We start from the raw sequence: 57,671 nt of genomic DNA, 5'->3' as shown, positions 1-57,671 counted from the left end.
AAAAAAGCCGCCTTGCGTAACTTTGGTCGGTTACAGGGCGACAATGTAGTTTTGTAATCTAGGCCACCGCCTTTGAAGCGGCTTGCACGGGAAGTCCTGTTTTCGGCGGGACTTCCTTTTTCTGTTTATGTTATAGCATGACCTTTAAAAACTGGCTAACGCTTTAAGCTTTGATCCAGTTCGGATTTGGGTTGTTTGATCTCCGGATTCTGTTCAGCAAATGCTTGCAGCTGTTTTTGAGTTCGCTTACTGATTTTCTGGTGTACATCATTTAATTTATTTTTTAGTTCTGATTTTTGTTGTGGATTCGTTGCTTGCTGAACTTGTTGTTGCAAGCCTTGATAGGACTTATTAAGATCCTGGGCTGATAGCTTTTTTTGGTCATGGTCGGGCTCTTGTTGTACTTCTTGTAAGCCTAATTGTTTGGTTAACCCGTCACTAAGCTCAATCACTTTGTTGCTAACTTGCTGGATTTCGCTTAAAGCACTATGGATCACAGCTGTATCTTTAGCCCAGGTAGCCACATAACCGAGTGAATAGTTACTGGTATCAACGCCAATATTTTGCATGGCAACATATGCGACCGCTTCGGCCTGGGTTTCCTGATAGGCTCGTGGCCGATCTTTAAAGGCTGATTTTAAGCCGTGTAGCTGGCTATGCGCATATTCGTGATATAACGTCTTCAGTTTCAAGGCATTGTCGGGCTCATCGCTACCGATGACGATTTCATTAGTGCTGGGTCGAAAATAGCCTTTAGCGCCACCAAGTTCTGACAATCTCTTTTCACTGATTTTAATATCAGTATTGTTATTCAAATAATTTTTGAGTTCGTTGTATAGGTTAGTAACGTTTTTATGATCCGCTAAATTTTCTTTGACAAAATCTTTAGCACTTAGGACTGGTTCGCCGCTTGTCTGTGATATGTCAAATACTGGAATATAGCGATAACCAACTATGGCTTTTTCTTCGGTCGTATCAAGCCTTTTCTGATCCTCTGGAGTTAGTTTTTTAATAATAGGGGCCGCAATCCTGATCCCTTTTTCTCCTTTATTTACTGATCGTTTAAAATCATTCTGCCATTTTTTAAAGCCTGCAACTTGGCTGGCACTTGGATTTTGAGAATAGATAAGGTCAATATTACGTTGGCTATACCGGTGAAACTTTGCTACGGTATCAAGATAACTTTTAAATTTTTCACTATCAGTTAGTTTTAAAATTTCTTTTTCGGCATTTTCAACAAGCTGCCTTTTCCATTTTTCAGTTTCAACTTTACTTGGCATGATTAACCCTCCTCGGCGTCTACAAACTCTACAGAATTATCAATTTGGGGTAACTTGATAGATTGTGTGCCGTAAAGTGCTAAATATTCAGCATTCTTTTTTTGCCACGCAACTTGAATATATTTGCCATTACCCGCAACTTCTGATAGGTACTTATAACTGCTTTTATCCGTCAAAATAGGTAATTCGCTTGCTAATGCTTCCAGTTCATTTTTCATGATATATCCTCCTTCTTTTACAATTACACTCGTTGGTTAGGTTCACTTTTTGGCTTTTGAAAAGTAAACCTAAATGACGAGTTCACCAACCGGAACGTAGTGCAGGGCGGTAGGCAGGTTCTAATCAAAATCAAAACTTAATTTATGGTTGTCAAGCTTTAACTTGGCGTCAAACGACTTCCCCTTTTTGCTCTTGAAACCCTTTAATTTGCTGGTTTCACCCTTGGTAACTAACGCTTTAATTGCGGTTCTCCCGAGCGTCTTGCTACTCCATTTCTTAGGTAAGGTAAAATCTTCACCTTGCTTGGGCTTCACAATGTAAAACTTCTGTTTATTTAAAACGGTCGCTTGCGGTGTTTCTAAGAATACTTCGGCGGCCTTCTGCGCTTGCTGTTGGTGATTGATTTGTTGCTTAATGGCTGCACTGCCAGTCAATTGCGTGGGAACATCAGCGATCAATTTAGCCACAAACTTCTTAATTTGGCTCAAAAAGTTATCCGGGGTACGTTCTTCGGTACTGATTTGCTGTAACGCTTGCTCCCATTTAGCTGTCATTTCTGGACTAGTTAGCAAGGGTTCGAGTTCGACTGCTTTACATAAAGTGATTCCGGCTTCACTGACGTGCAACTTATTCTTTTCAGTAACTAAGTAGCCGCGTTTCTTTAACACTTCCAGCACATTGGCCCGGGTCGCACTTGTCCCAATGCCTTGCACATCTTTAAGAATCGCTTGGGCTTCTTCATCATCAAGCGTTTTGCCGGCGGTCTTCATGGCCGTAATCAGGGTACCTTCGGTAAAGGGTACCGGTGGTGTCGTTTCTTTTTGCGGTGTTTGCAGATTTGCTTGGACTTGATCACCTTGGTGAACGAGCGGTAAAGTTGCTACTTCTTGCTGCTCGGTTTTGGTTTCATCAAATAAAGCTTGCCAACCTTGCTTAGTTGGGACCTTACCGGTTGCTTTAAAATTGGCGTCACCAACTTGGGTAATAATGGTGGTTTCCTCGTACTCGTACGGATCAGCAAACATCGCTAACGTCGTTCTTAAAACCAAGTCATAGACTTGTTGCTGTAATTTAGGCAAGCTGGCTAGTTTCTCTTTCGTCGGCACAACTTTAGTCATGATAATGGCGTAGTGTTCTTCAACCTTTTTTCCATTAACATAGCGCTTATTTGGGGTGGTATTGGTTAAAGCGACTGGCTTAGAGACTAAACCCAGATACTTCGTCAGATTAGCCACTAAATAATCAAATTCTTCATCAGTGATGTAAGCACAATCAGTGCGGGGATAACTAAGGTACTTGGCTTCGTATAAGCTTTGAATAGCCGCTAAGGTTTGGCTGGCGCTGGCGTGATAACGTTTATTCATGGCACTTTGGAGATTAGATAGCGAGAATAGTTGGGGACTAGCACGCTTCTTGCCTTGCTTTTGGACGTTCTTGATTAAACCAGCCTGTGAGCTTTTCTGAACGTGTTTAGCTTGCATGAATGTTATTAGCCCTGCTTCGTCTTTAAATCGCTGATAGGGGTCTAATTTTGCGACGAATTTTTGCTGATTAGCTAAAATTTCCGCATTTAGCTCAAAATAAGGTTCCGGCTTAAAGTTTTTGATTGCCTGGTCCCTTTGATAGACCATATACAAGGTTGGCGTCTGCACGCGACCAATCGAGTACACCCCACGTACCCCGTTTTGTCTTAATAACAAAGTATATAAGGGACTACCATTCATTCCAATTAACCAATCGCTAATTTGACGGGTTTGGGCTTCTTTATACGCCAAATAGTCTTGGTGCCAATCACCAAGATTTTTGAATCCGGTAATAATGGCGTCTTTTTCCAAACTATTCAACCATAGCCGCTTAATGGTCTTCTTTTTAACGTCAATCTGGGCTTGGCTCATGATTGACCACGCAATATTAGAGCCTTCCCGACCACTATCGGTGGCAACAATAATGGTATCGGCCTTCGTTAACAGGTCTTTGACGACCTTGAATTGATCTTTTTTACTAGCTGACACCACAAACTTGTATTTATCGGGAAAAATCGGTAAATTAGATAAGGCCCATTGCTGATATTTCTGATCATATTTATCCGGTGTGGCTAGTTCAACTAAATGTCCGAGACCATACGTGACAAGCGTATTTTCGGGCAAAACAGGGTCGCTAACCGTATAGTAACCCTGTTTTTTTGTGCTCTTTTGGAAGGCTTGGACGTATGAACGGGCTTGACTGGGTTTTTCGGCTAAGATAACAGTGGTCATGTTCGTTCACTCCTTGTGATTAAGTTTTTGATCTAATTCTGTTTTACCTTGTTCAGCCGCTTTCAACCAAGTTTCACGGCGCAATTCTTGTTGTTGCTCTATCGATTGTTGCTTCAAATAATGTTGATACCGGTTGATGGCTTTGAGATCTGCATAGGCTGACCAACGGAATAATAAGCCACCCAGCAGTAAAACTAAGGCCATTAGCGCAGTTCCTAAAAAATCGGTATGGTTCGCCGTGAAAAGCTCTTGGTATAAATCCATTAATATGAGGTAGATTCCCATTAAATAGAAGATCATGCTAACTAAGTTATCAAAATAGTAAGACAACTTAGTCCGCCGTGAAGGTGTTGTAAAAGGATCGGTTCGCATATCTTTTTTGGCTTTTTCCAATAACCAGTGTGCGATTTTCTTCATAACTATTTTTCCTCCTAGTGGTTACGGAAATAATTTTGAAACATTCTCATGGCACCCATACCAGTACTTTTAGTCACACCGGTTGAAGCCCAAAAGTCTTTAACGGCGTCAGGTGTTTTGACCACCAGAAAACCGAATCCGATTGAAGCAATAAAAGCAATAAAACCGTATTTAGCCATATTAGTGAAACACCATACTGATAATGACATACAAAGCACCTGGCTAATAATGGAAGCATTGTAATAAATGTACTTCTTCCACCACGTACCACTATAATCAAAGCTTTCAGTCGCCATGCTCATTGCAGCTAAAGGAATCGTCAGGTTGTACCAAGCCATATCAGCCACAAACACACACATCTTGATAAAGAACACGACGGTTACGACAGTGAAGATTAGCAGAAACAAAATCTGTAAGGGTAGTGAAATGCCAACATCTTTTAGCCCAGGGACTTTATTCATGCCGGTAATTGATTTAGCAGTGAATTTCTGATCAGAACTAAACATATACTTTAGCAGGGGCAAGGTAATTGAACCTTGAATAAAGCCTTGTAAGAACACGAAAACCGGAATCACGGCCGCTGATTTAATCCCGTCCATGATGATATTAGCCCAAGTAACATCTGTACTTTCATCTGCCTCTTTTAGAATTGTCATCACAATGCGGCCAAGGACGACCACAACGACTAACGATGTCGCAAAGGACAGGAAGATGGCATACCACGTTTTAACAATTGGCAAGCTTTGATTGGCTTGGTCAATAATGGCCTTGCAGATGTTGAATAAGCCGTCCAACAAACCAGACAGTGCCCATTCAAAAAACTTAGCAATCGCTCCCTGAACCAGTCCTGAAATATCACCTAAAACAAACATATCTATCACTTCCTTTTTTGCAATTCAAAGCTTCCTAATCCGTCATCTGCTTTGGCAGTTTTATTTATTGCTTTAGCTTTATAACCATCGCTAATTTGAGTTAATTCAAATTTTTGATTCTTCTCATCATCAGTATTTACTTTTAAATATTCTTTACCAGAAGTATTACTGACTGAATAATTGGCATTTACATTCATCAAGGGGCTTTCAATAATCATTGTTTTTTTATTAAATTGGGTTTTGTAGCTTTGTCCTTTTTGGTTGAGATACCATTTATTACTTTGCAAATCCTGTGCTGTAGACTTCCCACAAGCGGTAAGACCAACAACAATCAGTAACACTGTCATCACAGCGATTATATATTTCCGATATTTTTTCATTAATATGTCCTCCATTATCCAAGCATCTTCTTATGTCTAGACTCTAATTCTTGATCGATATTGTCCTGCAATTTGTCTTCTTCGTCATCGGTTGTTTGATCGTCTTTTTTTGCTTGGTGTTGTGCTTTAACCGTCTGATTCCACTTATCTACCTTATTCTTAAAGTTGGTTTCTTGGCTGGCTTCTGGTTGGCCTTGATACTCATTCTGTGACAAGTTAACCAAATGATCAGCCCCTGGAAATAGTTTAAATTGGAACGCTTTTGTAGCTTTGACCGGCCGTGCATTACTAAAGATTAATAAGCTCTGGTCTTCGGGCATCCGCATAATTTCATCGGGCGTCATGAGCGAACGGCTCGTATAGCTGTAACTATCGCTCTTGCTGTGGCTTTCTTCCTTGCTATGACTGGTACTCTCACTACCGGTTTCAACTTTAACAGTTGATTTTCCTAGTAAATCACTGAAATATTTAGCAGTCACGTCATTAGCGGCATTCAAGCAAATTTTAACGGCATGATTACCTAAGATACTCTCGGCTTTATCCTTGCCATACAAGGCTTGTAGCTGGGTTAAGGTTTGACAAATGGTGGTGACACCAATGCCGTACCCTCGACACGTTGCTAAAAATTCTTCATACTTTGGGAATTTGCCTAAATTGACAAATTCATCAAGGATAAAGTCGACTTGGTGGGGCAATTTAGCGTGATGATCGGCGGCTAATTTGTATAATTCATCAAACAATTGTGAGAAAAACAGATTGATGAAGCTTTCATAGGTATTATCCATCACCGGAATAATCACATATAGCACAACTTTGGCTTTGCCAATCTCTTTTAAATCAAAATCCGAAAAGCTGGTAAAATCGGCCACTTCCTTGTCGACGAACTTCGAAATGGTCGCCAGCAAACTTTCAATAATACTAGCTTTCATTTCCCCTTTGGCTTTTTTGAAACCTAACTCATAAGCGCGTCTCGCTGGATCAGTCATAGTTAGATCAAGAAACAAGGTATCTAGCGGACTATCTGCGCCCTTTTCTTCGGCTTCAACGTCATTTTCTTGTAAGACCTGCGTTACGCCCGCCAAATTTCGTTGTTCTGGTGACCGGTGGTTCATGACAAACAGGATTAAAGCCTTCAAAAGCTGTCTTTGGGTACTGAACCACACGTCTTTTTTACCTTCGGCATTTTCACTTTGCACGATCTTTGTTGCCACGGTTTCGGCTTGAATATCCCGTTGAATATAATCAAAAGGATTGTAGCGATCACTATGCGCCATGTTGGCAAAGTTGACGACATGTACTTGATAACCCTGGGCTAGTTTGATACCGGCCGTCTTTTCGTATAATTCACCTTTCGGATCGGTCACGACAATGCTGTTCTCCGTTTCATTAAACAAGTTTGTAATGACGACTGACTGGGTCTTATACGATCCTGGGCCCCCAACCACAAAGATATTCCGGTTTGGTTTGGTGCTGTTATTCTGGTAAACAATCCGTTTATCCACGATCCCTAAAATTGTCCCATTCATGTTAATCTGCCCCCTTCGCTGACTTTTCTCGATCCACTAATGATTTGAGAATTTCTGACTTGGTACTCTTGTTAAATGCTGTGGTGAGGTCTTTGGCATTGATACTAAAGTAATGGTCACTTAATTCTTTTAGATCACCCCAGGTCGCACTCCCGTGGGTTTCAGTGTCCGCAGTCTCCCACGCTTTGTGCTTGCTATTGCGTTTCAAAGCAAAATAAATGGTGTACAGGACCACAGCGATACTGACGATAATTAATACCGGGTTCTTTTGACCCAAATACAAGTTGTAATAGTGCCAGGGGTGCAAGGCTAATTGTTTTAATACGGTTGGCATATGATCCGCAAAAGTTAGTTTATAGCGGGACAAGGCCATGACTGCTCCGGCTAAAATCTCCGCCAAATATAAGCCAATGATTAGCGTTAGTAGGTACGGCCAACTGGATTTAACGCTGTTTAATAATTTGTCTTTCATCTAATCACCTACTATCCGTTTAATTCTTTGTTGGTTGGTGCCGGTGTACCGTTGCTTACCATGGATCAAGGTTGGTACTGACGTTAATTGATATTTTTGAATATATTGCCGATTCTGCGGTTGATTCATGTTAATCAAGACGATGTTGTGACTGATGACATTATGCCAATAAATCTGATGGAAAACAGCTTGGCAATCCGGGCAATCATCACGGTAAAAGAACAGAACTTTATCAGAATGCTTAGCCAGCGTCACGATTGATCGCTGCTTTTCTACGTGATTGACATATTGATGACCAGCAAACCCGCTAACGGCTAAAACCACCACGATTACCGCTAGGGCTTTATCAACGCGTTTAATTAAGGTCACTGGCTTTAAAACTACTACCTAAATTTTGTACCGCGGTGATTCGATCCGTGGTGGTATCGAAAGTCACTTGATAAAGTACCGTCGCCTTTTGCCAGTCGTTGTCGCCACTCTTACTTTCGTAACTGACAACGGCCAAACCTTTCATATTTTGCCCCTGCTTACTTTGCGTATACAGGTTCAGTTGATTTAACTTAGCTGAAACACTATTGCTATCACCATACGTGCCCTTATTTGAAAAGTATTGCTGATATAGCTTGTCGGAAATCAAGTCTTTCACGCCATCTTTACGCTGTCCGTAGGTCTTGGGCTTAAAGTTGTTCATGACCTTAAAGAACTTGGTGACTACCGTATTAAAGCTAAGTTCAGCCTGACTTTTGTCTTTATTATTTTGGTAGGTCTTATAACTGTCAATTTGGGTGCTCAATAACTGCTTTTGTTGGTTGGCTTTAGTCAATTGCTGACTAACTTGTCGCTTCTGCTGTTGTAAGCGACTGATCTGTTGTTGCGCCTGCTTAACTTGGCTATGTTGATAGGCATTCGTTCCTAATGACATAATTAAGATCAAACTACCAAGTGCAATACTTAAAACCACGCTACGCTTCATTTGTTGGTTCCTCCTTACTTCTTGATTGGCCGAGCTAACGTTACATCGCTACCACTTAGTAAGCTATAAAAGGCGGTGCCAAAGGTGCTTTCGTTAACCTTGTCGCCTACGCCACCTTGTTCAATGATTTTGGTGGCTTTGCCTTGCCATTTGCCTAGCAGAATGGCAGTATGGCCGTTGTTTCCGGCTCCCACACCCTGATTGACGATGACAATATCGCCGGCTTTCGCGTCATTTTCACTGATTTGTTTCAAGTATTGATGGCTACCTTTGGCGTCACTAGCCATCGTGCCGGTAAACCAGCCCATGTTGGCCGGTACCTTGTAACCAGCTTTATTAAGCGCTAACCAGACAAAGCCCGAACAATCAGTTCCACCAGTTTTGCTGGGATTCTTTAAATCACTGCCTAAATTGGGGCTGGGGTGGGTTTGAACATAGTAGAAATCGCCTTTCATACTTTCTGCGTTTTTAACGATACTACCGCCGGAATAGCTCGGGTCACTATCACAACCTAGATTGGTCAGATCGCCGGAACTCGCATTGTCTAACGTATTACCGGCCACTGGATCACTCGCCCCGAACACGGAATACCAGTGATCGGCATAACCGTATCTTTGGCTTAAATACCATTGTTCCGGGTTCTTGCTCATGCCTTCATAATCCATTAACCAGGCTTTCGTCGCTTTGTGCACGTCCGTATATTTAAAGATCTGCTTGTTTGACGCATAGTAACTACTGTTCAATTCTTGATCGAGATAGTCCAACTGAACCCCGAGATTGGTCGCTGGTTTGTTTTCTTTGTGGGCTAAGTCCTCCAACTTATCTTTTCGGCCACCTAACCACTGGGCTAAGCCCGTGGCCCCGGAGCTTGAATTGACGGACTTAGGATCAAGGCGACTTTCTAGTTGTAAGACGCCCAAGATACCGGCGGCCGCTTGTGGCGTTGCACCATACTTCTGTTTCCAGTGCGCATAGATATTTTTGGCATTTTCCGTCATGCTCTTACTATCTAATTGTGTTTCTGTAGTGGTTGAGTTATCACAACTGTTTTCTTGCAATTGACCAGTAAGCGCGGCAATTAGCAAGATGATTAGCAGAAGGGCGCCACCCACAATATAAGCAATCAATTTCCACTTCTTTTTCTTATATTCAAATGACAATACCTGCATTTAATCACCCACTTTGTGCTTGGCCTGATCGACTTGTTTTTGCGCTGCTGATTGGTCACTCTGCGCGTTCTTTAAGTCCGACTTAGCCGAATCCACCTTCTTGTCTTTGTCCTTATCTTTACTGCCATCAATCTTGTTGGCGTCATCTAACTTCTTTTGGGCATCGCTAACTTCGTTCTTAGCGGCATTGAGACTTAACAAGGCTTTTAAATACTTAGCTTTAGGACTGTCCACGCCGGCTAACTTGGTTTGGACAGTCTGGGCGTCTTGCGTATCATTATGGGCGAGGAAAGCTTGCCCTATTCTCAATAACACATCAGCGTTCGTCGTAAAGGATAATTGGTTATTAAGCGTATTGGTATCATAATTAACAATCGCTTTTTCAAGCTTCAACTGGTCTTTTTGTTTGCTCGTTGCCTGAGTTGGTAACTGCCAATCGGCCACTTGACTGCTATCTTGGTTGGCATAAGCCGCATTAACAACCTTGTTCAACTGACTTGGGTCAACCTTTAAGGCTTGCTGGTACTGACGATGTTTTAAAAAGACACTGACTTGCTTAGCTGAAGGATAGCCGGCCCGTTGCATATCTTTTTGCGCTTCTGACCACTTCTGATCATTTAAAGCGGTCTGAATTTGACCGCTATATTTTAATCGCGTGACCTGGGCTTGGTTCTGGTTAGCTAAGCTTTGATATTGCCGTTCATCACTTTTATGAACTAAGCCGACGGCCAAAATGGCCACAATCGCCACCCCGGCCACGCTCAACCATAAACGTTGTTTGTTTTTCTTCTGGGCGGTTTCAACTTCCTGCCATTCGTGATAGCTCACAAAGTCCTCAATCCCATTAACCACTTCCGTTAACTCATTTAACGACGTAGCTTTAGCTACTTGTTGTAAATAGTCATCCGGGTGTTTGGCCAAGGCTTCTTGGGGATTGCTTAGTAGCCGTTCATAGGGCGTCCCCGTCAAGCAAAACAGAATCAGTGCTTTGTATTTGGCTAAATTGCTATGCTTGTCATCATAAGGCATGAGTTCATTGGCCCGGTAGGCGTACCAAACATGTTGCATTGGGTAATACCACAGGTTAGCTGGGTTCAACGCAACGTGATACTGGCTATCGTTAACCACCTTTTGCGTCATGATTTCCTTGGCAATCGCTGACCGGATTGCTTTATTTTCATGTGGTAATTCCTTTAATGATCTGACCTTATCCGGCAAGGTATAAGTTAAAACAACCTTCTGGTCTTGCTCAACCACGTTAACTAACTGCAAGAACTTGGAATCATTTTGTTTTAATTCGTTTAGCTCACTCAACTGGTCATATCGAAACTGATTGTGATTGAGTTCGAGAATTAACTTGTTTCCCTGTCGCTTGAAGGTGCCAACCTCGATATTCAATAACTGGTTTGGTTTACTCATTTAAAGTCCCTCCTTCCTCCTCGGAGGTAGTTAAAGCGTCAATCTCACTAGGTGTTAAGGCCACGCGCTTTTGATAGTCCGGTTGCCCGGCTGTCTCACGGTTGTATTTTTCTTGGTAAGCTTCTGGGTCGATTAGTCGTAGTTCTTCTTCGGTCAACTCGACACGCATAAAGGCGCGTTGGCTACCATAGATCATCAGGGCTTCGCCTTGTCTACGACGTTCTAGTAGCTTCTTTTCTTTATCCGAGAACGTCATACGCAATTTGGTAATCACATCATCAACGCCTTTACCGTCAAGACCAAAGAACACTTTGGTGTAGGAGTTACCAATAATTGCTTCCCCAATATTTTGCCCTGTATCAGTTGTTCCCTCAATCACATCTTGGATTTGCTGCGTTCCGGCAATCGCTCCAGCATTGTACTTTCTAAATCGCTTGTATGCTTGATGGAAAAAGGTGGCAGCCGCTTTGTGTAAGGTTAAAAAGTGAAATTCATCGACAAACAATTTCTTGCGGCTATGCCGATCTTTGGTGATTTCGTCCCACAAATACTGGAAGGTATTCAGATAAGCCGCTGATTGGACTTCCTGTTCACTTTGTAGTGGTTTTAGATCAAAAGAAATGATTTTCCCTTTTAAGTTAACGTTGGTGTGCCCGTCAAATAGGCTGTTAGAACCATGGGTATAGCTGCCTAAGATGTAGTAGAAGTCTTTAACCCGACTGAACTTATCTGCGTCCTTATCAGCCAGTTTCTCCAACTCGTCATAAACATTGGATAAGGTCGGCCACTGATCGTCTTTAATCTCTTTTAAGCGGCTGTATTTCAAAACACCACTGTTGACGTAAGCTTGTTTAACGACATCATCAAGGATTGCCAGTTCAACTTGGGTAATCCCGGTTTTAAGGACTTCAAAGAATCCCTTTAATCGCTGGATTTTATCTTTAACTAGTAAATCAAGGTTCGTGACCGCCTCATCGGCGCTTAGGATTTCTTCGGAGAAAATTTGGAGCGGGTTAATTTTGTACTTAGCATTCGAGGTTAGGTGCAAGACTGCGCCACCCAGGGCTTCAACAATCTTGGTATATTCGTTTTCTGGGTCAATAATGTAGAGTTGATAGTCTTGAATGGCGTAGCGTAAGATTTTCTGAATCATATAGGTGGTCTTGCCGACCCCCGAGGTGCCGATAATGACTTGATTTTGATTTAGCGTCTTGTTGCGATCCAGCATATCTACGGCAATTAAGCTGTTGGTATCTTTGTTAACCCCTTCAATATCAGATCTAGGCTTCAAGTCCAAAATCTCCGCGTCGTCAAAGGGAAACATGCTGCTGGCGACTTCGGTATTACTTTCTTTATAGGTGTAATCCCCCATGAGGTTCTCGTTAATTGGCATGGTTGACCAGAAAGCTTGAAAGGTTGCTTTAACGGGCACTAAGGGCTTCATTTGTAGTTTAATCAACGTATTCTTGACGTTCTCGGTTAAGTCATCTAATTCCGCTAAACCGTTAGCCCGCAGATAAACCAACATATGTTGATAGACAAATGTGGTAGAATTATCAAGGTATTTATCTAGTTGCATGTTGGCTGAATCAATATAATTTTGCAGAATCTTCTTTTTATACGGGTCGAACGTATTTAACTTCTGCGCTTCCTTATTTTGAATCGTCTTCTTGTAATAGGTAATCATTGAATTGTTACTGGCGCTGTCGATATATTGCACAATATCGATAACGCCTTTTTTGCGCTTCAATTCTGACAACCAGTTGCCATACACCCGCTTGGGATAGTCAGCAATCGCTAACACCCGAATAAAATTCTCGCCCGACTGGACGTAGGTGGGGTACTGTTCCCAGCTAAACGGGAATAGTGAATGCAAGCTATCGCGATCAATCAGCTTGGTAAAGTCTTCAACCTCCGGTTTTTGTTTATTAACCGCTGGTTCACTATTTTGCCTACTTTCTTTCTTGGTTGGCATGAACAAATCAATGACCTTATCGCCAAAACTCATACTGTTGCCTCCTATCCATTGAAATTGATTAAGTTCTTTAAAATCTCTTGGACTTCCTGACTAGTCAAAACTTTGGCCGTCACATCAAAGTCCGTTAACGCATTTTCAATATCCCGTTTAACCTGTTCGATCTTTTCGTCTAAATGAGTGACCGCTAGGTTTAAGCTCTTAACACTTTTGTCTTTAATTGGCACCTTAACGATTAGCAGATGTTGCTTAGTTGTCATGTTTTTGGATTCTTGGACTTTAGTAAAGTGATCCAAGTAACTGGCTATGAGCTGGATTTTGAACTGTTGCTCCGGGTGGTCTTTTTGTAAGGCGAGATACCGCCGTTTGAGACCATTGAGATAAGCCGTAATATTGACGGGAATCGTCGGTTCTAAGAACTGTAATGTGTCATCAACACCTTCACCTAAGGTACTCATGAGAAAAGCGCCATAGTCCTCAAAGACGTCCTGTTGTTCGGTTTCATTAAGTAGATCAAGGTTGATCCCACTAACTTCCAAAATGCCAACGAGATTACCGGTTTTGGTAACTTCGTAGTTACCATACATACCCACCACCAAACTCATGTCATCAATGGTCTCTTTACCACCATTGATTTTAGGCGGTTGGTAATCCCAATCGAGCTTCGCTGATTTATTGGCGGTTTTGCTCTTCTTCAAACGCATTTAGTTCACCTCGCTTCTTCGGTTTTAAATAAAACAGTTTCTGACCATTGGCATAGCGGCGTTTCAACTTAAAGTTATCCCGCACTTTAATATTCTTCCGCGCCGCAACTGGCCTAATTGTTAAAATAGCCATGACAATCGTCATGGCTAAGACAACAATCACTATTTTTATCAGGACTAAGATCAGACCATAGGGTGGGATCGCAATAAAAATTAAGCCCACTAGTCCTGCCAGCGCCGCATAGCCAAAATCCTTCAAGGTGTAGTCTTTCCAGATCCCGTAATCTTTATCTACGTTCTCTGGGAAGATAAATTCTTTTCCTTTCTTCATTTGGCAGGCTCCTTTTTAAATTAAGTGAATAGGCTGTAAACCCAAGGTAATAGCCAGATAATCGCTGCCGCTAGGGCCACTAAACCAGCCACCCGGCCAACCGCGTGATAAACTTCTGATTTCTCTCGCGGATCGTCTGCGTCAGGCATTCTTTTGATAATAATAAATAGCGCGACACAAATCCCAACTAAAACGACCAAGCCAGTTAAAATACCTTGGATCGTCTTACCAGCGCTGGTTAGCTTGCTTTTAACTTCGCCACCGTCCGCCGCCAAAACAACCTGGGCGTTCATCAAGCCCAAATAAATCGCAGTAGCTCCAGTAGTTGCTAACGCTTTTACTTTGCTGAACTTCATGTTATTCCTCCTTCCTATCGTCTTCTGATGTTCTTAATTGAATTTGTTCTGCCTGCGTTTCTTCTGGCTCACGCTGATAGAACTTGTTCATTTGTTCCTCGGCAATTTGCTGGCTTGGTAATGGATCGGTGGCTAATTTGACGCGGCCGTTTTCACTCGTGGCTAAGTAATACTCTTTTTCTGACTGGCCTAGTTCTTGGGTCTCTAAGACATGCAAATTATGTTCGTAACGGTCTAAGGCGTTATCAACTTCTAAGCCATAGAAACCTAAGAAACCTTCCAGGAAACTCTCACCAAAAAAGGTCATTTCATTTTTGATCTGCTTATATTGATGAGTCGGTTTATCACTTACCAATTTTTCGGCCTTTTTAGCATTTTGACTGTCTTCGTGGCGATTAAACCAACCACTAAGCTTTAACGGCTCAGTCTTCAACTGGCGTTTAACGGTCTTCTTAATCATTGCTTGCCGAACTTCATCGATTGGCTGACCGTCTTGATCTAATATCGCTTGTAGCTGCTTCTGGTCAGTTAGTGCTTGGTCGTCATCAACCACAATCGCCTTTTGGTCATCATGTAGTAACTTGCCATTAATGCCTTGCCAGCTTTCTACTTTCATTAAATCACCTCCTCAAAAAAAGCGCGTTAGGGTCGCTAAACAACTAGCTTTCCCCTAACCCGCCCGGTAAAATGGATTGTTAGGAGGGTGACACCCAGAATCGTAACTTCTAGGTGCTGATCCTCGTTAGCAACTTCACTGCTTACGAGGACGCCCTCTTTTTTTATGTGATTTTTAACCCACTCTATCCCTTCATCAGATATTAATTTATTGGTACCTGAACCAAGCAAAAATTGATCAGGAAACTCTGGATGTCGTTTGATCCAGTTGCTGACATAATTTCGGCCACGCCCCAGCTTGTGATTAGCTTGCGTTACGCTGTACCATTCCTGATTGCCTGTCACATGTAAGTTCTCCTTTCTTAATTTAGTCATAATTTAACATCAAAAGGTGTAACTTACACCATTTATTTTTTTACATTTAGGTTACAAGTGCCTGCCCCCATCTTCATGCCGGTTTCGAGTTTGGTGTTGCCGTTGCTTTTTCGTCATTTCCCACTCGGTCTCTTTTAAGCCACGTAGTTGCTGCTTTCTTAGATAGTCCGTGTTCTTCGCATATAAAATGGTTATTAAGGCTTCGTCCAAAATATTAGTCAGGTAGTTTTTCGGGCTAGTTGGGTAATAATTAATAGCCTGATAGTCCTTAATTTGGTCTTGCTTATATTGATCAAACCGTGTTGTCTGTTGTTTCAAAAGGGCTTGCACCATTTCAATTTGTTTGTGATCCAACTTAGGATCTTGGCCACATTCGCCGATAAACAGTTGCCGGGTGCCATCATGTTTTAAGACCCGTTGCAGTCGATGATCCTGAATATCTTTTAATTCCATTTTACCTAACAGGTAATTTAAACCGGCTTGGTGTTGCTGACTAGTAAAGACTACCGGTGGCTGCTGTTGTAATTGACTAAGATCCTCGGCGCTTAATGGCTTTAATTCTGGGTCATAGTAAACCACAGCGGTATAGATTTGCTCCTTATCAATCGTCTCTAGCTTATCCATGTCACTGTCCGGAAAAGCAGTCGTTAGAATGCTGTTGTATTGAGTTTGCACTACGGCTTTAACTTCCCGCATGACCCGTAAATTTTTCACCGCTTTAGAAATGAATTCGAGTTCGTTAGGTTGATAAGCGGCTAGCATGCCCCGATTAGTATGCTTCAAATCGTCTAACTGGTGACCATGTTTGGCTAGTACCGTGGTTAATTGCTTCTCAATTGTTTGGGCCTGCTGATTAACTAACTGCCAGCTGGTATATGGCCGCTTGGTAAACGTCAATAATTGCTGGGTTAATAAGTCGTTTCGAATATTCATTAAACGTTCGTTTAATTCACTGCCTTTGAAAATCGTTTGTTCACTATTAGTTTCTTTAATCAGTTCCCGTCGTTCAGCTGCGGTTGTCTGTTCAAAATTAAGTTCCGGATAAAGCTTTTTCGTTGCTCGTTCCACCACTTTATTTAACAACTGGTTAGCTTGTGCTAGTGATGTCGTTTGCTGGTCAATAGTCAGCAGTTGTTTAGTTACATCTTCACCAACCGCGTGTTTGATTAATAAGCTGTTCTTCCAATTAAATAGCATGCGCTGTTTATCGTCTAAATGTTCTAAATCGACATAGGTTTTCAATTGCTGACTTAGATGACTAATTGTGTGTTTTTCAGAGAACGATAGCTCGTCAGTTAACGCGTCAAAATGTTCATGATTTCTTATCTTTTCGTCAAGATTATGATATTTAGCTTGAGCGTTTCTTTGCGCTCTAACTTGTTGATTAAATGCTTTTCGATTTTTTCTTTGGCTGTTAATGCCTTCGTGTTGGGTAGGTGTCTCTTGAATCCCTTGATCGACAAACGATTTTTCACTAATCCGATCCGGAATATTTTTTTGTGCTAAGAACTGATTAACACTCAACGCCCAATTTTTTCGCCACTCATTAATTTTTTCCTTTTTATCCCAATCAACCAACCAAATTTTTCTTTGTTTTGGAAACCCGCTTTTGGTTAAAAGTTGCTTGCCATTTTCATCTTTAATGTACTGCGTCTTTGCTTTTAATCCCCAACTACCATCGGGGTTAAATGGGCGATTGGTTAACATCACATGTGCATGCGGATTGTCTGGGTGATCGCGATGAATTGCTACGTCAGCTACCATACCTTGATCGACAAAATCTTCTTGCACATATTTTGTCAGTAATTCTTTCTGTTCGGATTCACTTAATTCTACCGGTAAAGCCACGTTAAATTCTTTTGCATACCGTGAGTTTGATTTACGATCGTTCTTTTCAACTTCATTCCATAATTTTTCTCGATCACTGGCCCATTCTGGTGCATTTTTTGGGGTTAAAATAAAGCTTTCTGGAATTACCGATCGGGCATAGAAATATCGGCGACCTTCTTTATCATCAAATAATTTTTCACCACTTCGATAAGCCGCACTGGCAATCGCACTTCGTCCTTTTCCAGCACTAATATTACTAAAACTCATATGAAAAATTGCCATGTAAGTCACCTCTTTACTTTGATTCTATGGGTTTTCTTCTGTTGTCGACATCGGCGACTTCTAATACAGTTTTTTTGGGGGTTAGCACAACATAGAATTTATTCTATGTGTAAGTGCGCATTGACCTCATTTCACTCGTCCTACTGATTCCCATAAATTTACTTATAGTGTATGCATTCCGCTTTGCTATTTCAACTTCTATCCTTTGATTTAACGTTCTCTGTATGATATAGTGTCGGTGATTATTTTTAATATGATTGGAGGAATCATTATGTCTCAAAGTAACTTAGAAAAACAAGAAGCTAAATTAAAACAGCTTAATCAAAAGATTAAAGCTGAAAAAAATAAAATTGAACAAAATCTCGGTAAGCAAATCATTAGATCAGCCAATTTGGATTATGGGACACTTACTACTCCACAGATTAAAATGATTGCTAAAAAAGTTGCCGCCTTTTTAAATCAAGCTCAAAATAACCGATAATAGTTAGGTGGTAATGACTATGCCTAATCAATATGAAAAACTAGTTGAGCAACAAGCGCGTTTAAAACAAAAAATTGAGCGAGAAGATTTTAAATTACGGCAATCTAAATACTACGAAAATCGGCAAGCCCGCAAAGCCCGTTCTCGCCGATTAATTCAAAAAGGGGCTTTGCTAGAAAAATACTTTCAAGCTGATAATCTCTCGGTTGAACAAACCGAAGAGCTTTTAAAAATATTTGCCGATTACGTTAATGTCCATAAACCAAATAAACTCAAAAACGATCAACCTAATAACTAGGCCGATCGTTTTTATTTTCAGGATTATTTTTTGGCTTAACTTCTAGATTGTTTTTAGCAAAGTCTTTGAGATGGTTTTGGGTTCTTTTACTAATCTCGTCTTCAACTAATTTAAGTTCTAATTTATCCGTTTTTTTTAGTTGCTTGTACATCTGGTTTAATTCATTAGCACTTAATTTTTTTGTTTGCTCGAATTTGTAATCCTTGAATACCATTATCATATGTCCACTGTTTAATTTTAGTCATGTCATTAGTCTGATAATAATTGGCAATTAGTTCGTTCCATTGATCCCACTTATCTAACGGCACATTGATTAAGCCTGCACCACCGTCAATCATAATTTTATTAGCACTTAAAGTCGCCGTCCTTTTGTTCCCGTCCCAAAAGATTTGTTGGCGCATATTATGATACATGACAGTCAATGCTTTATCAGTAATCGTCGTTCGTGGATCAGCCAAGATTTTTTGTAAAAAGGATTGTTCTTGTTTTTCGTTAATTAAAGGTGGTTCAAAAAAGTCTTCACTACCTAAATCAACTCCTCCTTTCCCTTGCCGTAATTCTCCCGGTACTAAGGCGTCTTCCGCTGCCACAATCTTGTTGATTTGTTTTTCCATGGTTAACGTTAAAGTGGAATTTTGAGCAGTGATATATTGCCACCCACGCTTTAAATTAACAATCGTCAAAACATCTTCAACAGGTACTCCTGCTACGCTCATACCGTCCATAATAGTTTGTGTTTGTGGCAAAGTGGTATTAACGCCTTCAAAACGAGCGTTAGTATGCACTAACTTGGTAAAGTTTGCTCGGGCAAACCGTTGGTTTTCTGCAGCTGTGAATTTATACTTGTCCATATATGTTCGAGTTTTAGCCATATTTTGTGCCTCCTTTTTATTTCAGTCACTGATTATTTGACCTGTCCATGTTAAATCACAAAATGCTTTTCGTTGATAATTTGCTCTTGGCGCTTATCTAAGAGGTAAGTGTGTAACGCGTCAAACAGCTTGCGTTTATCAGGATCTGGATTATGAGCTGCTTGCTCCCAAATGTCTTGAATATCGACTGCCCATGGGTCAGCCAACAATTGATCAATTGTTTCGACTTCTTTGCTGGATTTGGTCATTTAAAAAGCTCCTTTCACATTCCCTTAGTTCAGTCATCGCCAATTTAGCCACTAAAGGTACCTATTTTTGCTTTTAAGCGATTTTAAAGCGATTTTAATAATTATGCATGTAGCACTTAAAACGGCTTAAACGAGCTAATATGACGTTTAATTTCAAGAACGCTCGTTATCAATATTTTGTTCTTTAGGGTGTTTGGCCGCATATTTTCTAGCTGCTTGTTGGTTCCACCAAACACCAAATAGGTTTTGCATGGTGCCGTACAGGTAGTTCTCAACATTCTTGATATGTTTCTCATCGCTTCTTAGGGCATTAAAATAGCGTCTTAATGTTTTGGTCATCATTTTTTTTAAATCAGGGTCATCTAATAGAATCCATACGCCTAAATCCTTATGTTCTTTTTCAACAGCATATTTGGCGTTTAAGATAATGCCAATAAAGCGCCGCATTTGTTGCGGAGTTCGGCACCAGAAGCTAAGTAATTGCACGGCTTCTGGTTCTAAGAAAACCGGTAAGCCACTGTCTTCATCAGTTAAGAAGTCATTAGCATGGTTCACCAAATCCTGGTTTTGCTTTTGAATTTCTGCTGGTGAGAAATGGGCTGTGGAAAAGTCCAACTTTTGAGTATCTATATTGTATCTGTTTTTGTCTCTTTCTTTAGGTTCTCTATATAGATTAAGTCCATTTTTTGAACTTCCGCTCGGGCTGTACGATAAATAGAGTTGATAGGCATTTTGCCATCAACTCTATTTATCGTACAGCCACTAAAGGGGCCATTCCAAAGACGTTAATGAGTAACGTCTTTTTTTATATGTTGAAGGTTTAAGTTGTCTTTCAACAAAGTGTTAAATGTTAAATATATAATGTTATTAACATTTAGTTCTTCATATTATCTTTTTCTTCCAAAATTTCAAACATCCTATCAAATCTACTCTTATCACTTTCCGGCAATCTGTCTATTTCATTCTCAACCAACTGTTTGACTAATTCTTTTTGAGATTTCGCCATACCCAGGTTCAACAGAGCCGATATTTTGTTTCTAATATGATTATCCACTCGAACATTTACTGGGAAAGTAACACCAGAATCTGGCATGTCAACGACATCTTTTCTCTTTACTTGGTTCTCAACGACAACCTTGGTGCCACGCTCAAGCGTAGATTTCTTTGGTTTTGAAATTTTTTTGTCATCGTGTCTCAGCATCCCCATGACTATTCACCTAACCTTTCGATTATTTCTTTAGCCACACCCGTAAATGCTGCATGTACCTTTTTGTCCCAAACGTCTTTTTTATTATCGGTAATACCGGTCATATCCATACGTTTGATTCTTTCCATGATCATAATTTTATGCTGGAAAATATTATCTTTACCAAATTCAGATTCGGCTGAATTTAAAATTTCTTCATCAACTGCCGCATTACGTTTTGACAAAACAGGTAAGATACCCATGACATCAACATCAGAATTAAAATCATCAATCAATGTTTTTTGTAGATAATCAATTAACACTTCTGCACCTGACAATGATCTTTCTTGTGTTTGTAAAACGACGATGATCTGATCACAAGCATTAAATGCAGTGTCATTTGGCAACGAAATTGTTGGTGGAACATCAATAAAAATAAAGTCATAATCTTTCTTCAAAGATTCAATCTTATTTTTAAAGAAATCTACTTTATCCTGCTCAGTTTTAATATTCTTATCCAAGTATCGGTTATACATACTGAAGTCCACTGCGTTAGGAATCAATGATAAATTCTCATCGATTGAAATTGCAATATCCTTCAAGTCAAGATCATCATTCACAGCTGTCATAAGTGAAGTTTCAATTGTAATGATTTCATCATTTGTTTTGATACTTTTAGTCTTTAAAAATAAAGATGTTAAGTTAGCCTGAGGATCAAAATCAATTGCCAAAACCTTATAACCTAATTTGGCCAGGTTATAACTTGTTAAAGCTGTAGTACTTGTTTTTCCAACGCCACCCTTAAAGTTCAAAAAAGATAATACTTTCGCAGTCATAAAAGCTCCCCCAATAATTTTATACTTCAATATTAACACACCTCTGCATAAGTGTTAATAATACTTATGGTTCAATGTATAAGCAGTGTTAAATGTATTTAACATATAACATTTAACACTTTGTTCTAGGCTAAACTACCGATATTTTTATATCAATATTTTTCAAGAAAGCTATCGTATCAAAGATTCTCTCTGTTAAGCCTTTTACATAATGTTAAATACATTTCACACATAACATTTAACATTATGTTATATATATAATGTTAAATGTTAAATGTTAAATGTTAAATGTATGAGTTGTTGATATATCAAGGTTTTTGTTGATTTTATGCTTCACAGAATATATATTTAAGACAGAAAAAAAGAGTCGCACTTTTTAAAAGTACGACTATATATATAAAAGAAAAAAGCGTTGAATCCTTAATTGTTACCCGCGATTAAGGATTCGGCAATGAGTATTCCACACATACTCACTACTTTTAACGCTCTGCTTTAATTCTTATTATAGATTGTAGGCAGAGATAAATCAATTATTTAATCGTTAAAAGACTGGTGGGGATATTTGCTCATCAGTCTTTTTTCTTTCTATGAAAAAACATGGAAGGATGACAATAATATGTCTAACGATAAAACACTACAAGAAGCGATGAAGAGGGCTAAACAAGATTTTGTTGAACCGAAGGGATACATTGCATTGATTGATTTAGGAGACAAATCTCTTAATGGAAATCCAACTCAAGTTTTCTCAGCTATTTATAATCGACTTGGCTTAAGTGTCCAAAATGGAGAAGACTTCTTCGATCGTAAAGAAAATCGATACTACGTTGTATACACTTATTCCGATTTGGCAGAGTTGATCAATCAATCAACTAAAACTATCTCAAGAATCATGGACAAACTAGTTGAAGCAGGATTAATCTTCAGAAAGAAATGCTTTAACGGAACTTACAAATTATTTCCATCTTTGCCTGATGCTGTTAAAGAAAAGTTCTTAGGTCATTCCAAAAAAGACGTTGCAACAGATGCTCCTCAACAAGTAGAAAGCGCTGATACAACACCTGCGGACAAAAAGTCTTCTTCGAACAAGACAAATAGTCTACTTAATTACTTGAACTTCAATCACTTGAAATTACGTTCTAATAATACTAATAATTCTAAAATTAACGAAAATATCGACAATGTCGAAATAGCTGCCGAAGAAAGCACTCTTTTATCATATGGAATGCCTCAAAACCTAATAGACACTTTGGTTAGTCTTTCTTACGGAAGTGCTAAAAAACTGACTAACTATGCTAAATTGATTATGAACGCTAAGAAGAAAGTTTATCGAGATCTGAATTATCGTAAGGAACCTCTAGCAAGAACGGCAACAATGTTTGAAAATAATGAATTTATTAAAGACCGAATCAATCGTGAAGTTTCTAGAATTATTTTGTATGTTGGTAAAAAGTATCATGATCAAGAATCAATGGATAAAGTTATGTTTACATCGTTTAAAAACTTCTTCCAAGAATGCTTTGACTTATTAAAAATGTACGGCTCTATTGAGAATCAGACAAGTCTCGTTTGTTAATTGTCTCCCACAAAGTGTTAAATATATTTAACATATAACATTTAACGCTTTGTGGGAGGATGACATAAATCTGAAAACTGATGATTACTTAATGCAAGATAAAATAAAAAGGTCGAAAAGGGAAGATTAGAAAATTCCTTTTTTAAACACAAAGAAATCAATGTTTAAACTGGTCAAGGGTGTGGATTAGACGACCCTGTTTTGACCACAACTTTTGAGAAAAACGAGTTTATATAAACGACAATAGTTAACGAAATAAAGAGAATTGTCATGAAGACGCTAAAAAGTAAAAAGGCCAGACCGGAGAATAGATCGGCCTACATATTTAGATCTTTCCAAAATTATTTTGCTGAAGCATATTATAATCACTACGAATCTATTCAAGATAAGCCGGATAATGAGGACCTGTTGGCTTTTTGGTTAAATACTGTCAAGTTATCAGATATTAAGTTGTTGAATCATACTTCTATTTTATTTATGAGAAGGATAGAGCCTTTATAACTTTATAAAGTTATAAAAATATAATTAAGGGCAAGAGTTGAACTATATTCTTTATAATCTCTACTATGAAAATCGAAGATGTAAACTCTTCTACTTGGTGAATTATGTAAAACAGTAAAATCGATATAATAAAGATTTCTATCATAAAAGATTCTCTCTGTTTCTTATTTTGAAGTTCACTTACTTCTTCTCTTATAATATAAAAACTGGATTCTGATTTAGGCCATCTTCTTGTGTAATTCTTTGTATATGAATGATAAAATACAATAGCTCTTTACTACTTAGAGATATCCCCATTTCAATCTTGATTGCTCTAGAAATTTGTTTAGCAATATCTGTTGATCCTGGATAATTTCTCTCTACTTCTTTTTCGATTTTTTCATCAAATTCTGTATCTTGAGCCATATTATTAAGACGTTGTGATAAATACTGCATGTGTATCATAAATCTATCGTAGTGACTGCTATTGCTTTTAGTACGAAAAATATTATTTCTTATTAAAATATCATTGATTAACTTATGAAAATCAATTTTCCCATCGTCTTCCTTTAATTGCTTACCATCCTGACCCTCAGCATTTATAAAATGTAGTGCAATATTTTTTATTTCAGATTCCGGTAACTTAATATTTAAATTACTATTAATAATATTTAATCCCTTACTAGCAATCAAATATTCATCAATATATTTATCACTCATATCCGGTATTTGACTTGGTTTATAAGTTCCATCGACATAACGTTTATATGCACCATAGATATGGTCACTCAAAGTTATATAAATGTAGTCCAAAGTTTGATAACCAAACTTCTTTTTGGCGTAATCAACAATTTCATAAGTGGTAGTTACAATATTAATAGGAATATCTTTTAAGAGAAAGTAAAGGTTCTTTTGAGAATCGGCCGAATCTAAATAAAAAATCTTTTCAATTTTTGAACTATCTAATTCAGAATTTTTAGATTTATTAAATCCAATTCCTTTTCCTTTAACTATAGCTTGCTGGTTATCCCCAAGATCAACAATAGCGGTATTATTATTAAAAATCTGCTTTATAATTAATTGCATAATTCCTCCTCATATAATTAATTATAAATGACTTAACTTGCTTTGACGTTAAATTACTAAAAAAAATGAAAGCGCATGCTAATAATTGGCATCATTTCCACCTTTATAAAGAAAATTTCTTAATTGCAAGAGCTACACCACTATGATTATTATCAGCTGTCACAAAGTCTGCAACCTCTTTAACACCCGGCTGAGCATTCTCCATGGCAATACCTTTACCAACTTTTTTCAGCATTGGAATATCGTTATCACGATCCCCCATGGCCATCACTTGATTGAGATTGATATTTAATTTATTACACAAAGCTTCCAAAGCCACACCTTTGTTGACATTCTGAGGGAATACTTCTAGGAAGCCCACACCAGTTCTAACTACAAAATAATTTTTATCAAATCGTTGATGAACTTTATCGCTTATTCCATCCAATTCACTCTTTTCACCGTTGATAATTGCCTTTACTATTTGAAAATCATTTGGTAACTGATCTGGTTCTTTAAGATAAAGTCCGTTTTCATTTTCATAAGCCTGCATAATAGTATATTTATCAAGCCACTCTTTACCACTTGTATAAGTATTACCATCCTTATCTACAACATTATAATGTAATTGATTGTCTTCGATAAACTTAACGAATTCACGATAAAACTCATTACTCATTAATTCTTGGAATACTATTTTGCCACTTAGATTTTCAATAATGGCACCACCGTTAGTAATCATATATTGATTTGATCCTTTGATACCAAGGCCTTTCACATATTTTATAACGGCGTTATGAGTTCTACCTGAACATAAAACCACCTTAATTCCCTTCTCTAGAGCTGCGTTGATTGCTTGTTTATTCTGTTCAGAAACAACCTTCTCTGAGGTTAATAAAGTGTCATCCATGTCTAGTGCTATTAACTTACAATCCATAATTATCTCCTCGCAATCCAATTATATTATATATATTTTTCCAAAAAAGAGCTTTGAGATTTAAACAAAACCTCAAAGCTCTTTTAACTATTTTCAACGATTTTTCTACAATTACCAATACCTAGGTAAGATAGAAAACAGCTATCTAATATTGGCAACCTATACCTCTATCAAAGTAAGTTTCATTGCAGATCCCTGTTTTAAATCAACAACAAACCAATCATTATGGTATATAAATCAAATACTAAAATATTTCAATTCAAGGGGTGAACTGGGCTTTACTTCATTGTATCTGATAATTCTTTAAACCATAGTGCACTCTTTTTGACATAACGTTTTTGGTTGTCAAAGTCTACATAAAATAGACCATAGCGCTTATTATATCCATTTGACCAAGAAAATTGATCTTGCAATGACCAAATGAAGTAACCATTTACATCGACACCTTCAGAACGAGCCTTCAACAAAGCTTGAAGATGTTGATCAACATAGTCGATTCGTTTTGGATCATCGTAGACATAATCATCAGTTACATTCTCGGGAACCTGTTCCTTCATACCAATACCATTTTCAGTAATATAAATTGTTTTACAATTCTTATACTCTTTATGAATACGTGTCAAAACATCGTACAAACCTTCTGGGTAAATATTCCAATCCCAATCTGTTGTTGGAATATCAGGATTCTTTACAGTCTCACAAACTCCGTGGAATCTAAATGAACTTGTACCTTTATCACCAGTACCGTTAAAAGTATTTCCACTTTCGCCATCATAAGCTTTTACATATTGATTTTGATAATAATTTAATCCGAAGAAATCATTTTGAGTACTTGCTTTCTTTAAGATGTCCATATCCCCATCTTTAATTTCAAGATGAGCATCGTTCTTATCAAGAATTTCATTAATTAAGGCCATCGTCTCATCACTATATTCGCCTAAAAATGTTCCATCAAGTAAGAATCTATTAATAAAAGCATCCTGTAACGCAGCAGCGTGACGGTTTTCTGGTGTATTTGTAATTGGATAAACTGGTTCAATCACGTGAATTAAACCGATCCTACCTTTGCATCCCATTTCTTTAAATAAGTTAACTACACGAGCATGTGCTAATAGTTCATTATGTTCAGCTTGAATAGCACTTGAAACATCAAAGTGATGATTTGGTGGGAAGTTACCACCGATATATTGTGATTGGGCCAATGAAATTAATTCATTAATTGTGAACCAGTTCTTAACTTCAGGGAATTCCTTAAAGCAGAACTTGGCATAATCAACAAAATAATCAATTTGCTTACGATTTAACCAATCTCCTTGGTCAAATAAGGTCTTAGGAGTATCAAAATGATGCAAAGTGACATATGGTTCAACTCCATCATCTAAACATTGTTTAAATAGTCGATGATAGTATTCAACACCCTTTTGATTTGGTTCACCAGTTCCATTCGGAAATATTCTTGTCCAGGCAATTGAAACACGAATTGCATTCAAGCCATATTTCTTTGATAAAGCCAAATCTTCTGGGTAACGATTGTAAAAATCACAGGCAGGATCAGGACTGAAACGACCTTGTTTCTTCAAATAATCGTCCCACATTGTCTTACCTTTACCATCAACTTTAGTATTACCTTCAACTTGATATGCTGCAGTAGCACCACCAAGTACAAAGCCCTTTGGTAACGATTTTACACGATTAATTAATGTCATTTTGTATCTCCTTCACTTTTATCGTCGTCATTCTGTAACTTATCAACAATAAACTTCAATGCTTTATCAGCATGTCTTGTTAGATCAATATATTGTTTACCAGTTGTAGTGATCATCTTAACATCACTATGATCAGCTTCTTGTTTCAATGAATCCTTCATAGCATCCATTTGTGGAGCAAGTACTGTAACATCCATATCAGGTAATAAATCACTGTGAGCACCGTAAGCGGCAGCAGCAGCTTCAACAGGTAAATCTTTTTCTTTAGCCATCTTATTCAAAGCGTTAGCAAGGATACCGGAAGTACCACCACCAGCACAAATGACTAGAATGTTTAACGCTTTTTTATCTTTAGTTAAGCCTAGAGGAATATCACCAGCAGCTGTTGCAACAACAGCGTCTGTAGCTACATTTGCATCTGAATCAGGATTTTCGGCAGCAGCCTTATCCTCTTCAGCTTCTTCTGCAACCTTTTGCATATCATATGCTTTGAAGAATGGGTAGTAAACTACACCATCCATTACAATTAAGGCAACGGCTAAAATTACAGCTTGGATTGAGAATCTAACACCCATGATCAATCCAATAGGACCAGGAGTTGTCCATGGCAAGTTGAAGACGAATCCATTCATTCCTAAGTAATCAACGAATATCTTGAATAACCAAACGTTCAAAATAGGTGTAGCAATAAATGGAATAAAGAAGACAGGATTCAAAATAAGTGGAGCACCGAACAAGATTGGTTCATTAACACCAAATGAAACAGGAATTGCGGAAGCACGTCCAACGGCTTTCAATTCTTTTGACTTTGCCCAAAGAGCAAACATATACGTGATAACTAATGTAGCACCAGTACCACCTAATGTAGCAACAAAGAATTGTGTACCTTGTGACAAGATATGTGTAGCGTGACCACCAGCCTGAACAATCTTCATGTTGGCATCAACATTTGTTAGATAAATGGCTTCAACAGCAGGTTCAACAATTGATGGACCTTGGATACCAATGAACCAGAAGAAGGCCATGGCACCATAGATAATAGCTAATCCGACATAACCATCGGCAGCTGTGAACAATGGAGCTAATACTTGAATGATCCAAGCAGCCAAGTTAGTACCAGTTGCCATTCTGAAGAAAATATCAAACAATCCAAAGAATGATGTTGATAATGCGAATGGAATGATATTAGCAAAAGCTGAAGAAATATTCTGTGGTACTTGATCAGGCATTTTAATAGTAATGTGATTCTTGAAACATACATAGTATAAATTTGGAACGATGAAACCTACTAAGAATGCTGCTAGTAAACCTTTAGTACCCATGTATCCTTCTGTGAAGAATAGACCTACTTTATTTGTAAATGGATCTACAGCAACTAGTAGAAAGGCAATCTGTGAAGCAAACATTACGGATGCTGGTGGAATTTGGTTAATCTTTGGCAAGCGTAAGTTCAAACTCTTTGTAAGTGCTCTGGCAACATTAGCTGCAGCCATCAATGATAGAACACCCATTGAGTAGTTGTATATCTTCATTAATCCATCATTAACATTTGTTGGCCAGTAAAAGCCCCAAATATTAGGAACAGCCGAAACAAGAATGAACAATGACGAGAAAATGATGATTGGCATTAGTGAAATGAAACCATCACGAACGGCTTGTAAATAAATGTTGGCTGAGAGTTTCTTAAAGAACGGTTGTGCTTTTTCGATTTGTTTAACGATCGTATTCATAAGTACTTTACCCCCCAGAGTTAGTTTTTTTGAATACTATTTTAAATAATAATTTCTCAATTAATTAGTTCTTCATGTCTAATTTTTCTTCAATTTTGTTGATGCGTTCATATTCATCAATAAAGAATTTGCATTGATCCATCAACATCATAGTTGTCATTAAAGTATCTTGACCGTGGACCATAATAAATGTAACGTCCATATCCATGCCACCAGCTTCATCAGCTAGTAACTTTGTTTGCTCATTGTGAGCGTCATTAATCGACTGTTTTGCTTCTTCAACTAATTTTTTAGCTTCTTCAATCTTACCTTCACGGGCATTATCCAAAGCTTTAAGTAATGCTGTCTTAGCATCTCCTGCATAAGCAACAATTGTGAATCCTGTCATTGAAATATCTTCTTTTGTAACTGCCATAATAATTTACCTCTTACTTTATAGTTTTTTCCTTAGTTAATCGTTGAATGTGAATTATGAAATAGAGTAGTTCACTGCCACTTAATTTTTTAGCAAGTTTGTTTTGAAGTTGATCATAAATCTCATCAGCAATCTTAAAAGATCGTGGATATGACGTTTTCATCTCATCTTCCAATTTCTGATTAAACTCTTCATTATCTTCATTTTGGTCATCTAGTCGGCCAGTTAAATATTGTAAATGTATCATGAAACGATCATAATAATTGCCATTTTCCTCTTTCCGAAAAATATTGTTTTCAGTTAGAACCCTCTTAACAATCTTATTAATGTTCATCATTCCATTCTTCTTAAGATGATTGGCCCGTTTTTCCTCACCGCGTGCATTAATAAAATGTAAAGCAATACTTTTAATTTCGGACTCAGGAAGAGTTATCTCCAAATTGTTATTAATTACATCTAAACCATGACTTGCAATTAAATATTCAGTTGTATATTGATTGCTCATATCAGGAACCAAGCTTTCATGGTACGTATCTGATAGAAATCTTTGATATGATCCAAAGATGTGGTCACTTAAAGTGATATAAACAAAATCCAAAACATCATAGTTAAACTTTTGTTTAGCATAATCAATAATTTCATAAGTAGTCGTTACCACATCTATTGGTATATCCTTCATCAGAAAGAACAAATTTTCTTGTGAACCTTTAGTGTTCAAATAAAATAATTTTTCAATCTTATTTGTATCTAAATTTGATCCTTTACTCTTATTGAAAGCGATTCCCTTACCTTTAACAATTGCTTGCTTCTGATTTCCTAGGTTTACCAAAGCACTGTTATTATTAAAGATTTGAGCAATCTCAACCATCAACTTTTCCCCCTCACTAAACGCAAAAAGGCAAGATTACAGACACCACAGACGCACACGACTATAGTTTTTCGTATAGTCGTACATCATTCAGTGTCTAGCAATCTCGCCTAATTTAATAGTAACAATTTACTAGCTATTCATCTTTCAACACAAATAAGTATATAACACTTCCAAACATCTGTAAACGGTTTCAAGCATATTTTTTTGTAAAAGCTAAATTTTATAAATTAGAGCAATTTTTTTATTATTGTTCTGATACTTCTGAGAGCGTAAAATATCTTGTATAAATGCATAAAAGATTTCTGAATTGTATAGAAATAGGGAATGCCTTCCCTTATGATAATTAGTAACCACAGAAAACATCACAGGAGGCATTCCCCATGAATGAACTTACCACAGAAATTATCGCTGCACTAGCCCAAAAGCAAGATTTGGACGAAGTTTTTCGTCACCACCTCGAAATTGCGATTAACCAGCTGCTTCAAACCGAATTGGCAGAGTTTTTGGGTTACGAACGCTACTCATACGCTGGGATTAACACTGGTAATAACCGCAACGGCAGTTATGAGCGCTCGTTTGATACGAAGTACGGCCAACTTAACTTAACCATTCCTCGAGATCGCAATGGCCGGTTTGAAAATCATACCTTGCCAGCCTACGGTCGGCACAGTGATAATTTAGAAACAACGGTCATTCAGTTGTATACCAAGGGAATTACCACTGCTGAAATTGCCGAACTCATTGAGAAAATGTACGGTGCTCACTACTCCAAAGCCACGGTTTCCAACATGACTAAAGCCGTCAATGAACAGGTTCAAGCTTTCCAGCAACGTCGACTGGCTTCACAATATGTGGCCATCTTCTTAGATGCCACTTACTTGCAGTTAAAGCGGGATACCGTTCAAAAAGAAGCCGTTCATATTGCGATTGGCATTCGTCCAGATGGTACGAAAGAAGTGCTGAACTACCAAGTGGCGCCAACGGAATCGACTGGAATCTGGACTGAACTGCTGGGAACCTTGATCAAGCAGGGCGTTAAAGATGTGCTGTTGTTTGTGGCCGATGGGTTAGTTGGTTTGGATGAAGGCTTGAATCGGCATTTCCCTAAAGCCAAACGACAACGTTGCCTGGTTCATGTTGGGCGGAATCTGATGAACAAAGTTCGCGTAAAAGACCGCAAGGCCGTGATCAGTGACTTTAAACAAGTTCATCGGGCCGCCAACCGTGAAGCAGCCGAACTGAAACTGAATGAGTTCGCCAACAACTGGCATCAGACCTATCCCAAATTAATCAAAGATCTGCTTAAAATGCCGAATTTACTCACTTTCATGGACTTTCCACCAGCTATCCGGCAATCACTATACTCCACTAACCTGATTGAGAACTTTAATAAGCATCTCAAGCGCACCACCCACCACAAAGAACAATTTCCAACGGAAGATTCACTGGATCGCTTCCTGGTTTCTCAGTTTAATGTTTATAACGAGAAGTCTCTGAAGCGGATCCACCGAGGGTTCAAAGGACTCCAGGACACCTTGGAAGCATCATTTATTTAAGTTAGATACATATTATATGTACGAAGGCATTTCATTTACACAAGATTCTTGACGCTACCTGATTCTTTGAAATGAAGTATAAATAATATTTAATTATTAACTTTCTGGTATTGATGAATAATCAATACCAGTTTTTTAATCTCTAGAAAATAAAAAAAGAACATCACTGTTCCCATGTTAAGATTTAAGCGACTAAACCCAATCAAACATGGAGAAAACAATAATGTCTCAAGACAATTCTATACTATGTGCACTCGATATAAAGACAATAATATGAGTAATGTTTCAGTCAAGGACGGTATTGAGTATCATTTGATACTCAATATATTTGTAAGAACTGTGCTAGCACCTGTGGTGCTCACAGTGATTTATTAATCAAAAATCATACTATGACTAAACAAGTTCAAAACAGAACATTTGCTATGGCCAAGGAATCCTTCACTTTAACATCAATTGCTAAAATCATCGGAGTATCAGTAAATACAGTAAGCAGAATCTTATATGACAATATCAAATTATCAAATAGATGTAATTGCCTTCCAGAAAACTTGTGTTTTGATGAATTTCGTTCAGTTAACGGTATATTTACTTTTATAGCTATTGATACACAAACATCATCATCTAATTGAGTTGATTCATGATCGACTGTCTAAAACAATTATTGAACACTTTATAAAAAATTATAGCTTGTCAGAACGACAAGCAGTTAAGACTGTCTCTATTGATTTGAACGCTAATTACCAGTCGGTCATTCATAAAATTTTTCCCAATGCTCAAATAATAGTTAATAGATTTCATATAGTTCAGCTATATAGCCGGGCATTGGATCAAGTTAGAATCAGTTGTCTTAAAAAAATAAATGATAAACATTCCCGTTTGTATAAAGCACTCAAGTCTAATTGGCATCGCTATGGATACATCTATTTCAACGTTACATAAGAATTCAAATTATATAAAGAATAGTTGTACAATGTCATAATCCAATGGTCCTCTTGAAGAGACCATTGGAAAGATAAAAAAACTCAAACGTATCAGTTATGGATTTAGAAATCTTGACCATTTTCTCAAGAGAATAAGACTCATTTGTGCATAAAAAAAGACAACCTACATGAGGTTGCCTTCCATACAAAAACTATTCATCAATACTATTTGACAAAGGACCATTTTAACCGTCATTTTCCTACATTTTTATACCGCTCTTGATATTTAATTAATAACCTGAGTTAGAATATCCACTATTGCTTATACCAGAACCACTGTTTGTTCCAGTACTATTCTTATTGGATGTTCCCGTGGTTGAACGTTGTGAACCAATATTATTGATATCTTGAACCGACTTAGTTGTTGTTGAACTTTGTGTAGAAGGCTTAAACTTAATATTACCTGTCTTAGCATGTGGCAAATCTAAATTCTCACGAATAAAGTTTGTAACTCGTTGTAATTCGGATTCCTTCATAACTTCCATACTTTGTTTTGCAACTTCTTCTCCATTACCTTGCAAATGAGTCTCTGAAGTATGTTTTCTAACTGAATTATAATCCTTAGCAAGGGCAGTTAATTCATCGAATGTCAAATCAGTTTGTGTTTGATCAGATAATGAGTTAATAAAGCTTTGGTTTAATAACGTAGATACTGAACTACTCTTATGTACCAAAGCAGTAAGCACGGCTCGTTGACGAGTTTGACGTCCATAATCACCTTGTGGATCATCATAACGCATACGTGAATATGCTAAAGCCTTCTTGCCATTCATATGAGTCTTTTCACCTTTTGTAAATGAGAATCCTTCATACTTAAAACTTAAGGTTGGTGTTACATCAACACCATTAGCTTGATTAATAACCTTTTCCATACCACCCATGTTAATAAGTGCATAGAAATCAATTGGAACATTCAAAAGTTTTTGAACAGTATTAATTGCAGTTTTTGTTTGACCATATGAATATGCTGCATTAATTTTAGCCGGTGAAACTGACTTATAGCCTGGAATATTAACAGCCGTATCACGCGGAATACTTGTTACCGTTGTTTTATTTTTACTTGGATTTAATGTAATCACCATCATACTATCCGTACGGCCTTTATAATCACGACCCAATGCACCGGTATCAGTTCCCATCAAAAGAATAGATACTGGTTTTTTATTTTTCAAAGCACTACTTACATCACGTTCTTTTGTAACACCTGATGGTTTAAAAGAACTATTAACTGAATTCTTTACACTACGATAGCGTGTCATACCATATGCTGCTCCACCTAAAACTAACAACAATACAAATGCCAAAAACACATTTCTTAATGTATGCTTTTTCTTTTTCTTATTATTATGCATAATACAAATTCCCCCAATATGTTCTAATTTACATTATTTAGAAAACTAGACAAGGCTTCTTGCCAATTAATTACCTCAAAACCTGTATTTTCAACCTTAGCTAAGTCCATAACAGAATGTCTTGGACGATAAGCCTTTTGAGGGTATTCATCTGATGTTACAGGATCAATTTTAATATTCTTATCTTTAAGTATTTCTTTGGCAAACTCATACCAAGTACATGAACCTTCATTAGACAATTGATATAAACCGTAAGGAACATTATTTTCAACAACGTAATTCATAAACTCAGCTAGTGTTCTTGTCCAAGTTGGACGCCCCATTTGATCATTTACTACAGTTAGATGATCATGTGTCTCAGCCAAACGAAGCATTGTGTAAACAAAGTTCTTCCCGTATTCGCCAAACACCCATGAAGTACGAATAATATAATACTTACTCATTATCTCGGATACTGCTTTTTCTCCAGCTAATTTGGCACGTCCATATTCGTTTTGAGGATTTGGAATGGAGTCTTCCGTATACATATCTTCATTTTTTCCATCAAACACATAATCAGTACTTATATAAACCATTGTTGCTCCAATTTTTTCAGAAGCTTCAGCAATATTTTTAGTACCATCAACGTTTACCTTTTGATTAGCAGTTTTACCAGGTTCTTCTTCGGCTGCATCAACGGCTGTAAAAGCGGCACAATGATAAACCAGTTCAGGCTTATATTCATTAAAGCAATCAGCAACTGCTTTATTGTCAGTAATATCTAAGTCACTTGAACCTGTGCCTACATATTCAATATTCTTTTCATCAAGTAAGTGACAAAGTTCAGTTCCTAGTTGACCTTGAGCACCTGTTATTAATATTCTCATTGTGCTTTTTCCCCTTTAATTTAAATCCTATTGACCATTTTTAGCATACTTAGCTTCGACTTCAGCTTTTTCAGCTTTCCACCAGTCCTCATGTTCTGTATACCAATCAATTGTATGTTGTAGCCCAGTTCTAAAATCAGTATATTCTGGTTTCCAACCTAATTCTTCACGTAATTTAGTTGAATCAATAGCATAACGCATATCATGTCCCGGACGATCTTTAACCAATTCGTAATCATCAGATGGTTTACCCATCAATTCAATAATTAATTCAAGAACTTCTTTATTATTCTTCTCACCATTAGCACCGATTAAGTAAGTTTCACCAATCTTACCTTTTGTAAGAATAGTCCAAACTGCTCGTGAATGATCATTAGTATGAATCCAATCACGTACATTCTTACCAGAACCATAAAGTTTTGGACGAATACCGCTTAAAATATTAGTGATTTGTCTAGGTATAAATTTTTCAATGTGTTGATAAGGTCCATAATTATTAGAACAATTAGAGATTGTTGCTTGTAACCCAAAGGAACGAACCCATGCACGAACTAGTAAATCAGAACTAGCCTTAGATGATGAATAAGGACTGCTTGGATTGTAACGTGATTCAGGGGTAAATTTATCACCATTTCCATCTTTATCTCTCAAAGGAAGATCCCCATAGACTTCATCAGTTGAAATATGATGGAAACGAACATTATATTTACGACACGCTTCAAGCAATGTGTAAGTACCAACAATGTTAGTCTGAATAAAAGGAGAAGGATCAATCAATGAATTATCATTGTGACTTTCTGCAGCATAGTGAACAACTGCATCTGCTTTACTTACTAATTTATCAACTAAAGGAGCATCCTTAATATCACCAACAACTAATTCAACTCTATCCTTAGGTAATCCGGCTAAATTAGCACGATTACCAGCATAAGTTAATTTGTCTAATACTGTGATATGTACTTCTGGGTGGTTCTTTACGACATAATGAACAAAATTAGAACCGATAAATCCAGCTCCACCTGTGACAATAATATTTTTCATTGGTTATCTCCTGTATTAAATTTCACCATATACGAATGGATTATTTTTTTCAAACTCTGTAAAGGTAGGTTGATTAGCATCCTTTTCAGAAGTAATTGCTTGATCAAAATCAATTGGCCATTGAATACCTAATTCTGGAGTCTTAAATGAAAAACCACCATCTGCTTCAGCATTATAATAGTTATCACATTTATATAAGAAGTTAACGTCATTTGTTAATGTGACAAATCCATGGGCAAAACCCTTTGGCACTAGTAATTGACGATGGTTACTTGCAGAAATAATGTAACCTTCCCATTGTTTGTATGTGGGTGAGCCTTTACGTACATCAACAATCAAGTCAAGAACAGCACCTGTAACAACACGAATTAACTTAGTTTGAGCAGCTTTTCCACGTTGGAAATGTAATCCACGTAAAACCCCTGCTTCACTAGATAATGATTGATTATCTTGAATGAAGTCAAAATTAATACCGGCTTCCTTGAAGTCACGGTCTGAATAAGTTTCAGTAAAGAAACCACGACTATCTCCAAAAACGGCCGGTTCAATAATTTTTACATCTTGTAATTTTGTTGTTGTTACTTTTAATTTTCCCATTATTTTTCTCCCACTAATCTTAATAAGTATTGCCCATAATCATTTTTCTTCAATGGTTGAGCTAACTTAATAACTTGTTCTTTATCAATATAATTCATTCGATAAGCAATTTCCTCTAGACACGCAACCTTAAGATTTTGTCTCTTTTGAACAGTTGCAATGAAACTGCTTGCTTCTTGAAGTGAATCATGTGTACCTGTATCCAACCAGGCAAAACCTCGACCCATCAATTCAACATCTAATTGATTTTTATCTAAATAAGCTTTATTGATATCAGTAATTTCCAACTCTCCACGAGGTGAAGGTTCAATGTTTTTAGCAATATCAACTACTTGATTATCATAGAAATACAAACCTGTCACTGCATAATTACTTGCTGGATTTTTTGGTTTTTCAACAATTGACTTAGCATGCATATTTTCATCAAAATCAACAACACCAAAACGTTCTGGATCATTTACATGATAACCAAACACTGTTGCTCCTGATTCCTTAGAACTTGCATGTTGCAAAGTTTCAGATAAGCCCGCTCCGTAGAAGATATTATCTCCAAGAATCAAACATACTGAATTATCACCAATGAAATCTGCACCGATTATAAATGCATCGGCCAATCCTCTTGGTTCCTTCTGAACTTTGTATTCCAAGTTCAATCCGATAGTATGACCATCACCAAGCAGTTCTTCAAACTGTGGTAAAAATTCTGGAGTGGAAATAATAAGAATATCTTTTATTCCAGCTAACATTAGAGTAGAAAGAGGATAATATATCATCGGCTTATCATATATTGGTATCAACTGTTTTGATACCGCCTTAGTAATTGGATATAGTCTTGTTCCTGAACCACCTGCTAAAACTATGCCTTTCATTTTGCGCTCCTATTCAGAATTAATAATTAAAAACGATTTCTTATTGAATTAAGGACATCAAATACCTTATCTCTATAAAATAAGGTATTAACAATCAATATTACCAATCCCCATATAAATGTAACTTCAATAGCTAAAAGAATCCATCCCATATAGGTAACTGATGTTAGTACAAAAGTTATTGTAGATATACTTCCAGCTATAATAGTAAAAAAATCTACAAAAATCTGTTTATAAAATTTAGCCAATGGCCATTTAATAAAATGCTTTGAATTATATACAGCCATCCAAACAGTCTGATATACCATAGCAATTAATGTTCCAAGAGCAACACCAATCAATCCAAACTTACTAACAAAAAGTACCGATAACACTATATTCATTATTGCTGCTACAATATAACTTTTTTGAGTCTGTTTATAATGTCCACCGGCAAGAATCATTATGTTATAAGGAAGTCTCAAACAATGACCAGCATTTGCTGCTATAAATACGAGTGCAAAAAGAGGTTGAATATAATTTGCATCATTTATACCATTCGTATACACCTTGACAAAAGGAACGATTAAAACACCTGCACAACCAAAAACAAAAATCGTACCCGTGTGAATTAGCCACTCAAACTTGCCAAAAATCTGGATAAGTTTTTTGGCATCTCTTCTAGCCCAGAGTTCTCCACATAAAGACTGCATTCCATTTGTCATAGAAATGAATAACTGCGTAACTCCGTTGGCAACTAAAAAATATACCGAATAAATAGACACATTTGATAGACTTGAAAATAACGTTAAAACTATTGCATCAGTTCCATCTAGTACAACTGCCGAAATATGTTGAGCTACTCCATTCCATTTCTGTTTTATTGGTTCACCTACGTATGTTATTTTTCTGTCCAATGAATAATGATTATTAACATAAAAATGTAAATAAATAGGTCTAAATAGATATATAACTGAAGTTGTGAGTTTTACCATTTGAATACTAGAACCCATGTTGATTAAAACTGCACATGCAACAGTATTTAATATTAAAGTTATGGTTTGTGAATTATATTGTATAAAGCCATGTTGATCAGCCGTCAATAGTAACCTATCAACAATACCAAAATAATATTGTGCAAAGGAGCTTATACTCATAGAAATTATTAAAACAGCTGTATAACTCCAACTGTAATTTGCTTTTATAACGAAGGGATAAAAAATAGTTAAGAGTACAATATATGCAAGTAAAATTCTCGCAAGTTGTTTAAAAAACCTTCTTGCTGACACCGTTATCTTACTTATTAACTTATTATCCTTATCAACTAATGGTTTATATAATGCTGATTGAACAACTGCCCCTACTCCCAGTTCCATAAATGAAATTATTTGAAGAAATTGTGTTATTGAGTTCACCAACCCATTAGTAGTAGACCCAAAAGTCTGTAAAATTAATCTTGGTAATATAAAACCACATATTATCGTAGTTATTTGAAAAATTAATGAAGATAACGTATTAAAAATCAATAATTTCTTTCTCAAAATAATATCTCCTAAATATAGGTTTATTTTTTATTTGGGAGATTTACCCAAGAACCTAAAATGTTATCCCATTTATCTGGTTCAAAGGGAACAAAGCCACTCCAATGAAATAAAGTTATTTCTCCAAAATATATCTTGCCATCCACGTCATAGAAATCTATTCTGGCTTCTGGTATTCCTTGTGATAACTTTTCAGAAAGTTTTTTCATCTCATCAAAATTATCAGGTCTAGATATTTTTCCATTTGTATTAGGATGACCATTTTTAATATTTAAGTGGTTAAAATTCATATCATAAAAATCAAATTTAGTATCCGTATCTCTCATTCTATCATTTGCTACAAACATGATTTTAGGTTCTCCATTAAAGCAAAAAAACTTATAATCACGAATTCCATCTTGTGAATTACTAGAAATATATTTTTCCGCAATAATCCTAGGTTTTACATTTTTATATGGCCATTCCCTACCTTGATAGTAAAAATTTCTTTTTAGACAATGATTTATTCTATTCTTTGCATAAGTCATATCAAAATCTTTTTTATTTTTACAAACGACAACACCACCGCTATCGTGTGTACATTTCAATACAAATTCATTTGGTAGTTTTCCAAAATCTATATCGTCAAACTTATCCCAAGAGCCTAATGCTGGAATAATATATTGGGACCCGATGATATTCTCCACATAATTTTTTGCATCCTTTTTATCAACCATAGTAGTGTAAATAGGTTTTCTATCATATAGTTTTAACCACTGTAATTTTTCATTGAACGTAACTGGATTGCTAAGATCCAATTTTTTATTAAAATTACTTCTATAAATTATTTTTAAATAATTCTTATCCCCTATATTCCTACTTAAAATAGGAAACCTCATAAAAATTGTTTCTAATATTCTATACGGATTATCTTTTACTTTTTTTAAATATGAAAAAAAACGACTCATTACTTCACTCCCTCAAATGAACTAAAACGTATCCTTCTAGACAATTTCGTTACAACCAAAAGAATTACCCATATCAAGAATACTATCTTCACTAGATCTGAATATTCAAATAACTCTATTAAAACTATGAACGATACTCCAAACATCATTGAAAATAAATTTTTAGAATTATTAACTACATTACATAATAATAAAATAAACAAAGGACCTAAAAACACGCCCATAATACCAATGTTCGAAATAAACTCTGCAAATACATTAGTTTGAAAATACCATCCAACGTTTCTTACCGTCTCAAATCCAAACACAGCCGAAGAATAATAATCTGGATATGTAAGTGGCTTAGATAACCAGATATTCCTTGGAACGAAATAAAATAAATCATAATAAAAGGTTTGAAAGTGATAATCTAATATGTGTAATTTATCCGGATGTAATACTGAATAAATTGCTACTTTTACAGCATTTCCCTTAAAAAAATATTCACTAATTACCGAATACCAATTCGTATTATATTCATATTTTCCAGTTACATAAGAATACAGCACAAAATATAAAGAAATTACTACAGCCAAAAAGAATCCCTTTAAAATAAGTCTGCTTTTATTTTTTGAAAAAATAAAATCAATAGCAAATAAAATTAATATTAAAAAAGCAAATAATGTTCTTTTACCATCCAACAGAGTCACTGATATTAAAGAAACTATTCTCAGTATCAATAAAATGAAAGAATGATTTTTATCATATAATTTTATCCCGATAATACCTAAAAATCCGAAATATTTACAAAATTTTGCTATGTTATCATTGAAAGCTATTTCATCAGAGTTAGCCATTATCCTATTCATGGGAAATGCACCTATTTTAAAATAATCTGCAGGATTAGGTGCAAAAATAATACCAAATATAGGTATCAATAATAGTATTCCAAACAATACTAAAAACATTTTACTATTAGACAATTTATCCCTTACGAGAGCCATGCTCTCCATCAAATAGAATTTTTTATTCTTTTTAGCTTGTGATTTTATATATATATAAAATAATATTTCGAAAGTTAAAACAAATATACTATATACTATGGAAGTAGCGACATCGTTTTGAGCTAATATAAACCCATAATATCCTGTGTGAGCATCTCCTAATATAAGTTCTATCAAGATTGGAAATACGTATAGGAGATCAAATACCGCTAGACACAAAAAAGGAATAAAAACCCTTTTATTCCAAGAAGAAATTAAAACAATAATACTATAAGCAATGCACACAAAGTTCAGGAAAAGGGTCATTATTTAATTATCCTCCATTTATTTACCTATGATCAACTATCTGTAATTTGGTGTTATCATAAACGTTATTTCCCAAACTACAAACTCTATCAATAGGAATAGAATTTTTCCACAAAATATATGGTAAAGCTAACTGATCTCTACCACTTTTTGATAAAGAAAATTCTTCCCACCACATATTAAGCAATTTGTGAGACATACTATTCTTCAAATCACATGCTATTACGTTACACTCAAGCATTCCATACTCTTCTGGAAATCCAACGTTCTTATACCCTTTAATCTGTTCAAGCATAAACTTCTTGTTCCCTTTATGTAATGCTATACATGCTTTTACTTCCTGATAGATACAACTTCTTGATCTATGCCTATGCAGTGCAATACCAATATCACTGTTTATTTTACTAAAATAATAAGATAAATCCGACACTGGCCTAATGTTACCATCAATATATACAGACATATCAAAACCATCGCCAAATAGTTCAAATGGATGAAATTTTATATATCTATTTATTTCTGAATTATTTTTTTCCTTTAAATACTCAGGAATGCGTCGTATTTCCCAACCATCAGCATGATCATAGTCATCAGTGAACAAAATATATTTTATATTATTAGACGAATACATTGGCTTTAGAGGTTTATCGTAACTACCCGTTATACAACTATATATTACAGTCTTAGTATTCATAGCCCCTGACTTTAAACTTTTAACCCATTCATTGTTTGATATATTTTCTTCCGGCCGATGTTCTTTTATATTAAGAAATAATATTTTTTTTCTTAAATGACCAAATAAGGATAGTAGATCCATATGTTTGAATTCAGAAAAAAATTTTTTTCTTTTTTTATTTGAATTCGAATCATACTCATGTTTAAGATCAAGCCATTGTCTATTCAAAATTTCAAGTGATTCCACAATTCTATCATTATTCATATACTATTTTTCTATCCTACCATCCATTATTCCCATTGAAATTCCATCGAATATTCCATTAAATATGGCTTTTTCTTTGTTCATTTTATTTTTCTCATAAACTAAAGTAATAAGTATTAATTTAATTTCACTGAATATTGTTCTTATGAATTTGTAACCCTTTCTTTGCTTTCTTGCCAAATAAATAATATTCCTTGCAATAAAATATTTTCTAAAAGATGAATGATTTTTAACTTGTACATTCCAAAACAAGAACTTTCTTTCACTAATATGGCCTATAGCATGTGAAACGATAACTTCATTTATTCTTAAAATATTATATCCAGCCGTCTTTAGTCTGTAGCAAATATCAAAATCAACACCATCGATGAACATATTTTCATCAAATCGACCTACCTTTTTCCATGCCTTTATTTTGAGCAGCGAAGCAGACGTTATACACTTATCGATACGCTCAAAAGGAATTCTTTTATAATCTATGATCTTATTGTCATTTCTATTCCTATCAATTACCTGAGGACATAACATCGCTACATCTTTATACGTAATGAATTCGTTGTATTTATCCAAAATATCATTTGAGAATATGGTATCCTGATCTAAAGTTAGAGCCCACTCACACTTCATTGAATCAGCCTCATCACAAATTTGGTTTAGTGCCTTTGCAATTCCCATATTTCTATCATTATTTTTTAAAATGATATTAAGATTCTTAAAATTCACTAACATTTCTTCAATTTCATTAATATTACTAGATCCATTATTAATTAAAATTATAGGTAATTTACTATCATTGATATTATTTATATTTTTTTTTAAAATCGAAATATTAGGATTAAACAATACTATCCCTATTGCAAAATTATTCATAAAGAATTCCTCTATTCAGAATATTTTCCCAACCTATTATTAATACCATCTTTAAATGCTTTATGACAAAGAGTTAAGTATTTTCCCTTATCATCAAAAAGAACAATTACTTTTATATATTTAATAAATAAATTGATCACAGTTGGCAACTTTTTATATTTTCTTATAAGCCACGTTAAATTTCTTACTTGATAATAATACCTAACCGGAGACGCTATTCCATAGTTAAGAAGTACAATATCCCCTATTTTTAAGGTCATTGTAGAAGCCGGATTATGGTCAAGAATTGCTCCATTACATTGAATAGTTTGATATCCATTTTCAGATATTCGCAAAAAATATTCCCAGTCAACACAGTCTAAAAACAGTTGTTCATTGAAAGAGCCCAACTTTTTATATTTATCAATTACAAACATTGTTCCCGATTGCATGGAAAGAAGTACTTTCTCACTTCCCGTTATATTAGATACATTATTTCTATGCGTGGCATACTGTGGTGTAAGGGCCGCAACGTTTTCCATATCGTTCTCCATTAAAAACTCAGAATATACTTTTACAATATCTGTACCTAGACTACTGTCCTGATCCATCGAAACTGTATAATTGAATCCATCTTTAATAGACATTGTAAATCCTGTATTTAAAGCTTTTGCAATACCATAATTTTTATATAATGGTATATAATCAAAATTACATTTTAAATCCAAGAAAAAATTCTTATTATTTTTTGAAGAATTGTCCACTAAATAAATATGCGAAAACTTATTGGAATATGTCTTTATATTCTCTAATACCTTATTGTCTGGATTATATAAAACAACGACGGCTGATACTTTTAACCTATGCAATTAACTTCTACCTTTATACTTATTTTAATCTCGTTTAAATATGTCACGTGTATAAACTTTATCCTCGACATCTTTTAAATCATCATTAAACCTGTTTGCAATAATTGTGTCACTTTGATTCTTGAATTCTGCCAAGTCATTGACTACCTTACTACCGAAAAAGGTATCTTTGTCATCTAATGTTGGCTCATAAATAATAACTTTTGCTCCCTTAGCTTTTATTCTTTTCATTATTCCTTGTATAGAGCTTTGTCTAAAATTATCACTGTTACTTTTCATTGTTAATCTGTACACACCAACAACAACTTGTTTCTCTTTCGATTCGTTCCAGAAACTATTGGAATCATAATAATCCGATTTTTTTAGTACCCTATCAGCAATAAAATCCTTTCTGGTACTATTAGCATCAACTATAGCTTCAATTAAATTCTCAGGGACATCTTTATAATTTGCCAATAATTGCTTAGTGTCTTTTGGCAAACAATATCCTCCATACCCAAATGAAGGATTATTATAATTTTTCCCTATTCTAGGATCTAAACAAACTCCATCAATAATTTGTTTTGTATTCAATTCCTTCATTTCAGCATATGTATCCAATTCATTAAAATAAGATACTCTTAGTGCTAAGTAGGTATTAGCAAATAGTTTAACAGCCTCTGCTTCTGAAAATCCCATGAACAAAGTATCTATATTTTCTTTTATTGCTCCTTCTTGAAGAGCACTCGCAAATTTTTTGGCTAACATAGTTAACCTATTATCTGATAAATCCGTTCCAACAATTATTCTTGATGGATACAAATTGTCATAAAGTGCTTTACTCTCCCTTAAAAATTCTGGACTAAATAATATATTTTTATTATTAGTCACTCTTCTTATATGAGAAGTATATCCAACTGGAATAGTAGACTTAATTATAATTACAGCATTAGGATTATATTTCATTACTTCGTTTATAACACTCTCCACGGCAGAAGTGTCAAAGAAATTTCTTTTAGCATCATAATTAGTAGGCGTCGCAACTATTACAAACTCTGCATTAGAATAAGCCGCTTTTTCATCTGTCGTAGCAATCAAATCCAATTTTTTATTTGCTAAATAATCTTCTATCTCATTATCCTTTATAGGTGATTTCCTATTGTTTATTAAATCAACCTTTTCTTTAATAATATCAATAGCAGTAACATGATTATGTTGTGATAAAAGAGTTGCCATTGATAATCCAACATATCCTGTTCCTGCAATAGTAATATTTAATCCACTCACATCTATTCCCCCAATTTTTTACATATAATACTTTTTATACCACTGTGCAAAGTTTCTAAGACCTGTTCTCAAATTAATTGAAGGCACGAAGTCAAAATCCCTTTTTAATGGTTCTGTGTCAGCATAAGTTATGGGAACATCTCCTGGTTGCATTGCAACAAGTTTTTTATGCTTTTCAAAATCATAATTGCTTGGTAAAACACCAGCTTTAATTAGCTCGTCTTGTAAAATATCAACGAATTCTAACAATCCTTCTGGATGACCATTTCCAATATTATAAATGGCATAAGGAGGAATTGGTAATCCATCTTCTCCTCTGCTATGGCTTGGAGCCTTACGAATAACTCTAACAATACCTTCAACTATATCATCAATATAAGTAAAATCTCTTTTACAATTTCCATAGTTATATATTTGGATATTTTTACCAGCAAGAAGTTTATTTGTAAAACCAAAGTAAGCCATATCTGGTCTACCTGCAGGTCCATATACGGTAAAAAATCTTAAACCTGTAACTGGAATATCATATAATTTTGAATATGCATGTGCCATCAGTTCATCAGACTTTTTAGTTGCAGCATATAAACTAACTGGATTATCGACACGATCGTCTGTACTATACGGTGTTTTTTTATTAGAACCATAGACACTACTTGAACTTGCAAAAACGAGATGTTCAACATTATTATTTCTACATGCTTCTAAAATATTGAAAAATCCTACTAAGTTAGATTCAATATAAGAGTCCGGATTAGTTATACTGTATCTAACTCCTGCTTGTGCTGCTAAATTAACTACAATGTTAGGATTATATTTTTCAAATATTAATTCAACAGTTTCTTTATCGGCAATATTCCCTTTGAAAAATTTAAATTTATCAAAACTTTCAAGAACATCTAGCCTTTGCTTCTTTAGGTTAACATCATAGTAATCATTTAAATTATCAATTCCAATGACAGTGGCATCATTATCCATTTTTAATAATTTTTTTGCTAAATTTGACCCAATAAAACCAGCCACTCCAGTTACAAAAATCGTCTTATTTCTTAATTCTAATTTATCCAATCTTTTTCCTTCCAAAGAGTGCAATAAATATTTGAAGTTAACTGTACCCTTAATTAAAATTATTTACATTAACAATGTACGTTTTCATATTATTACTTTGAATAAATATTAATATATTTTCTAATCATTTGTTTCTTTGAAAAACGTTTCTCTATTGTTAATAACGCTTCTTCTGACAAATCCTTTTTCTTTTTTTCCTTTCTAATAAATTGACTGCAATCACTAAATAAATATCCATTAACATTATCTTTTACTACATCATTGTTACCAATGATATTTGTGACAAAGCACGTTTTTTTAAAATACATAGCCTCTAAGAGAGATATGGGTAGCCATTAATATTAGAATTTTAGGTTCCAATAAGTTATCCTCCCAAACCATCACTTCAATATCTTATAAATAGATACAAGCATAATCATTACATTCACTACACAATAAAAATAATTAAACCAATTGGTAACACTAAAAAGAATGCAGAACAATAATATTGGTTGAACAAGTCCTGATATACTAGTCACATTCAACGCAACCTTTTTTGTAAATCCAAATTCACTTTTATTAGAAACGGATTTAATATTTGAAACATTACCCACTTCATTTTTTGCTTTATGCATTACTAACCTTGGAAACAATTCTGACATTCCTGATATTGCTCCAATTATTATTTGTATATAGGCATACTTACTATCCGAAATATTAAAAGCATATATTCCCGCACTAAAGAAAAACAAAAACATAGCAGCATATCCACTCATGGCATCGTAAACGGATCCCAAATCAGTACTTATTTTTTTCAATCTAGCTATATTTCCATCAACACCATCTAACAAGTTCCATAAAAAAAATAATAACCATCCTATTACTGCAATTTTTATGTTATGACTAGCAGAAAGCACCACTGACGCAATAACAACCTCAACAGTTGACAAAATGGAAACGAAATTCGGCTTAATATTCAGTTGAAGAAAGGGCACTGTTAGGATATAAGATAAAGGTCTACCTATATAAAATGCAAAATAATCATTTTTTGCATTTTTTTCTTTTCTTCAGTCATCGTATTCTTTAAATCATGGTAATAAGACATTACTAAAACCCCACTCACAATATTAATTTTTGATAGCTATTTTGTAACTCATTACATAAATCATCATTGTTATACTTTGTAATGAATTTTGAATAGCCGTTCTCCCCAAATCTCTTTATTTCTTTCTTCGTCATTTGACTGAATTTATTTATTTGATTGTTAATTTCTATTTTTGATTCTGGTTTAAATTTAAAACCAGTTTTACCTTGTTCAACGATTTCAGATAGGCCACCTACATCAGAACACAAGACCATCCTCTTATTCTTCATGGCTTCCAATGCAACCAGCCCGAAACCTTCCCATCTTGAAGGAATTATAACGGCATCACAAAGTTCGATATATGAATCAATATATTTATTATTTTTCCAACCAAGAAAATTAACATATGAATCATCTAAATTTTCAAAAGATGTATCTCCTAAGACTGAATCACCTATAACCGCCAGACTTACATTTTTACTTTTAAAATCAACATTGTTCAACAGAAAATCTAATCCTTTTTGCTCATCAAATCTTCCAATAAATAATAAATTCTTAGTGGATTTTAAAAATGGATTCTCAACATCAAATTTTTCACTCTCATTAGGTATAGAGTTATATATAACTTTCATCTTATCTGATGGTAATCCCTCATTTATGGCTTTCCGCATTTCATCATTAGAAATATTTATAATAAGATCTGTTTTCCTTGAAAGTAAAAACTCTACTTTTGAATATATAAACTTATTAATTCTTCCTTTATTCTTTTGAGTAAAACTCCAGCCATGTGCACAGTAAACAACCTTATACTTAGGACTCTTAAATAAATAATCAAAACGAACAATTCCAGCAAAACTACTATGGAAATGAACAATATCTGGATTCCAAGATTCTATTTGTTTTCTTAAATTCAAGAGTTTTAGTATTCCTTTTACACCTCTTTTATATCCATATACAACATGAACAAATTTAGGTGAATCAAACTCAATACTTTCAGAACTACGCTTTGAATTTATTAAAATGACTTTATCAATATTTTTTTCTTTCAGTTGAAAAGAAATAACATTTTTCAAGTAGGTTGCAATTCCTCCAGAGGCATACTCTGCAACATGTACTATTATCAATACAGCTTCTCCATCCTCAAATTTTAATAGGCACCATTAGGTTTAATAAATACAAGCACAGTTTTAAACATGATGTATAGGTCAAAAAGTGGGCTTCTTGTATTAATGTATTTTAAATCCAACTCTACCATTTCATGAAATCCAACATCATTACGACCACTGACTTGCCATAAACCAGTACATCCAGGTTTAACAGATAGTCTCTGCTTATCATATTCTGTATATTCTGCAACCTCACGAGGCAATGGTGGTCTAGGGCCGACTAAACTCATATTTCCCAGTAATACATTAACCAGTTGAGGAAGCTCATCAATACTATATTTTCTAATAAATTGTCCCACTTTAGTTACACGGGGATCTTCTTTCATTTTGAACATAGCACCATCAACTTCATTCTCATCTAACAAGTCTTTTAGACGTTTATCAGCATCAACAATCATCGAACGAAATTTATACATTTTAAATGGACTTTGCTTCTTACCCAAACGAACTTGTGAATAAAATACTGGTCCTTTTGGGTCTTCCATTTTTATCGCAATTGCAACAATTAGAAATAAAGGTGATAAAATAATTAATCCAAATAAGCTTGCAACAAAGTCAAATATTCTTTTAGATCCTCGATAAATATACCTTTTATCTTGATAGTTAAGATTAATGGTAACGTTGTCACTTTTGCCATCAAAATATTTCAATTTAGATCCCCCAAAAAAACACTGTTTTTATATTAAAATAACCAAAATTTTTTCTTTTTCTTAGATAACGTTGAAATCTTAACAAAGTCTGTATCACCAATGTCATCACCATTGATGATATTTCTTGCATTAAGATTAAATAATTGAGCTTTGCGAAGTCCCTCTTCTTTTTCTAACTTCTCAAAGGCTTCTTTCATTAAATAACTACGTCCCTTAAAATTATGGGCATCCGATGAAAAAATAAATCCTAAATTGGCTTTAATAATTTCTTCAGTAAGTGTTTGGACCTTCTTACCAAAAACACCAAGATAACTACTACTTGTCAATTGTGTTAAACATCCCATTTTAACGAAATCATATAATTTATCAGGATCTTCCTGAATTCCATGATTACGCTCTGGATGGGCAATAACCGGCGTTATACCACGGGTAGTTAAATCAAAAATCATATCCGCTGTATACTCAGGAATACCATCATGTGGCATCTCTAACAATATATAACGATTAGTTTCATCCATGAACAGAATATCATCTTTAGCAATGGCATCCATTAGTTCCCCTGTTAGATGAACTTCTTGACTAGCAAACACACTCAACGGTATTCCCGCATTATCTAAAGCTTTTTGAAATTCATTAGTCTTTCTAATCACATCCTGTTTGTGATTAGTGTATTCCCCATCCATGTGGTGAGGAGTTACCAGACTATTGGTAATTCCTTGATCTACAGCTGCCTTAGCCAAATCTAATGACATCTGCATATCTTTGGAACCATCATCAACGCCTGGCAATATGTGGCAATGCAAATCAATTAATTTCATTTCTCTTTCTCAGATCCATAGTATCCGCCATAATAACCACCATAGTATCCACCATAATAGCCTTGTGACTTTTCTTTTGTGACACGATTCATAATTACACCCAAAATATTAGCATGAACTGTATCTAATAATTGTTTAGCATGTGCAACCCCAGCTTTTTCAGCAATTCCTTGAGGCACAACCATTACGACACCATCTACTTGAGTAGCAAGAACTTGCGCATCAGTAACCGAATTAGCAGGTGGAGCATCCATTATTAATAGTCCAAATTTGTCCTCAAGGCGATTGATTAAGTCCTTAGTTCTCATACTACCTAATAATTCTGAGGGATTAGGCGGAATCGGCCCACTAGTAATAACGAATAAATTTTTAACCATTGTTGGTTGAACGACATCCTCAAATGAAGCATTTCCCAATAAGTAACTTGAAAGTCCGACCCTATTACTTACATTAAAAGTTTTATGAATTGTCGGACGACGAAGATCGGCATCAACTAACACAACCGTTTCACCTTGTTTAGCCCAAGTTACTGCAACATTATTACTTACTGTAGACTTACCTTCAGATGGAGCAGATGAAGTGAATAAAATTGAATTTAATTTTTTATCTACAGATGAAAATTGGATATTGGTTCTAATCGTATTAAATTGTTCTGAAATCGTACTGGTAGGGTCATCATAAGTAACCAAGCCAACACCATTTTTCCAACTATAATTATCTAACTTTGTAGTTTTCTTCTTAAATAATGCCATTTTATTCCCTAGACCCTTCTATGATTTCTTGATGATTTATTAATACTCAACTTAGATTGAACTTTCTTATGTTCAACGGCTCTTTCAATGTCTTTTTCATCAATTTCACTAACTGTGCCTAAACTAGTTAGCCCTAAATCATCTGTTAAGAAATTCTGCGTTGTAACTGTTCTATCAGTTATTTCACGAACAAATGCTAATGCAATACCTAAAATCAACCCTAAAACAATACCAACCAAAACGTTCAAAGTCTTTCTAGGACTGACAGGTTTAGTATTCGTTTCAGCTTCAGAGACAATTGAAACATTGTTAACACTCATAATTTTAACAACCTTTTTCTTAAAAACCTTAGCTGTCATATTGGCAATTGCTGCCGCTGTGCCAGCATCTGTAGATTTAGCTGTTACTGAAAACACTTGAGAATTTTGAGAATTACTAATCGATAGTGATCCTTTCAATGCTCCCATAGAACCTGGATAACCAGGATAGTTGCTAACTTTCTTATTAACATCTTTTAAAACAGTAGGACTAGTAATAATATCCTTATAAGTACTGATCATCTGAACATCAGCCTGAACCTGCTGGAACTGTGCCGACTGCATGTCCTCTGATAATTTACGATTGACCAAAATTTGTGTAGTAGCGCTATATTTTGGTGTCATAACGAAAAAGGTAACAAAAATCGCTGCCAAAGTAACAACAATAGTTGTCCCGAAAATTGCTTTTATATGTTTGCGTAAGATGCCTACGATCTGCATCATACTAATATTTTGTTCTGATTCCACTTCGTCCTCCGAATATATACAATATAATGTTATTTATATACATAAAAACCCCAGCTTAATAAAGCATATATGAAGAAAGTATAGTCCATTAACTCGTCCCAAACAATAATTCTTGACCACTTATCTAAGTTATTGTTACGAACATCTTCTTTAACATCACTAATAAACTCCGCAAATTCAGCTGGAATGTGCTTGTCAGTTAGAACAGTTTTAGTTGCAGCTAAAGCATCCTTACGATCAGCTTCATCTAATTTTTCTTGAAGACGGTCTTGCTGTTCTTTTAAGGCTTGTCGTTGCTCTTCTAAATCGGCTTGGGCCTTCTCACTAGCATTCATGCTGGCTCGTTTTTCACCCTTTTCAAGCCATTCTTGTTCCTTTTGCTTAAGCTCCTTTTCAAAATCATCCCGCAGATTGCTTTCTACTTCTTTAGCCTTAGAGGCCATCATCTTTCCAATATCATCCTGTGTGTAGGTCTTGCCAGCTGGCTTTGGATTTTTACCATCAGGATTTGGGTTGGAATCGTTTGGCTTAGGTTCTGGGTTAGGATCAGCAAAAAATTGCAAATTTGTTTTCATCATCAAAACTCCTTTTTAAGTCCGTATGCTAAATTGTTTGTAAGTGCAATAACTAAACCGATTATTCTTTAACGCCTGTAATTGAGAAAAAGGCAAATCAAAAATTCCTATTTTAAAAAGAATGGCACAATTGAATAACTTGTATGCAAATATTCAATTGCCTATAATTAGATTTAGAAGGATGCAATTTAGATAATGGAGGATTTGATATGAAAAGATTTGGACTTTGGTCAAAAATATCAATTATCATTTCTATATCTCAACTTTTATTAGCCATTTTTAAAGAAATTCAAAACTATAACAAATCTAAAAAACATCCTTCGAAAAATAAGAGAGGATGATGTTTTATGCATTGGTTATGGGTTTTAATTATTGGTGCCATCATTGGTACTATTGCTGGAGCAATTACTAGCAAAGGAAAATCAATGGGGTGGATTGCTAATATTGTTGCCGGATTAGTTGGTTCCTCTATTGGAGAAGCTATACTGGGATCTTGGGGCCCTCAATTAGCCGGAATGGCAATTATTCCTTCAATTATTGGAGCAGTAATTGTTGTTGCTTTAGTTTCTTTCTTTGTCGGTAAATCAAAGAATTAGTTTTTAAGCTTCATTTAAGGTTCTTATACTAAATTATAGATGCTAACTTAGTTAGCACCCCTCATCAGGTTATGCTGACAAATTTGTCCAAAAATTCGGATTAAATTTGCAATCTACCTTATTCAATTCAAGATATTGTTTCCAAACAGGCAAAAAAGCTAGATAACAATTATGATGTTATCCAATTTGTCTATAAAGATGGTAAAAAATTTATCCCCGTTGCTAGTTCACCAAAAAATAAATTTCTCATTAAACCGGTAAAGCTAAAAAATCAAACAAATTTATAACTGAATATACGTAAAAAGAACAGCATTTATTAAGAGATTTAGGTATTTTTTACATACCTCGAATATCCCTTAAAAATGCTGTTCTTTTTCATAACTAAAATTTTTTTACATAAATGGATCTTGACTTCCCATATAGTACCCTTCGTCAAAACCAGCATCATAATCTGAATTGCCTAACTCAGATCCACCGCTATTATGAGGATGGTTCTTATTTTGCCGATGAATAATAAACCAGATAACCAATCCAACGATTATCCCTAATACAAGCAAAACCCCATTAACAATATTTTTAATATCATAATAGCTTTTCGAGTATATGAGCTCTTTATTATCAGCAACCTTTTGCAACTTTGGTTCTAATCTTTCTGCTAGATCAAATAAAGCTTCCATTCTCTGTGTGGTAGTTCCATCAGTTAAATTATTCATTCCAATCTTAATCTTCCAAAACATTAGGTCCGTAATATATGAACTTGATTGATCACTAGGATCAAAATAAACCCGGTTATTCTTTAAATCGTAGACCAAATAATTGTTTTTAAAATCTGGTATACCATTTTCATCGAAATCAATATCGTAATAATGATTATGTCCATATAAAACTTCACCAGTTTTATTAATAACTATATCTTCTGGTATTCCTTTAGTTTTAGGATCATTATCAGTTAAATAATTAAAGCGTCTTATACTATCATTATCACTCAATACTAAAATATATAATCTTTGCGGATTAGGCCCCGTTTCAATTTGACCATTGATATCTTCCAGTTTTTCATACTGTTGATTAGTAACTACTTCTTGATCTTCATATATATAATCCCCGACATTAGGACCACCTAGTCCTGCAGCTTGTATAACAGTTACTGAACTGGCACATCCTAGCAAAACCGCTATCCCCAAAAGAAAAGCCTTAATTTTCAACATAATTCTCCCCCGAATCACTGTCTAACTGTCTAATTAAGACTTTAGCACTGTCATTCAACTAGTAAAGACAAAAAAACGGCTGTACGATAAATAGAGTTGATAGGCATTTTGCCATCAACTCTATTTTTGTATACCATTTATTAATAAAACTATTTTAGAACATCAAAAAGACACCATCCATACCTTTAGATGTTCTACCCTCTACAGCTTCACAATGAAAGGAATTTGAATGATGTCCCTAAGTAATAAGTCTATACGAAACGCTCTTGAAATGAAAGATGAGAATATTATCTTTACTGAAGACCCAAAATTTATGTTAGTTAATGGCATCAAGTCCTTAGTCTATTTTGCAATGCTAACTAAACAGATTGACCGTTGTCTTAACTGTGGCCTTGCAGGCCACTTAGTTAAGAATGGATTTAATAAAAATATGATAGTCGTTCCATCATTATCATTACGTCCAACGTATATAAGTCTGAAACGTCAAAAGTATAAATGTAAATCTTGTAACTCTATCTTTGTAGCCAAAACTAGTTATGTTTGGGAATATTGTCAAATCGCACAACCTGTTAGACAAATGATCTTATCAGAAACTGCTTTTAATACATCATTGAAGGATATCGGCAGACGTTTTAACGTCTCCGATAAGACCGTTCAACGTATCATCGATGAAGAAGCCAAGATGCACAAGAAATCACTTCCTGAACATCTTCCTAAGCACATGGCATTTGATGAATTTATGTCTACTGACAAAATGAGCTTTATTTGGTTAGATAGCGATAATCATCGTACGGGTGATATCTTGCCCAGAAGAACTTCATATCAAATCAGTAAATACTTCAGTCGATTTCCTTTGAAAGTCAGAAGACGGGTAAAAACTATTTTTTTGGATTTAAATGCCGGATACATTAATTTAGTATCAAAGTTGTTTCCAAAGGCCAAAGTCGTTGTTGATAGATTTCATATCGTTCAGATGATGAATCGTTCTCTCAATTCAACTAGAATACAGGCAATGAAACGAATGCCTAAAAGAAGTAAAGAATACTTGTTCATGAAGAGAGATTGGAAAAAATTCTTGGAATCATTCGATTCCATCGAAAAGATAAACCCTAAGTATCAGTACAGTGTTGGTTATTATGAAACGGATCTAAATTTAATCACAAAGTGTTTAGATTTGGACGAAGGTTTCGCCAAGTCCTACGAAGTATATCAAGATATTTTAAAGGCTATTAGAACAGGCGATACTGATACAATGAATCAGATACTACTCAATTATCATCCACTCAATACCGCTATGGATCAAACAATGACATCATTAAGAAAATATCGTAAACAAGTATTAAATGCACTGAAGCTTAAATATTCCAACGGATTTTTAGAGGGAATCATTGGAAGAACAAAAAAGATAAAAAGTAGTGCCTATGGATATCGTAGTTGGAACAACTTTACTGAATGTATAAATATTCAAATGTTTTGGCTTCGAGCAAGCTCATCAGCCAAATAAAAAAACAGCTAGACCATTTATGGTCTAACTGTTAACTTGAACCGCCATCAACTTGATTTGACGAACAGCCGAAAACAAAAGGCATGACTCCCTGCGAATACAGGGAACATGCCTTAGCAGTTTAAAAATATTCAATTTTGTCTAACTTTTGCGTTGCACTTCATGCACTTTAAAATGACTCAAGGCTAGTTTTTATTTGCTACTGAGCCATCGTTAATGATGGCCATTTTGTTCTAAAGTACATTCGTGATGACGCAATGATTCACCGATATCTCATCCAGATACTAAGCCTTCTTCTCTCGAATGGAGCCCACCAGATCATCTGTAGCTGGAGCGTTCGCAAGCAATGCGCGAACATCATCAAGATTCACCTTAACATTCCAAACTAAAACACCAACTAACTTATCGGTATCTATGAAATAGACAAGCGATCCATGCGTTCGCCGATCAAAAATCAATTGCAATTTAGGATCAATATTACCGATTGCTTGCCAGGAAATATCAAAAATCATGGAATAGAAGTATGGGGTATGCTGATAGCTCATGTGAGCACCTGCCATATTACGGCCAACTAATTCACCAGAAAGTCGGGCATGGTCCACGTGCTCAATCCGTTGCCGACCCAAGATGTGATCTGGATAAGAGGCAATATCTCCAGCAGACCAGATGGCTGGGTCACTAGTATTGAGATACTCATTAACTTTCACACCACCATCAGCTAAATCCAAACAACTGTCTTCAGCTAAACTAATCCGCGGCGTAACGCCTAACCCAACAATGATCGTATCGGCTGCGATCACCGTACCATCCTTTGTCAATAGAGTCAAGTGGTCACCTTGGCGTTGATATGATTGGACAAACTGACCACTCATCAGTGTGACACCATTGCGTTTGAACGTGGCTTCATACTCAGTCCGAATAGGCTCAGGAAATTTACCCTCACCCAGCGCTTTTTCTGGAAAAATCATCGTAACTTCAGTCTCATTTTGGGTCAGTGACGATGCGAGCTCTGTACCAACATATCCACCACCAATGATCACAACTCGCTTGTTCGGACCACTAAATTTACGTAACTTGCGATAATCTGACCACTGTCTAAAGACTAGCACATGTGGATCAGAAGGTCCCTGGATTTGTCTAGGTTCTCCGCCAGTTGCTAGCAATAGCTGTTCATACTTGATTTGCTCACTATCGGCCAATGTAATGACCTTATCTTGCCGATTAATAGCCGTAACCGTTGTCTTGAACTTAAAAGTCACATTGGGATAATTTTCAGCACCAATCCGAATGTTCTCTTCAGTAAATTCATCATCTAGCCATAGTTTTTTACTCAGTGCCGGTCGTTCATATGGGACATCCGCCTCTTGCGAAATAATTAAGATCTCACCCTCTGAATCTTCCTGTCGAATTCCCTTGACGGCATAGCCAGCAACCACTCCGCCACCAACAATGACGTATCGATAGTTGTTTGTCTGATCCAAATCACTCATCTAATCGCCTCCATAACTTTACTTTTTCTAGGATCATTGTAATATAAAAACGCCATGATTCGAAAAATAACGCTCAGAATTGTCAATCGTTGCTTGCTTTTATCAGAATAATAATTTTATTTACATACTGCTACAAAGCTATCAAATATCACTATGATCCAGATTTAGAATTGCGGATAACACAGCATAAAATAATATTATTTTAATTAAAAAACCTCAATTTTTAAGGTAATCATTTTTGATTTTAATTTGAAGTAACAATATTCGAAGAGTTGTCATTTTTCTTGGTCATTTCTCGGATTTTAGTGGAGTTAGAAGTTTCAAGTGGTCCGCTCTGCTATGATTCTCTCATGTAAACATCATCTTTGTATATTGAATTTCTTTCGATATCTGATAAAGGTCGTCCGTTTAATCCCTGTATTACGGGCAACATCTACATCACTCATACCCGTTTGATAAAGCTTAAAAGCGTGTTGCAAGCGGGGATCGTCTTGGGTGTATTGGGGTTTGCGCCCATGATATTTACCCTGCTGCTTAGCTAAGGCAATCCCTTGCTGCTGGCGCTCAATGATTCGCTTACGTTCACTTTCGGCCTGATACTTATAGAGTTCAATAATCAAGTTGGTCATCAGTTGACGTAAATTTGGGTCAGCAATCCCTGTCATGGACGGTAAATTCAACACATCTAGGGTGGCACCCTTATTTTGAATGGAGTTCATGATCTTAGTCAAATCATGGTTGTTTCTGCCTAAGCGATCTAATTCAGTGACCAGGACAATATCTCCCTCACGAATATAGGCCAGCATTTTTTGCAGTTCTGGCCGATTAGTGTTAGCCCCACTTAATTTATCCGTAAATAATTTATCAACGTCTTTTAAAGCCGCTAACTGTCGATCTAAATGTTGCTCCT

At 35.7% G+C, this 57,671-nt stretch carries 60 protein-coding genes and 3 pseudogenes; 9 read left to right on the top strand and 54 right to left on the bottom strand.

The window, feature by feature from the left end:
* Positions 1-155: 155 nt before the first annotated feature.
* From FHL05_RS04560 to mobQ, 19 genes are all read right to left on the bottom strand, one after another.
* Positions 156-1,280 (bottom strand): ArdC-like ssDNA-binding domain-containing protein, encoded by a 1,125-nt coding sequence (locus FHL05_RS04560; protein ID WP_153522159.1) that lies wholly within the window; start codon positions 1,278-1,280, stop codon positions 156-158.
* 2 nt (positions 1,281-1,282) lie between these two features.
* Entirely contained in the window at positions 1,283-1,498 is a 216-nt protein-coding gene (locus FHL05_RS04555) for a hypothetical protein (protein ID WP_003713050.1), read from the bottom strand.
* A 120-nt stretch (positions 1,499-1,618) separates the two neighbouring features.
* A complete protein-coding gene (locus tag FHL05_RS04550; RefSeq protein WP_153522158.1) occupies positions 1,619-3,754 on the bottom strand; it encodes a type IA DNA topoisomerase in 2,136 nt (711 codons plus the stop codon).
* Between the two features lie 6 nt (positions 3,755-3,760).
* Positions 3,761-4,171: a hypothetical protein gene (locus FHL05_RS04545; RefSeq protein WP_141306401.1), complete on the bottom strand. Its 411-nt coding sequence runs from the start codon at positions 4,169-4,171 to the stop codon at positions 3,761-3,763.
* A 14-nt stretch (positions 4,172-4,185) separates the two neighbouring features.
* The gene (locus FHL05_RS04540) at positions 4,186-5,043 is read right to left on the bottom strand and encodes a conjugal transfer protein TrbL family protein (RefSeq protein ID WP_153522157.1); all 858 of its coding nucleotides are present in this window, start codon (positions 5,041-5,043) and stop codon (positions 4,186-4,188) included.
* A 5-nt stretch (positions 5,044-5,048) separates the two neighbouring features.
* Positions 5,049-5,423 (bottom strand): hypothetical protein, encoded by a 375-nt coding sequence (locus tag FHL05_RS04535; RefSeq protein ID WP_047674914.1) that lies wholly within the window; start codon positions 5,421-5,423, stop codon positions 5,049-5,051.
* 14 nt (positions 5,424-5,437) lie between these two features.
* On the bottom strand, positions 5,438-6,949 hold the full coding sequence (locus FHL05_RS04530; RefSeq protein WP_057811349.1) for a VirD4-like conjugal transfer protein, CD1115 family: 1,512 nt from the start codon (positions 6,947-6,949) through the stop codon (positions 5,438-5,440).
* Between the two features lies 1 nt (position 6,950).
* Positions 6,951-7,421, bottom strand: a complete 471-nt coding sequence (locus tag FHL05_RS04525) for a conjugal transfer protein (protein WP_153522156.1) — start codon at positions 7,419-7,421, stop codon at positions 6,951-6,953.
* Complete coding sequence (locus tag FHL05_RS04520; RefSeq protein ID WP_162000208.1) at positions 7,422-7,790, bottom strand: thioredoxin domain-containing protein; 369 nt, start codon at positions 7,788-7,790, stop codon at positions 7,422-7,424.
* Positions 7,777-8,394, bottom strand: coding sequence for a hypothetical protein (locus tag FHL05_RS04515; protein WP_153522155.1), 618 nt, complete (start codon positions 8,392-8,394; stop codon positions 7,777-7,779). Before FHL05_RS04515 ends, FHL05_RS04520 begins: the two co-directional genes overlap by 14 nt.
* Positions 8,395-8,408: 14 nt before the next feature.
* Positions 8,409-9,563 (bottom strand): phage tail tip lysozyme, encoded by a 1,155-nt coding sequence (locus tag FHL05_RS04510; protein ID WP_153522154.1) that lies wholly within the window; start codon positions 9,561-9,563, stop codon positions 8,409-8,411.
* Positions 9,564-10,982, bottom strand: coding sequence for a type VII secretion protein EssB/YukC (locus tag FHL05_RS04505; protein WP_153522153.1), 1,419 nt, complete (start codon positions 10,980-10,982; stop codon positions 9,564-9,566).
* Positions 10,975-12,990, bottom strand: coding sequence for a VirB4 family type IV secretion system protein (locus FHL05_RS04500; protein WP_153522152.1), 2,016 nt, complete (start codon positions 12,988-12,990; stop codon positions 10,975-10,977). The genes FHL05_RS04505 and FHL05_RS04500 overlap by 8 nt, the downstream gene beginning before the upstream one ends.
* Positions 12,991-13,001: 11 nt before the next feature.
* The gene (gene trsD, locus FHL05_RS04495; RefSeq protein WP_153522151.1) at positions 13,002-13,661 is read right to left on the bottom strand and encodes a TrsD/TraD family conjugative transfer protein; all 660 of its coding nucleotides are present in this window, start codon (positions 13,659-13,661) and stop codon (positions 13,002-13,004) included.
* Positions 13,630-13,992, bottom strand: coding sequence for a hypothetical protein (locus FHL05_RS04490; RefSeq protein ID WP_014216295.1), 363 nt, complete (start codon positions 13,990-13,992; stop codon positions 13,630-13,632). The genes trsD and FHL05_RS04490 overlap by 32 nt, the downstream gene beginning before the upstream one ends.
* 20 nt (positions 13,993-14,012) lie before the next feature.
* Positions 14,013-14,348, bottom strand: a complete 336-nt coding sequence (locus FHL05_RS04485) for a CagC family type IV secretion system protein (RefSeq protein ID WP_024855764.1) — start codon at positions 14,346-14,348, stop codon at positions 14,013-14,015.
* 1 nt (position 14,349) lies between these two features.
* Positions 14,350-14,964: a hypothetical protein gene (locus FHL05_RS04480; protein ID WP_153522150.1), complete on the bottom strand. Its 615-nt coding sequence runs from the start codon at positions 14,962-14,964 to the stop codon at positions 14,350-14,352.
* A gap of 35 nt (positions 14,965-14,999) precedes the next feature.
* Positions 15,000-15,338, bottom strand: a complete 339-nt coding sequence (locus FHL05_RS04475) for a hypothetical protein (protein ID WP_102196778.1) — start codon at positions 15,336-15,338, stop codon at positions 15,000-15,002.
* A 51-nt stretch (positions 15,339-15,389) separates the two neighbouring features.
* Positions 15,390-17,450 (bottom strand): MobQ family relaxase, encoded by a 2,061-nt coding sequence (gene mobQ / locus FHL05_RS04470; RefSeq protein WP_153522149.1) that lies wholly within the window; start codon positions 17,448-17,450, stop codon positions 15,390-15,392.
* A gap of 271 nt (positions 17,451-17,721) precedes the next feature.
* Between mobQ and FHL05_RS04465 the strand changes: the two genes are divergently transcribed.
* Positions 17,722-17,931 carry a hypothetical protein gene (locus tag FHL05_RS04465; RefSeq protein WP_021816943.1) on the top strand — a complete coding sequence of 70 codons (210 nt, stop codon included), beginning with the start codon at positions 17,722-17,724 and terminating at the stop codon, positions 17,929-17,931.
* 19 nt (positions 17,932-17,950) lie between these two features.
* Positions 17,951-18,229, top strand: a complete 279-nt coding sequence (locus FHL05_RS04460) for a hypothetical protein (RefSeq protein ID WP_057881666.1) — start codon at positions 17,951-17,953, stop codon at positions 18,227-18,229.
* 130 nt (positions 18,230-18,359) lie between these two features.
* Here FHL05_RS04460 and FHL05_RS04455 read toward each other — a convergent pair.
* The 5 genes and pseudogenes from FHL05_RS04455 to FHL05_RS04435 form a co-directional block, all read right to left on the bottom strand.
* A pseudogene (locus tag FHL05_RS04455) lies at positions 18,360-19,101 on the bottom strand (Fic family protein); the annotation flags it as partial.
* 50 nt (positions 19,102-19,151) lie between these two features.
* On the bottom strand, positions 19,152-19,349 hold the full coding sequence (locus FHL05_RS04450) for a hypothetical protein (protein WP_057868195.1): 198 nt from the start codon (positions 19,347-19,349) through the stop codon (positions 19,152-19,154).
* A gap of 153 nt (positions 19,350-19,502) precedes the next feature.
* A pseudogene (locus FHL05_RS04445) lies at positions 19,503-20,048 on the bottom strand (replication initiator protein A); the annotation flags it as partial.
* 175 nt (positions 20,049-20,223) lie between these two features.
* Positions 20,224-20,556 (bottom strand): DUF5388 domain-containing protein, encoded by a 333-nt coding sequence (locus FHL05_RS04440; protein ID WP_051564175.1) that lies wholly within the window; start codon positions 20,554-20,556, stop codon positions 20,224-20,226.
* A 2-nt stretch (positions 20,557-20,558) separates the two neighbouring features.
* Positions 20,559-21,371 carry a ParA family protein gene (locus tag FHL05_RS04435; RefSeq protein ID WP_025085226.1) on the bottom strand — a complete coding sequence of 271 codons (813 nt, stop codon included), beginning with the start codon at positions 21,369-21,371 and terminating at the stop codon, positions 20,559-20,561.
* Positions 21,372-21,987: 616 nt separating this feature from the next.
* On the opposite strand from FHL05_RS04435, the gene FHL05_RS04430 reads away from it, so the two are divergent.
* A complete protein-coding gene (locus FHL05_RS04430) occupies positions 21,988-22,944 on the top strand; it encodes a winged helix-turn-helix domain-containing protein (protein WP_153522147.1) in 957 nt (318 codons plus the stop codon).
* A 693-nt stretch (positions 22,945-23,637) separates the two neighbouring features.
* Here FHL05_RS04430 and FHL05_RS04425 read toward each other — a convergent pair.
* The 6 genes from FHL05_RS04425 to FHL05_RS04400 all read right to left on the bottom strand — a co-directional run bounded on the left by FHL05_RS04425 (position 23,638) and on the right by FHL05_RS04400 (position 30,145).
* Positions 23,638-24,510 (bottom strand): PRD domain-containing protein, encoded by an 873-nt coding sequence (locus tag FHL05_RS04425; RefSeq protein ID WP_153522146.1) that lies wholly within the window; start codon positions 24,508-24,510, stop codon positions 23,638-23,640.
* A gap of 103 nt (positions 24,511-24,613) precedes the next feature.
* Positions 24,614-25,426, bottom strand: a complete 813-nt coding sequence (locus FHL05_RS04420) for a Cof-type HAD-IIB family hydrolase (protein ID WP_153522145.1) — start codon at positions 25,424-25,426, stop codon at positions 24,614-24,616.
* 278 nt (positions 25,427-25,704) lie between these two features.
* A complete protein-coding gene (gene lacG, locus FHL05_RS04415) occupies positions 25,705-27,132 on the bottom strand; it encodes a 6-phospho-beta-galactosidase (RefSeq protein ID WP_153522144.1) in 1,428 nt (475 codons plus the stop codon).
* Positions 27,129-28,862: a lactose/cellobiose PTS transporter subunit IIB gene (locus FHL05_RS04410; RefSeq protein WP_153522143.1), complete on the bottom strand. Its 1,734-nt coding sequence runs from the start codon at positions 28,860-28,862 to the stop codon at positions 27,129-27,131. Before FHL05_RS04410 ends, lacG begins: the two co-directional genes overlap by 4 nt.
* Before the next feature lie 64 nt (positions 28,863-28,926).
* On the bottom strand, positions 28,927-29,277 hold the full coding sequence (locus tag FHL05_RS04405; protein WP_153522142.1) for a PTS lactose/cellobiose transporter subunit IIA: 351 nt from the start codon (positions 29,275-29,277) through the stop codon (positions 28,927-28,929).
* A 13-nt stretch (positions 29,278-29,290) separates the two neighbouring features.
* A complete protein-coding gene (locus FHL05_RS04400) occupies positions 29,291-30,145 on the bottom strand; it encodes a PRD domain-containing protein (protein ID WP_153522141.1) in 855 nt (284 codons plus the stop codon).
* A gap of 383 nt (positions 30,146-30,528) precedes the next feature.
* On the opposite strand from FHL05_RS04400, the gene FHL05_RS04395 reads away from it, so the two are divergent.
* The 3 genes and pseudogenes from FHL05_RS04395 to FHL05_RS12820 form a co-directional block, all read left to right on the top strand.
* Positions 30,529-31,704: an IS256 family transposase gene (locus tag FHL05_RS04395; RefSeq protein WP_153522140.1), complete on the top strand. Its 1,176-nt coding sequence runs from the start codon at positions 30,529-30,531 to the stop codon at positions 31,702-31,704.
* Between the two features lie 600 nt (positions 31,705-32,304).
* On the top strand, positions 32,305-32,643 hold the full coding sequence (locus tag FHL05_RS12825; RefSeq protein WP_102195060.1) for a transposase: 339 nt from the start codon (positions 32,305-32,307) through the stop codon (positions 32,641-32,643).
* A gap of 52 nt (positions 32,644-32,695) precedes the next feature.
* A pseudogene (locus tag FHL05_RS12820) lies at positions 32,696-32,797 on the top strand (hypothetical protein); the annotation flags it as partial.
* A 117-nt stretch (positions 32,798-32,914) separates the two neighbouring features.
* Here FHL05_RS12820 and FHL05_RS04380 read toward each other — a convergent pair.
* The 21 genes from FHL05_RS04380 to FHL05_RS04280 all read right to left on the bottom strand — a co-directional run bounded on the left by FHL05_RS04380 (position 32,915) and on the right by FHL05_RS04280 (position 51,963).
* Entirely contained in the window at positions 32,915-34,036 is a 1,122-nt protein-coding gene (locus FHL05_RS04380; protein ID WP_153522139.1) for an LCP family protein, read from the bottom strand.
* 23 nt (positions 34,037-34,059) lie between these two features.
* Positions 34,060-34,902, bottom strand: a complete 843-nt coding sequence (rfbD, locus tag FHL05_RS04375) for a dTDP-4-dehydrorhamnose reductase (RefSeq protein WP_153522138.1) — start codon at positions 34,900-34,902, stop codon at positions 34,060-34,062.
* A 27-nt stretch (positions 34,903-34,929) separates the two neighbouring features.
* Entirely contained in the window at positions 34,930-35,943 is a 1,014-nt protein-coding gene (gene rfbB, locus FHL05_RS04370; protein ID WP_153522137.1) for a dTDP-glucose 4,6-dehydratase, read from the bottom strand.
* A 15-nt stretch (positions 35,944-35,958) separates the two neighbouring features.
* On the bottom strand, positions 35,959-36,540 hold the full coding sequence (gene rfbC, locus FHL05_RS04365; protein ID WP_057814733.1) for a dTDP-4-dehydrorhamnose 3,5-epimerase: 582 nt from the start codon (positions 36,538-36,540) through the stop codon (positions 35,959-35,961).
* Positions 36,540-37,409, bottom strand: coding sequence for a glucose-1-phosphate thymidylyltransferase RfbA (gene rfbA / locus FHL05_RS04360; protein ID WP_153522136.1), 870 nt, complete (start codon positions 37,407-37,409; stop codon positions 36,540-36,542). Before rfbA ends, rfbC begins: the two co-directional genes overlap by 1 nt.
* A gap of 26 nt (positions 37,410-37,435) precedes the next feature.
* A complete protein-coding gene (locus tag FHL05_RS04355; RefSeq protein ID WP_153522135.1) occupies positions 37,436-38,929 on the bottom strand; it encodes a polysaccharide biosynthesis protein in 1,494 nt (497 codons plus the stop codon).
* Positions 38,930-38,952: 23 nt separating this feature from the next.
* Positions 38,953-39,876: an ATP-grasp fold amidoligase family protein gene (locus FHL05_RS04350; RefSeq protein ID WP_153522134.1), complete on the bottom strand. Its 924-nt coding sequence runs from the start codon at positions 39,874-39,876 to the stop codon at positions 38,953-38,955.
* Positions 39,876-41,165, bottom strand: coding sequence for an O-antigen polymerase (locus tag FHL05_RS04345; protein WP_153522133.1), 1,290 nt, complete (start codon positions 41,163-41,165; stop codon positions 39,876-39,878). The genes FHL05_RS04350 and FHL05_RS04345 overlap by 1 nt, the downstream gene beginning before the upstream one ends.
* Positions 41,166-41,187: 22 nt before the next feature.
* Entirely contained in the window at positions 41,188-42,105 is a 918-nt protein-coding gene (locus FHL05_RS04340; protein ID WP_153522132.1) for a glycosyltransferase domain-containing protein, read from the bottom strand.
* A 3-nt stretch (positions 42,106-42,108) separates the two neighbouring features.
* Complete coding sequence (locus FHL05_RS04335; protein WP_153522131.1) at positions 42,109-42,975, bottom strand: glycosyltransferase family 2 protein; 867 nt, start codon at positions 42,973-42,975, stop codon at positions 42,109-42,111.
* Positions 42,976-42,986: 11 nt separating this feature from the next.
* Positions 42,987-43,823 (bottom strand): glycosyltransferase, encoded by an 837-nt coding sequence (locus tag FHL05_RS04330; protein WP_153522130.1) that lies wholly within the window; start codon positions 43,821-43,823, stop codon positions 42,987-42,989.
* 24 nt (positions 43,824-43,847) lie between these two features.
* Positions 43,848-45,089, bottom strand: coding sequence for a nucleotide sugar dehydrogenase (locus tag FHL05_RS04325; protein WP_162000206.1), 1,242 nt, complete (start codon positions 45,087-45,089; stop codon positions 43,848-43,850).
* An 18-nt stretch (positions 45,090-45,107) separates the two neighbouring features.
* Positions 45,108-46,154: an NAD-dependent epimerase/dehydratase family protein gene (locus FHL05_RS04320; RefSeq protein WP_153522129.1), complete on the bottom strand. Its 1,047-nt coding sequence runs from the start codon at positions 46,152-46,154 to the stop codon at positions 45,108-45,110.
* Between the two features lie 92 nt (positions 46,155-46,246).
* Positions 46,247-46,480, bottom strand: coding sequence for a glycosyltransferase (locus tag FHL05_RS04315; protein ID WP_338025943.1), 234 nt, complete (start codon positions 46,478-46,480; stop codon positions 46,247-46,249).
* Between the two features lie 54 nt (positions 46,481-46,534).
* A complete protein-coding gene (locus FHL05_RS04310) occupies positions 46,535-47,128 on the bottom strand; it encodes a CDP-alcohol phosphatidyltransferase family protein (RefSeq protein WP_338025942.1) in 594 nt (197 codons plus the stop codon).
* 124 nt (positions 47,129-47,252) lie between these two features.
* Complete coding sequence (locus FHL05_RS04305; RefSeq protein ID WP_153522127.1) at positions 47,253-48,341, bottom strand: glycosyltransferase; 1,089 nt, start codon at positions 48,339-48,341, stop codon at positions 47,253-47,255.
* A gap of 23 nt (positions 48,342-48,364) precedes the next feature.
* The gene (locus tag FHL05_RS04300) at positions 48,365-49,033 is read right to left on the bottom strand and encodes a sugar transferase (protein ID WP_153522126.1); all 669 of its coding nucleotides are present in this window, start codon (positions 49,031-49,033) and stop codon (positions 48,365-48,367) included.
* Between the two features lie 32 nt (positions 49,034-49,065).
* On the bottom strand, positions 49,066-49,851 hold the full coding sequence (locus tag FHL05_RS04295) for a tyrosine-protein phosphatase (RefSeq protein WP_153522125.1): 786 nt from the start codon (positions 49,849-49,851) through the stop codon (positions 49,066-49,068).
* Entirely contained in the window at positions 49,848-50,603 is a 756-nt protein-coding gene (locus FHL05_RS04290) for a CpsD/CapB family tyrosine-protein kinase (protein ID WP_153522124.1), read from the bottom strand. The genes FHL05_RS04295 and FHL05_RS04290 overlap by 4 nt, the downstream gene beginning before the upstream one ends.
* An 8-nt stretch (positions 50,604-50,611) precedes the next feature.
* The gene (locus FHL05_RS04285; protein ID WP_162000205.1) at positions 50,612-51,388 is read right to left on the bottom strand and encodes a Wzz/FepE/Etk N-terminal domain-containing protein; all 777 of its coding nucleotides are present in this window, start codon (positions 51,386-51,388) and stop codon (positions 50,612-50,614) included.
* A 29-nt stretch (positions 51,389-51,417) separates the two neighbouring features.
* Positions 51,418-51,963, bottom strand: a complete 546-nt coding sequence (locus FHL05_RS04280; protein ID WP_238706871.1) for a DUF4355 domain-containing protein — start codon at positions 51,961-51,963, stop codon at positions 51,418-51,420.
* Between the two features lie 209 nt (positions 51,964-52,172).
* Between FHL05_RS04280 and FHL05_RS12695 the strand changes: the two genes are divergently transcribed.
* Both FHL05_RS12695 and FHL05_RS04275 read left to right on the top strand, forming a co-directional pair.
* The gene (locus FHL05_RS12695; RefSeq protein ID WP_016511903.1) at positions 52,173-52,304 is read left to right on the top strand and encodes a hypothetical protein; all 132 of its coding nucleotides are present in this window, start codon (positions 52,173-52,175) and stop codon (positions 52,302-52,304) included.
* Positions 52,305-52,310: 6 nt separating this feature from the next.
* Positions 52,311-52,559 carry a GlsB/YeaQ/YmgE family stress response membrane protein gene (locus FHL05_RS04275; protein WP_057881678.1) on the top strand — a complete coding sequence of 83 codons (249 nt, stop codon included), beginning with the start codon at positions 52,311-52,313 and terminating at the stop codon, positions 52,557-52,559.
* 392 nt (positions 52,560-52,951) lie between these two features.
* Here the strand turns inward: FHL05_RS04275 and FHL05_RS04270 are convergent, their stop codons facing one another.
* The gene (locus FHL05_RS04270; protein ID WP_153522122.1) at positions 52,952-53,767 is read right to left on the bottom strand and encodes a hypothetical protein; all 816 of its coding nucleotides are present in this window, start codon (positions 53,765-53,767) and stop codon (positions 52,952-52,954) included.
* 232 nt (positions 53,768-53,999) lie between these two features.
* On the opposite strand from FHL05_RS04270, the gene FHL05_RS04265 reads away from it, so the two are divergent.
* Positions 54,000-55,271: an ISL3 family transposase gene (locus tag FHL05_RS04265; RefSeq protein WP_153522120.1), complete on the top strand. Its 1,272-nt coding sequence runs from the start codon at positions 54,000-54,002 to the stop codon at positions 55,269-55,271.
* Between the two features lie 284 nt (positions 55,272-55,555).
* On the opposite strand, the gene FHL05_RS04260 is transcribed toward FHL05_RS04265, so the two are convergent.
* Both FHL05_RS04260 and FHL05_RS04255 read right to left on the bottom strand, forming a co-directional pair.
* Positions 55,556-56,761: an NAD(P)/FAD-dependent oxidoreductase gene (locus FHL05_RS04260; RefSeq protein ID WP_153522118.1), complete on the bottom strand. Its 1,206-nt coding sequence runs from the start codon at positions 56,759-56,761 to the stop codon at positions 55,556-55,558.
* A 359-nt stretch (positions 56,762-57,120) separates the two neighbouring features.
* Positions 57,121-57,671, bottom strand: a 551-nt coding sequence (locus FHL05_RS04255) for a recombinase family protein (protein ID WP_153522115.1), incomplete at its 5' end; no start/stop codon positions are given.

It is taken from the genome of Companilactobacillus halodurans, from assembly GCF_009600995.1.
Taxonomy (GTDB): Bacteria; Bacillota; Bacilli; order Lactobacillales; family Lactobacillaceae; genus Companilactobacillus; species Companilactobacillus halodurans.
The sequence above is the reverse complement of the archived record's forward strand: the minus strand, read 5'-3'. Positions and strand labels throughout refer to the sequence as shown.

Excerpts from the sequence above, each read along its gene's own strand:
- FHL05_RS04560 (WP_153522159.1), bottom strand. The coding sequence starts at position 1,280 with ATGCCAAGTAAAGTTGAAACTGAAAAATGGAAAAGGCAGCTTGTTGAA.
- FHL05_RS04555 (WP_003713050.1), bottom strand. The coding sequence starts at position 1,498 with ATGAAAAATGAACTGGAAGCATTAGCAAGCGAATTACCTATTTTGACG.
- FHL05_RS04550 (WP_153522158.1), bottom strand. The coding sequence starts at position 3,754 with ATGACCACTGTTATCTTAGCCGAAAAACCCAGTCAAGCCCGTTCATAC.
- FHL05_RS04545 (WP_141306401.1), bottom strand. The coding sequence starts at position 4,171 with ATGAAGAAAATCGCACACTGGTTATTGGAAAAAGCCAAAAAAGATATG.
- FHL05_RS04540 (WP_153522157.1), bottom strand. The coding sequence starts at position 5,043 with ATGTTTGTTTTAGGTGATATTTCAGGACTGGTTCAGGGAGCGATTGCT.
- FHL05_RS04535 (WP_047674914.1), bottom strand. The coding sequence starts at position 5,423 with ATGAAAAAATATCGGAAATATATAATCGCTGTGATGACAGTGTTACTG.
- FHL05_RS04530 (WP_057811349.1), bottom strand. The coding sequence starts at position 6,949 with ATGAATGGGACAATTTTAGGGATCGTGGATAAACGGATTGTTTACCAG.
- FHL05_RS04525 (WP_153522156.1), bottom strand. The coding sequence starts at position 7,421 with ATGAAAGACAAATTATTAAACAGCGTTAAATCCAGTTGGCCGTACCTA.
- FHL05_RS04515 (WP_153522155.1), bottom strand. The coding sequence starts at position 8,394 with ATGAAGCGTAGCGTGGTTTTAAGTATTGCACTTGGTAGTTTGATCTTA.
- FHL05_RS04510 (WP_153522154.1), bottom strand. The coding sequence starts at position 9,563 with ATGCAGGTATTGTCATTTGAATATAAGAAAAAGAAGTGGAAATTGATT.
- FHL05_RS04505 (WP_153522153.1), bottom strand. The coding sequence starts at position 10,982 with ATGAGTAAACCAAACCAGTTATTGAATATCGAGGTTGGCACCTTCAAG.
- FHL05_RS04500 (WP_153522152.1), bottom strand. The coding sequence starts at position 12,990 with ATGAGTTTTGGCGATAAGGTCATTGATTTGTTCATGCCAACCAAGAAA.
- trsD (WP_153522151.1), bottom strand. The coding sequence starts at position 13,661 with ATGCGTTTGAAGAAGAGCAAAACCGCCAATAAATCAGCGAAGCTCGAT.
- FHL05_RS04490 (WP_014216295.1), bottom strand. The coding sequence starts at position 13,992 with ATGAAGAAAGGAAAAGAATTTATCTTCCCAGAGAACGTAGATAAAGAT.
- FHL05_RS04485 (WP_024855764.1), bottom strand. The coding sequence starts at position 14,348 with ATGAAGTTCAGCAAAGTAAAAGCGTTAGCAACTACTGGAGCTACTGCG.
- FHL05_RS04480 (WP_153522150.1), bottom strand. The coding sequence starts at position 14,964 with ATGAAAGTAGAAAGCTGGCAAGGCATTAATGGCAAGTTACTACATGAT.
- FHL05_RS04475 (WP_102196778.1), bottom strand. The coding sequence starts at position 15,338 with ATGACTAAATTAAGAAAGGAGAACTTACATGTGACAGGCAATCAGGAA.
- mobQ (WP_153522149.1), bottom strand. The coding sequence starts at position 17,450 with ATGGCAATTTTTCATATGAGTTTTAGTAATATTAGTGCTGGAAAAGGA.
- FHL05_RS04465 (WP_021816943.1), top strand. The coding sequence starts at position 17,722 with ATGTCTCAAAGTAACTTAGAAAAACAAGAAGCTAAATTAAAACAGCTT.
- FHL05_RS04460 (WP_057881666.1), top strand. The coding sequence starts at position 17,951 with ATGCCTAATCAATATGAAAAACTAGTTGAGCAACAAGCGCGTTTAAAA.
- FHL05_RS04450 (WP_057868195.1), bottom strand. The coding sequence starts at position 19,349 with ATGACCAAATCCAGCAAAGAAGTCGAAACAATTGATCAATTGTTGGCT.
- FHL05_RS04440 (WP_051564175.1), bottom strand. The coding sequence starts at position 20,556 with ATGGGGATGCTGAGACACGATGACAAAAAAATTTCAAAACCAAAGAAA.
- FHL05_RS04435 (WP_025085226.1), bottom strand. The coding sequence starts at position 21,371 with ATGACTGCGAAAGTATTATCTTTTTTGAACTTTAAGGGTGGCGTTGGA.
- FHL05_RS04430 (WP_153522147.1), top strand. The coding sequence starts at position 21,988 with ATGTCTAACGATAAAACACTACAAGAAGCGATGAAGAGGGCTAAACAA.
- FHL05_RS04425 (WP_153522146.1), bottom strand. The coding sequence starts at position 24,510 with ATGCAATTAATTATAAAGCAGATTTTTAATAATAATACCGCTATTGTT.
- FHL05_RS04420 (WP_153522145.1), bottom strand. The coding sequence starts at position 25,426 with ATGGATTGTAAGTTAATAGCACTAGACATGGATGACACTTTATTAACC.
- lacG (WP_153522144.1), bottom strand. The coding sequence starts at position 27,132 with ATGACATTAATTAATCGTGTAAAATCGTTACCAAAGGGCTTTGTACTT.
- FHL05_RS04410 (WP_153522143.1), bottom strand. The coding sequence starts at position 28,862 with ATGAATACGATCGTTAAACAAATCGAAAAAGCACAACCGTTCTTTAAG.
- FHL05_RS04405 (WP_153522142.1), bottom strand. The coding sequence starts at position 29,277 with ATGGCAGTTACAAAAGAAGATATTTCAATGACAGGATTCACAATTGTT.
- FHL05_RS04400 (WP_153522141.1), bottom strand. The coding sequence starts at position 30,145 with ATGGTTGAGATTGCTCAAATCTTTAATAATAACAGTGCTTTGGTAAAC.
- FHL05_RS04395 (WP_153522140.1), top strand. The coding sequence starts at position 30,529 with ATGAATGAACTTACCACAGAAATTATCGCTGCACTAGCCCAAAAGCAA.
- FHL05_RS04380 (WP_153522139.1), bottom strand. The coding sequence starts at position 34,036 with ATGCATAATAATAAGAAAAAGAAAAAGCATACATTAAGAAATGTGTTT.
- rfbD (WP_153522138.1), bottom strand. The coding sequence starts at position 34,902 with ATGAGAATATTAATAACAGGTGCTCAAGGTCAACTAGGAACTGAACTT.
- rfbB (WP_153522137.1), bottom strand. The coding sequence starts at position 35,943 with ATGAAAAATATTATTGTCACAGGTGGAGCTGGATTTATCGGTTCTAAT.
- rfbC (WP_057814733.1), bottom strand. The coding sequence starts at position 36,540 with ATGGGAAAATTAAAAGTAACAACAACAAAATTACAAGATGTAAAAATT.
- rfbA (WP_153522136.1), bottom strand. The coding sequence starts at position 37,409 with ATGAAAGGCATAGTTTTAGCAGGTGGTTCAGGAACAAGACTATATCCA.
- FHL05_RS04350 (WP_153522134.1), bottom strand. The coding sequence starts at position 39,876 with ATGAGTCGTTTTTTTTCATATTTAAAAAAAGTAAAAGATAATCCGTAT.
- FHL05_RS04345 (WP_153522133.1), bottom strand. The coding sequence starts at position 41,165 with ATGACCCTTTTCCTGAACTTTGTGTGCATTGCTTATAGTATTATTGTT.
- FHL05_RS04340 (WP_153522132.1), bottom strand. The coding sequence starts at position 42,105 with ATGAATAATGATAGAATTGTGGAATCACTTGAAATTTTGAATAGACAA.
- FHL05_RS04335 (WP_153522131.1), bottom strand. The coding sequence starts at position 42,975 with ATGAATAATTTTGCAATAGGGATAGTATTGTTTAATCCTAATATTTCG.
- FHL05_RS04295 (WP_153522125.1), bottom strand. The coding sequence starts at position 49,851 with ATGAAATTAATTGATTTGCATTGCCACATATTGCCAGGCGTTGATGAT.
- FHL05_RS04290 (WP_153522124.1), bottom strand. The coding sequence starts at position 50,603 with ATGGCATTATTTAAGAAGAAAACTACAAAGTTAGATAATTATAGTTGG.
- FHL05_RS04280 (WP_238706871.1), bottom strand. The coding sequence starts at position 51,963 with ATGAAAACAAATTTGCAATTTTTTGCTGATCCTAACCCAGAACCTAAG.
- FHL05_RS12695 (WP_016511903.1), top strand. The coding sequence starts at position 52,173 with ATGAAAAGATTTGGACTTTGGTCAAAAATATCAATTATCATTTCTATA.
- FHL05_RS04275 (WP_057881678.1), top strand. The coding sequence starts at position 52,311 with ATGCATTGGTTATGGGTTTTAATTATTGGTGCCATCATTGGTACTATT.
- FHL05_RS04270 (WP_153522122.1), bottom strand. The coding sequence starts at position 53,767 with ATGTTGAAAATTAAGGCTTTTCTTTTGGGGATAGCGGTTTTGCTAGGA.
- FHL05_RS04265 (WP_153522120.1), top strand. The coding sequence starts at position 54,000 with ATGTCCCTAAGTAATAAGTCTATACGAAACGCTCTTGAAATGAAAGAT.
- FHL05_RS04260 (WP_153522118.1), bottom strand. The coding sequence starts at position 56,761 with ATGAGTGATTTGGATCAGACAAACAACTATCGATACGTCATTGTTGGT.